At 36.8% G+C, this 57,671-nt stretch carries 45 protein-coding genes (1 of these 45 running past the window's edge); 22 read left to right on the top strand and 23 right to left on the bottom strand.

The window, feature by feature from the left end; genetic code table 11:
• The 4 genes from RM545_RS07905 to RM545_RS07890 form a co-directional block, all read right to left on the bottom strand.
• Positions 1 to 84 carry the beginning of an arabinan endo-1,5-alpha-L-arabinosidase gene (locus RM545_RS07905; RefSeq protein WP_311494778.1) on the bottom strand. The gene continues 1,563 nt to the left of window position 1, outside the view, so the window shows 84 of its 1,647 coding nt (coding positions 1–84); the start codon lies at positions 82 to 84; the stop codon falls past the left edge of the window.
• A gap of 135 nt (positions 85 to 219) precedes the next feature.
• A complete protein-coding gene (locus RM545_RS07900) occupies positions 220 to 1,764 on the bottom strand; it encodes an alpha-N-arabinofuranosidase (RefSeq protein ID WP_311494777.1) in 1,545 nt (514 codons plus the stop codon).
• A gap of 114 nt (positions 1,765 to 1,878) precedes the next feature.
• Positions 1,879 to 3,447 carry a RagB/SusD family nutrient uptake outer membrane protein gene (locus tag RM545_RS07895; RefSeq protein ID WP_311494776.1) on the bottom strand — a complete coding sequence of 523 codons (1,569 nt, stop codon included), beginning with the start codon at positions 3,445 to 3,447 and terminating at the stop codon, positions 1,879 to 1,881.
• A gap of 12 nt (positions 3,448 to 3,459) precedes the next feature.
• The gene (locus tag RM545_RS07890) at positions 3,460 to 6,534 is read right to left on the bottom strand and encodes a SusC/RagA family TonB-linked outer membrane protein (protein ID WP_311494775.1); all 3,075 of its coding nucleotides are present in this window, start codon (positions 6,532 to 6,534) and stop codon (positions 3,460 to 3,462) included.
• Between the two features lie 229 nt (positions 6,535 to 6,763).
• Here RM545_RS07890 and RM545_RS07885 point away from each other — a divergent pair, with 229 nt between their 5' ends.
• Positions 6,764 to 7,453, top strand: a complete 690-nt coding sequence (locus RM545_RS07885; protein ID WP_311494774.1) for an NUDIX hydrolase — start codon at positions 6,764 to 6,766, stop codon at positions 7,451 to 7,453.
• Between the two features lie 67 nt (positions 7,454 to 7,520).
• Here the strand turns inward: RM545_RS07885 and RM545_RS07880 are convergent, their stop codons facing one another.
• Complete coding sequence (locus RM545_RS07880) at positions 7,521 to 8,102, bottom strand: hypothetical protein (protein ID WP_311494773.1); 582 nt, start codon at positions 8,100 to 8,102, stop codon at positions 7,521 to 7,523.
• Between the two features lie 229 nt (positions 8,103 to 8,331).
• Between RM545_RS07880 and RM545_RS07875 the strand changes: the two genes are divergently transcribed.
• The 3 genes from RM545_RS07875 (at position 8,332) to RM545_RS07865 (ending at position 10,589) form a co-directional block, all read left to right on the top strand.
• Positions 8,332 to 9,210, top strand: coding sequence for an AraC family transcriptional regulator (locus RM545_RS07875; protein WP_311494772.1), 879 nt, complete (start codon positions 8,332 to 8,334; stop codon positions 9,208 to 9,210).
• A 178-nt stretch (positions 9,211 to 9,388) separates the two neighbouring features.
• The gene (locus tag RM545_RS07870) at positions 9,389 to 9,748 is read left to right on the top strand and encodes a hypothetical protein (RefSeq protein WP_311494771.1); all 360 of its coding nucleotides are present in this window, start codon (positions 9,389 to 9,391) and stop codon (positions 9,746 to 9,748) included.
• Positions 9,749 to 10,400: 652 nt separating this feature from the next.
• A complete protein-coding gene (locus RM545_RS07865; RefSeq protein WP_311494770.1) occupies positions 10,401 to 10,589 on the top strand; it encodes a hypothetical protein in 189 nt (62 codons plus the stop codon).
• Positions 10,590 to 10,650: 61 nt separating this feature from the next.
• On the opposite strand, the gene RM545_RS07860 is transcribed toward RM545_RS07865, so the two are convergent.
• Both RM545_RS07860 and gyrA read right to left on the bottom strand, forming a co-directional pair.
• Complete coding sequence (locus RM545_RS07860; RefSeq protein WP_311494769.1) at positions 10,651 to 11,904, bottom strand: tetratricopeptide repeat protein; 1,254 nt, start codon at positions 11,902 to 11,904, stop codon at positions 10,651 to 10,653.
• 24 nt (positions 11,905 to 11,928) lie between these two features.
• Complete coding sequence (gene gyrA, locus RM545_RS07855; protein WP_311494768.1) at positions 11,929 to 14,460, bottom strand: DNA gyrase subunit A; 2,532 nt, start codon at positions 14,458 to 14,460, stop codon at positions 11,929 to 11,931.
• Positions 14,461 to 14,707: 247 nt separating this feature from the next.
• On the opposite strand from gyrA, the gene RM545_RS07850 reads away from it, so the two are divergent.
• Positions 14,708 to 17,269, top strand: a complete 2,562-nt coding sequence (locus RM545_RS07850) for an ATP-dependent Clp protease ATP-binding subunit (protein WP_311494767.1) — start codon at positions 14,708 to 14,710, stop codon at positions 17,267 to 17,269.
• Positions 17,270 to 17,349: 80 nt separating this feature from the next.
• Here RM545_RS07850 and RM545_RS07845 read toward each other — a convergent pair whose 3' ends face one another.
• Positions 17,350 to 18,885 (bottom strand): NAD(P)H-hydrate dehydratase, encoded by a 1,536-nt coding sequence (locus tag RM545_RS07845; protein ID WP_311494766.1) that lies wholly within the window; start codon positions 18,883 to 18,885, stop codon positions 17,350 to 17,352.
• 202 nt (positions 18,886 to 19,087) lie between these two features.
• Here RM545_RS07845 and gcvT point away from each other — a divergent pair, with 202 nt between their 5' ends.
• The 4 genes from gcvT to RM545_RS07825 all read left to right on the top strand — a co-directional run bounded on the left by gcvT (position 19,088) and on the right by RM545_RS07825 (position 22,179).
• Positions 19,088 to 20,170: a glycine cleavage system aminomethyltransferase GcvT gene (gene gcvT / locus RM545_RS07840; protein ID WP_311494765.1), complete on the top strand. Its 1,083-nt coding sequence runs from the start codon at positions 19,088 to 19,090 to the stop codon at positions 20,168 to 20,170.
• A 5-nt stretch (positions 20,171 to 20,175) separates the two neighbouring features.
• The gene (locus RM545_RS07835) at positions 20,176 to 20,991 is read left to right on the top strand and encodes a sugar nucleotide-binding protein (protein ID WP_311494764.1); all 816 of its coding nucleotides are present in this window, start codon (positions 20,176 to 20,178) and stop codon (positions 20,989 to 20,991) included.
• An 87-nt stretch (positions 20,992 to 21,078) separates the two neighbouring features.
• On the top strand, positions 21,079 to 21,366 hold the full coding sequence (locus RM545_RS07830; protein ID WP_311494763.1) for a 4a-hydroxytetrahydrobiopterin dehydratase: 288 nt from the start codon (positions 21,079 to 21,081) through the stop codon (positions 21,364 to 21,366).
• Between the two features lie 93 nt (positions 21,367 to 21,459).
• Positions 21,460 to 22,179: a YebC/PmpR family DNA-binding transcriptional regulator gene (locus tag RM545_RS07825; protein WP_311494762.1), complete on the top strand. Its 720-nt coding sequence runs from the start codon at positions 21,460 to 21,462 to the stop codon at positions 22,177 to 22,179.
• Positions 22,180 to 22,339: 160 nt separating this feature from the next.
• Here the strand turns inward: RM545_RS07825 and RM545_RS07820 are convergent, their stop codons facing one another.
• Positions 22,340 to 23,536, bottom strand: a complete 1,197-nt coding sequence (locus RM545_RS07820; RefSeq protein WP_311494761.1) for a proline dehydrogenase family protein — start codon at positions 23,534 to 23,536, stop codon at positions 22,340 to 22,342.
• A gap of 96 nt (positions 23,537 to 23,632) precedes the next feature.
• Between RM545_RS07820 and aroB the strand changes: the two genes are divergently transcribed.
• Positions 23,633 to 24,700 (top strand): 3-dehydroquinate synthase, encoded by a 1,068-nt coding sequence (aroB, locus tag RM545_RS07815; RefSeq protein WP_311494760.1) that lies wholly within the window; start codon positions 23,633 to 23,635, stop codon positions 24,698 to 24,700.
• A gap of 77 nt (positions 24,701 to 24,777) precedes the next feature.
• Positions 24,778 to 25,101 (top strand): hypothetical protein, encoded by a 324-nt coding sequence (locus tag RM545_RS07810; RefSeq protein ID WP_311494759.1) that lies wholly within the window; start codon positions 24,778 to 24,780, stop codon positions 25,099 to 25,101.
• Between the two features lie 79 nt (positions 25,102 to 25,180).
• Here RM545_RS07810 and RM545_RS07805 read toward each other — a convergent pair whose 3' ends face one another.
• The 6 genes from RM545_RS07805 to RM545_RS07780 form a co-directional block, all read right to left on the bottom strand.
• Entirely contained in the window at positions 25,181 to 25,729 is a 549-nt protein-coding gene (locus RM545_RS07805; RefSeq protein ID WP_311494758.1) for a type 1 glutamine amidotransferase domain-containing protein, read from the bottom strand.
• A gap of 99 nt (positions 25,730 to 25,828) precedes the next feature.
• On the bottom strand, positions 25,829 to 26,845 hold the full coding sequence (locus RM545_RS07800) for a YihY/virulence factor BrkB family protein (RefSeq protein ID WP_311494757.1): 1,017 nt from the start codon (positions 26,843 to 26,845) through the stop codon (positions 25,829 to 25,831).
• A complete protein-coding gene (locus tag RM545_RS07795; protein WP_311494756.1) occupies positions 26,846 to 27,364 on the bottom strand; it encodes a DinB family protein in 519 nt (172 codons plus the stop codon).
• Positions 27,364 to 29,946, bottom strand: a complete 2,583-nt coding sequence (locus RM545_RS07790) for a phosphoenolpyruvate carboxylase (protein ID WP_311494755.1) — start codon at positions 29,944 to 29,946, stop codon at positions 27,364 to 27,366. The genes RM545_RS07795 and RM545_RS07790 overlap by 1 nt, the downstream gene beginning before the upstream one ends.
• 85 nt (positions 29,947 to 30,031) lie before the next feature.
• Positions 30,032 to 30,511, bottom strand: a complete 480-nt coding sequence (locus RM545_RS07785; RefSeq protein WP_311494754.1) for an Lrp/AsnC family transcriptional regulator — start codon at positions 30,509 to 30,511, stop codon at positions 30,032 to 30,034.
• A gap of 78 nt (positions 30,512 to 30,589) precedes the next feature.
• The gene (locus RM545_RS07780; RefSeq protein WP_311494753.1) at positions 30,590 to 31,753 is read right to left on the bottom strand and encodes a M14 family zinc carboxypeptidase; all 1,164 of its coding nucleotides are present in this window, start codon (positions 31,751 to 31,753) and stop codon (positions 30,590 to 30,592) included.
• Between the two features lie 280 nt (positions 31,754 to 32,033).
• On the opposite strand from RM545_RS07780, the gene RM545_RS07775 reads away from it, so the two are divergent.
• Both RM545_RS07775 and RM545_RS07770 read left to right on the top strand, forming a co-directional pair.
• Positions 32,034 to 32,450 (top strand): helix-turn-helix transcriptional regulator, encoded by a 417-nt coding sequence (locus tag RM545_RS07775; RefSeq protein ID WP_311494752.1) that lies wholly within the window; start codon positions 32,034 to 32,036, stop codon positions 32,448 to 32,450.
• Positions 32,451 to 32,481: 31 nt separating this feature from the next.
• Entirely contained in the window at positions 32,482 to 32,856 is a 375-nt protein-coding gene (locus RM545_RS07770; protein WP_311494751.1) for a DNA topoisomerase IV, read from the top strand.
• A 7-nt stretch (positions 32,857 to 32,863) separates the two neighbouring features.
• On the opposite strand, the gene mscL is transcribed toward RM545_RS07770, so the two are convergent.
• The 5 genes from mscL to ychF all read right to left on the bottom strand — a co-directional run bounded on the left by mscL (position 32,864) and on the right by ychF (position 39,558).
• Positions 32,864 to 33,313 (bottom strand): large-conductance mechanosensitive channel protein MscL, encoded by a 450-nt coding sequence (mscL, locus tag RM545_RS07765; RefSeq protein ID WP_311494749.1) that lies wholly within the window; start codon positions 33,311 to 33,313, stop codon positions 32,864 to 32,866.
• Positions 33,313 to 35,961: a DNA gyrase/topoisomerase IV subunit A gene (locus tag RM545_RS07760; RefSeq protein WP_311494748.1), complete on the bottom strand. Its 2,649-nt coding sequence runs from the start codon at positions 35,959 to 35,961 to the stop codon at positions 33,313 to 33,315. Before RM545_RS07760 ends, mscL begins: the two co-directional genes overlap by 1 nt.
• Positions 35,961 to 36,449 (bottom strand): hypothetical protein, encoded by a 489-nt coding sequence (locus RM545_RS07755; RefSeq protein ID WP_311494747.1) that lies wholly within the window; start codon positions 36,447 to 36,449, stop codon positions 35,961 to 35,963. Before RM545_RS07755 ends, RM545_RS07760 begins: the two co-directional genes overlap by 1 nt.
• The gene (locus tag RM545_RS07750) at positions 36,446 to 38,308 is read right to left on the bottom strand and encodes a DNA topoisomerase IV subunit B (RefSeq protein WP_311494746.1); all 1,863 of its coding nucleotides are present in this window, start codon (positions 38,306 to 38,308) and stop codon (positions 36,446 to 36,448) included. Before RM545_RS07750 ends, RM545_RS07755 begins: the two co-directional genes overlap by 4 nt.
• Before the next feature lie 155 nt (positions 38,309 to 38,463).
• Positions 38,464 to 39,558, bottom strand: coding sequence for a redox-regulated ATPase YchF (ychF, locus tag RM545_RS07745; protein WP_311494745.1), 1,095 nt, complete (start codon positions 39,556 to 39,558; stop codon positions 38,464 to 38,466).
• Positions 39,559 to 40,247: 689 nt separating this feature from the next.
• On the opposite strand from ychF, the gene pta reads away from it, so the two are divergent.
• Both pta and RM545_RS07735 read left to right on the top strand, forming a co-directional pair.
• A complete protein-coding gene (gene pta, locus RM545_RS07740) occupies positions 40,248 to 42,350 on the top strand; it encodes a phosphate acetyltransferase (protein WP_311494744.1) in 2,103 nt (700 codons plus the stop codon).
• A gap of 308 nt (positions 42,351 to 42,658) precedes the next feature.
• Positions 42,659 to 43,843, top strand: a complete 1,185-nt coding sequence (locus tag RM545_RS07735) for an acetate/propionate family kinase (protein ID WP_311494743.1) — start codon at positions 42,659 to 42,661, stop codon at positions 43,841 to 43,843.
• Positions 43,844 to 44,004: 161 nt separating this feature from the next.
• Here the strand turns inward: RM545_RS07735 and RM545_RS07730 are convergent, their stop codons facing one another.
• Complete coding sequence (locus RM545_RS07730) at positions 44,005 to 45,192, bottom strand: hypothetical protein (RefSeq protein ID WP_311494742.1); 1,188 nt, start codon at positions 45,190 to 45,192, stop codon at positions 44,005 to 44,007.
• A 297-nt stretch (positions 45,193 to 45,489) separates the two neighbouring features.
• Here RM545_RS07730 and RM545_RS07725 point away from each other — a divergent pair, with 297 nt between their 5' ends.
• On the top strand, positions 45,490 to 46,077 hold the full coding sequence (locus RM545_RS07725) for a TlpA disulfide reductase family protein (protein WP_311494741.1): 588 nt from the start codon (positions 45,490 to 45,492) through the stop codon (positions 46,075 to 46,077).
• 2 nt (positions 46,078 to 46,079) lie between these two features.
• A complete protein-coding gene (locus RM545_RS07720) occupies positions 46,080 to 46,763 on the top strand; it encodes a thioredoxin family protein (RefSeq protein ID WP_311494740.1) in 684 nt (227 codons plus the stop codon).
• Between the two features lie 169 nt (positions 46,764 to 46,932).
• On the opposite strand, the gene RM545_RS07715 is transcribed toward RM545_RS07720, so the two are convergent.
• Positions 46,933 to 47,664: a class I SAM-dependent methyltransferase gene (locus RM545_RS07715; protein ID WP_311494739.1), complete on the bottom strand. Its 732-nt coding sequence runs from the start codon at positions 47,662 to 47,664 to the stop codon at positions 46,933 to 46,935.
• Between the two features lie 314 nt (positions 47,665 to 47,978).
• Positions 47,979 to 48,146, bottom strand: coding sequence for a hypothetical protein (locus RM545_RS07710; protein WP_311494738.1), 168 nt, complete (start codon positions 48,144 to 48,146; stop codon positions 47,979 to 47,981).
• Positions 48,147 to 48,729: 583 nt separating this feature from the next.
• Here RM545_RS07710 and RM545_RS07705 point away from each other — a divergent pair.
• The 5 genes from RM545_RS07705 (at position 48,730) to RM545_RS07685 (ending at position 57,315) form a co-directional block, all read left to right on the top strand.
• Entirely contained in the window at positions 48,730 to 50,235 is a 1,506-nt protein-coding gene (locus RM545_RS07705) for a site-specific DNA-methyltransferase (protein WP_311494737.1), read from the top strand.
• Between the two features lie 284 nt (positions 50,236 to 50,519).
• Positions 50,520 to 53,339, top strand: a complete 2,820-nt coding sequence (locus tag RM545_RS07700; RefSeq protein ID WP_311494736.1) for a DEAD/DEAH box helicase — start codon at positions 50,520 to 50,522, stop codon at positions 53,337 to 53,339.
• 437 nt (positions 53,340 to 53,776) lie between these two features.
• Positions 53,777 to 54,655, top strand: a complete 879-nt coding sequence (locus RM545_RS07695; protein ID WP_311494735.1) for a hypothetical protein — start codon at positions 53,777 to 53,779, stop codon at positions 54,653 to 54,655.
• A gap of 223 nt (positions 54,656 to 54,878) precedes the next feature.
• Positions 54,879 to 55,355, top strand: coding sequence for a hypothetical protein (locus tag RM545_RS07690; RefSeq protein WP_311494734.1), 477 nt, complete (start codon positions 54,879 to 54,881; stop codon positions 55,353 to 55,355).
• Positions 55,356 to 55,611: 256 nt separating this feature from the next.
• On the top strand, positions 55,612 to 57,315 hold the full coding sequence (locus tag RM545_RS07685; protein WP_311494733.1) for a hypothetical protein: 1,704 nt from the start codon (positions 55,612 to 55,614) through the stop codon (positions 57,313 to 57,315).
• The last annotated feature ends 356 nt before the right edge of the window (positions 57,316 to 57,671 follow it).

Here is a 57,671-nt window from a genome sequence, read left to right as displayed (position 1 = left end):
CTCTGAGCAACTTATGGAAACTGCTCCCATAGAAAACACCATCAGGAAAATCAGGAATTTCGAAATAAGCTTAGACTTTTTCATACACTTCATTTTAACTGTTTTCTGCACCAGGTACAAAACAAGCGGAACCGGAAACGGCAGATTTCTCTATTGCATCTCCATTTCCGCCTGATTATTACTTAAACCTGAAAAGGTTTATGTTTTATCTGAAAATTTTTATTCGGATTCTAGCACTACTACAGAAAAAGGAGGTAAAGTTACCTGTAGCTCTCCTTTTCTTAATTTGAAATCCTTAAACTGCTCCGGAGAAATTTTTTCTGTATTTTCAAAGGTATTGTGATCCTGTAGTTTCTCTGAAGTTAAAATAGTTGCGGTCATATTCTCCACATCCAGGGCTTCAAGATTAATCTTCACTTTGTTTTCTTTCTTAGCATCGATATTTACAAGGGAAATAGCAACTTTCCCATCTTTTTTTGATGCTGAAACAGAAATTGCCGGCAACGATTCTCCATTATAAGTATAGTCCGGAGATTCAAAATCTACAGGCAACAATTGCGAATCGTGATGTACAGTGTACATTTTCATCACGTGGTAAGTTGGGGTTAAAAGCATATTTTCCCCCTCAGTCAACGCTACCGCCTGAAGTACATTCACAGTCTGGGCCAAATTTGCCATTTTTACCCTCTCACTTTCATTGTTGAAAATATTTAATGTCGCACCTGCAATCATAGCGTCTCTCATAGTATTCTGCTGATAAAGGAAACCTGGGTTTGTACCTTCTTCAACTTCGTACCAACCACCCCATTCATCTACAATAAGATCTATCTCATTTTCAGGATCATATTTATCCATAATATCAGTATGCTTATCAATAAGTTCCTGCATCCACAAAGCAGTTTTCATTGTAGAAAAATATTCTTCTTCATTAAAATCTGTAGCAGATCCTTTCTTATCCCACTCTACAAAAGAGTACGAATGCAATGCAACTCCTTCAATTAAATGTTTAGGAATATCCCTCATCAAGACTTCTGTCCAGTGATAATCATCCTGATTTGCTCCGGAAGCGATCCTGTAGAGATTGTTTTCATTTTCCCAGCTGGTCATAAAAGTAGCATACTGGCGGTAAAGGTTGGCGTAAAATTCCGGAGTCATATTTCCTCCACAACCCCACATTTCGTTTCCAACACCCCAATATTTCACATTCCAGGGTTCTTCTCTTCCATTTTCCTTTCTAAGTTTAGCCATGGGGCTTCCTTCAGAATGGTTAACATATTGAATCCAATCTGTAAACTCTTCTACCGTTCCACTACCCAGGTTTGCTGCTAAGTAAGGTTCCGCTCCAAGTTTCTCACAAAGGTTAAGGAAATCGTGAGTTCCAAAGCTATTATTTTCAGTAACTCCTCCCCACCAGGCATTTACGAGGGTAGGACGATCTTCTTTTGGTCCAATTCCATCTTTCCAGTGGTAGGTGTCTGCAAAACAACCACCCGGCCATCTGAGGTTGGGGATTTGCAGCTCTCTAAGTGCTTTAATGAGGTCGTTTCGTACTCCATCAGTATTCGGAATAGGACTGTCTTCGCCTACATAGAGACCGTCGTAGATAGAGCGTCCCAAATGTTCAGCAAAGTGGCCATAAATATGTTTACTGATTACCGGAGTATCTTCTTTATTTTCTATGCTAACCGTTGTCTGGGCTTGTACAGTACCTGCAAAAAAGATGGCTGCCAGGCCGCCAAATATTCCTTTAAAAGTTTTGTTCATATTAATTTATTTAAAAAAGAAGAGGCTGCCTAAAAACTACAATTATCGACAAGCTGAAATTTCACCGCCTGCTCTATTAAGCACTTCCAGTCAGCCCTTTCTGAAAAATTTCTGTTAGTTAGCCGAATTTGGTTCAGCATTAGGATTTACATCTAACTCAGATTGTGGAATAGGAAGATATTCTTTACCTGGCCTCCAGGTCTCAAATTCACTATCCCGCTCTCTAAGTAATGCCAGCTTCTCATCGTCGTATAACCATCCCCATCTTACAATATCATGGAACCTTATACTTTCCATAGAAAGTTCCAGTGCACGTTCATGGGCTATTTGATCCCTCATTTCTTCCTGAGATAAATTAGGTTTTACTTCTTCCAAATCTGGCAAGTTAGCCCTGTTCCTAACCTGGTTAATATATTGATAAGCTTCCTGAGTTTGCCCCATTTCATTTAAAGCTTCAGCATACATGAGCAAAACATCTGAATATCTCATTAAGCGATAATTAATACCGGAAAGTTCCACACCCCCCTGGCTCTCTGTTTCAAATCCATATCCATCATGAGTATACTTGCGTGGATATATGGCATCTGGTGCATGTGGCCATTCCACACCGCCATACACTGTTGTAGAATTTGCTTCGGGTTCATAAGAAGCAATTGATACCAACAACCTTGGATCAACATTATCACTTCTAGTTTCCTCTTCGTTGTATTCATTGTAGATCCAACGTGTAGGTAAAAAATCTGAATATCCAAAACCATCCTGAGCATATGTATGCCCTACAGAAGAAACCTGCATCCAGGCGTTTTGAGGATCTCCCCCATAATTTTTAACGGTTCCACCAACCTGATCTGGTGTGGCAAATTGAACTTCAAAAAGGGATTCTGCATTGTTTTCGGTAAAGGGGCTAAAATTATCCGCATAATTATCCAATAATGAATAGTTATTAAGCTCCGGACCTTCAATTAATTTCCTAAACTCTGCTGCAGCTGAACTCCATTCTTCCATGTAAAGGTATGTTTTACCCAAAAACCCTGTTGCAGCACCTTTTGTAGCTCTACCAAGCTGTCCCCGATCCGGACCTGATACTGATGCATAATCTACAGGTAGCAACCCCTGAGCACTAGAAAAATCTGATACAATTTGCGACCACAATTCTTCTTCAGAAGCTGTAGGTTGATAGTAATCTTCCGCACCTTGGGCCGGAGTAAGAATTAAAGGAACCCTCTGATAATTAATGGCAAGATGGAAATAAGCCAGTCCCCTTAGAAAGTATGCCTGACCAAGTACACGGTCTTTAACATCTTGATCCATATCGATATCGGGTACATTTGCCAAAACCTGGTTGGTTCTAAAAACTTGTTGATAGTAAGTCTCCCACATCCAGGTAATAGGTCCTGAAGTTGGCAAAATGGTAAAATTAGAGACCTGTCCCAAATCTGGCCAGGGACTATCTGCCTTAAAATCATCAGCCCGACCATCTGTTAAAGCAGGTGTCATCCTCATGTAATAACCATCATTTAACAAGTTAGTATAAGCAGCATTTACACCTGCTATCGCCTGCTCTTCATTCGACCAGTATTCCACAGCTGTCATGCTGTTTGGATTGGTTAAATCCAGCTCGTCCTCACATCCTACAAGTACTAGCATGCCTAACGAAAACATTAAAAATTTTGTAATTTTCATATTATTTATTTTTTAAAATGATAAATCAACGCCTAACATAATTGTTCTGGGCCTGGGATAAGTTCCGTTATCAAACCCAGGTTCCAATACTCCAGAGTTAAAATCAGGGTTAAAACCTTTGTAGTATTGGAAAGTATACAAGTTCTGTACCGTTCCATAAACGCGCAAAGAATTTATAAAGTTACCAACAAGTTCTTCCGGCATGGTATACCCAAGGGAAACAGTATTAATCCTAAGGTAATCTCCTTTTTGTAGCCATCCTGGTCTGTTGGAATCCCTTGCATTGTTGTTAGGATCGTTTGCAATTACACGTGGAATGTTTGTATCGGTATTCTCAGGTGTCCATCTATCCAATATATCTTCATGCGCATTAATAAACCCTGTAGAAAGCATAAGAGAACGATACAATCTACTGTTTATATAGTATCCTGCTGCCCCTGAAGTAAATAAAGTAAAGTCAAAATTCTTATAATTTGCAGAGAAATTTAAACCGTAAGTAACACTTGGAAGGGCACTACCAAGAAATGTACGGTCGTCAGCATTAATTTGGCCGTCATCATTAAGATCCTGAAACCTTACGTCGCCAGGAGCCGTAGCTGCACTTTGAAACGCATGCTCTTCAACTTCTTGCTGGCTTTGAAAAATACCCTCGTAAACAAAGCCGAAATGTTCACCTACTTCTCTTCCCACCTGTGTTCTGGAACCTACTCCAGTGATAGGTTCGTTATTACCTCCAAGGGCCAGCACTTCATTATTAATAGTACTTGCGTTTGCAGATAAATCAAAATTAAAATCCTCATTACCATCATGGTGGTAAGTAACTTCTGCTTCAAAACCAGAATTTCGAATACTTCCGGCATTTACCAGCGGATTCACATTAACAGAACCTGTAGACCAGGGGATTGGCACCCCTACAAGAATGTCAACTGTTTCTCTCTCATAGTAATCAAGAACAAGATCCACTTTACGATTAAACAAGGTAGCATCCAGACCCACATCAAGAGAAGTCGTAGTTTCCCAAACAATATCTTCTGACACCACACTGGTTTGCAGTCCACCTAAAACTCTGTCTCCATTAAAATTGTAAGGAATGTTTCTGTTAATTACAGCCTGATAAAGATAATCGCCTATATTTTGATTTCCCAATTCACCATAACTAGCCCTTAGTTTCAAATTACTTACTAAGTCTTCCGAAACATTGAAGAAGTCTTCATTAATAATCCTCCATCCCAAAGCTAAAGAAGGAAAAGTTCCCCACCTGTTTTCAGATGCGAACCTGGAAGACCCATCCCTTCTTACTGTTGCTGTTAAAAGATACCTGTCGTCAAAGTTATAATTCACCCTTCCGAAATAAGATGCAAGAGAACTTTCAATCTCCTGTCCTCCTACTGTTTGATTAACTCCATTAGAAAGTACAGGATAATAAGGTTTTGGTAAGTCTTCAGAATGTGCAGTCCTTATAATTGTAGTATTCTTCTGAAAAGTTTGTCCAATCACAAAATCAAGGGTGTGCTGATCAAAATTTGTATTATAATTTAATGTATTCTCAACAAGACCTACTGTATAAATCGTTGAATTATCATCTAAAAGCGACCTTCCCGATCCAAAGAAATACCCCATTTCAAATTCCGGTACAAAAGAGAAACTTCTCACATGCGTTTTATCATAACTGGTATTCAATTTATAAGTTAGTTGATGATCCTCTGAATCAAGGATTTTAAACTCCGGGTTCACTATCGCAAAAATTCTGTCCACCTCTACATTATTAGTAAAGAGGTTATTAATACCAGGCACGTTCAAAACAATTTCCTGGTGAATTTCTGAAGAAGTTCCTGCATAACCACCTTCATTAGTGGGATCATAAACACCTAAGGTAGGGATTGCATTTACAAGGTCATTTATCAGTGGAGGACGTCCCCCGGTTAAAACATCTCCTCGAAAAGTTAGAGAATTCTCAAAACTGTGAGTATAATATAAAGAAGGTGAAATTTTAAACCTACCTTTCTCCATTACGGTGTTAATTCTTCCGGAATATCTTTCATAATCAGGACCATTACCCACAAAAACCCCTTCATTACTAAAGTAGTCCATAGTAGCATTGTAAGTGATGTTCTCACCACCCCCGGAGAATCCGAAATTATGGTTTTGTCGGCTTCCACTTTTGAGCCCAACATCTTGCCAGTCCGTATTAATATCACTTATAAATAAATCAGATTCGGGATCATTTCCGGGAATTAAAGGTTGACCCGCATTTATTCTCTTTTCATTTGAGATCATTTGATAGTCCTCTCTGCCTAAAACAGGGATCCTTTGTGCCACCTCGTCAATCCCGTAATATCCACTATACTGGATTTGTAAAGGAGTGTTTTTTGTTCCTTGCTTAGTAGTGATAATTACCACACCATTAGCCGCCCTGGAACCGTAAATAGCACCTGCAGAAGCATCCTTAAGAACCTGAATAGTCTCAATGTCATTAGGGTTAAAATCTCTAATCGAAGTTCCTACCGGCACACCATCAACGATATAAAGTGGCTGGCTATCACCAAAGGTGGACACTCCTCTAATTCGCACATTAGCACCAGCTCCAGGCTGACCATCAGCTGTTACAGTAACCCCTGCAGACCTACCCTGCAAAAGCTGTGAAACATCACTGTTGGATACCTTTTGGACTTCATCAGCATCAATAGCACTTACAGATCCTGTAAGGTCTGATTTACGTTGGGTACCATAGCCTACAACAACGACATCATCCAGAGACTCCAGGTCATCACCCAAAGCTACGTCTAATTGTGTTTGCCCGTCTACAGCAATTTCCCGGGTTTCAAACCCCAGGTAAGAAAAAACCAGCGTTGCCTGGGACGGAACGTCAATAGTGTAGTTTCCGTCCATTCCTGTAACAACACCATTAGAAGTTCCCTTCTCAATCACATTTACCCCAGGCAAGGGAATTCCATCACTCTGGGAAGTGATCGTACCGGTTACAGTTGTATTTTGTGCATATCCCGAAAAACCAAAGAGGATAATAAGCATCAAAACCGTGCGAAAACCTTTTCGCCCTGACCGGTCTTTTGTAAAAATTTGTTGCATTTTAGTCATAGTTTAAAAGTTGAATTAATAAGTGTGGAATTTACATTTCCAAATATAATTAAACTTAATCCAAAAAAACAAATTAAAATTTACATTTTTTTAACTTCTGTAATTCTTCAATTATCACATTCGCAATGAAGATTTAGATTCTTCAATAATTTCTTCCATTATTTTTACATTAAGAATTAAATAGCAATCTTTGTCTTTTTCCAGTAAATAACTCATCAAAATGATCCATAGATACAACTCTGAAGACAAAGCCTTACTCGCAGTAGATTGTATAATATTCGGTTTTGATAAAGAAGAATTAAAAATCCTTCTTATTAAACGGGATTTTGAACCGCAAAAAGGAAGGTGGTCTCTAATGGGCGGTTTCTTAAAAAGAAGTGAAGACCTGGATCAGGCTGCCAATAGAATTTTACATCATTTGACGGGAATTAACAATGTCTATATGGAACAGTTATACAGTTTCAGTAAAGTAGATCGTGATCCTGTAGAAAGAACAGTATCTGTCGCTTATTATGCTTTGATTAATATCGAAGAGCACAATGAAGAATTAACTCAACAATACTCGGCGCAATGGTTCAATATTTCTGAAGCACCAGAACTTATATTTGACCACCGTCGAATGGTTCAAAGGGCAATTAGTAGATTAAGATACCGCACTTCTACAATGCCCATTGGTTTTGAACTTCTTCCGCAAAAATTTACAATGCGCCAGCTTCAAAAAATGTATGAAGCAATTTTAGGCGAAAAACTGGACAAAAGGAATTTTATTAATAAGATTAATGCTCTGGACATTCTTCATAAAACAGATGAGAAGGACATGGAATCTTCTAAAAAAGGATCTTTTTTATATATGTTCGACGAACAAAAATATAAACGAAAGGCCGCTGATGGATTTTCTTTTAAACTTTAATATGTCAAACCTTTAAAAAAAATAACCCGCTTCTCAGCGGGTTACTAAATACAAATTGATAATTGAATTAGCCTAAACTCATTACTTTACTAAAAGTATTAGTTTTTGTTTTGATGGTAATCCTATACTTTCCAGCAGGAACTTTAGAAAAATCAAATGTTTTAGCAATAATAGAATCCTTATAACTCATCGACAACATGGGCTCGCCGGAAGAATCATGTATTATTACTTCTGTAAGATTTTCTTCAGGATTAGGTAAAGAAAACCTTACCATTCTGCTATCTACCTTAAATGCTGGTTTGAAAATAACATCTAAATTCTTTTTTTCAATTGTCAGGCATTCTTTGGATTTGGTGATTTTTTTAGAGAAAATATGAAACTCATCTTCAAAATGAAGGAAGTAAATTCCTTCCGGCACCTCTTCCAGGTTTAAAGCCTTTATATAAGACCTTCCATCCATCAATCCATCCTTAAAAAGAATGACTCCGTCCCTGTCCTGTAGGGTAAGGGTTGCTCCTTTAACTGAATTTCCCACTTCCACAACTATAGATTTCTCATCTACCTTCACAGCTAAGCCTTCAGCTGCGGAAACTTGTAAACTCACACACAATAAAAGAGTTACTACTGATAATCTAATTACATTTTTCATAATTCATAATTTTAAAGGTTAATAATGTTAATTCATTGAAAATAACATATTCAAATGTACTGCGAATTATAGCTCCATAATTGTTGTAGATAGGCCAAAATATGTTCTATTTTATCGTTAATAATTATTTAATATTCATCATATGTTCAAATACCATATTTTATCACTAATTTAGTAGAGAGCATTACATTCAAATTGAATTACATTATATTCATAAAAAATGGCTTTTATGTCAAAATTATTTAAACCGGTGTACGAGAAAATAGAACCTGCCTTTGGTAGTTCCATTTCTTATAGAACCTATAATAAAGACCATCAAAACAAAAACAATAGTTTTTGGCACTATCATCCCGAAATTGAATTGGTCTACGTCAACGGAGGAACGGGAAAAAGGCAAATTGGAAGTCATATTTCTTATTACAGAAATGGAGACCTCCTGCTTATAGGGTCTAATCTTCCACACTGTGGGTTCACCGACAGCCTTACAGCACACGAAGCAGAAACTGTAATCCAGATAAAGCCAGATTTTCTGGGAGAAGTTTTCTTCAATATTCCAGAAATGAAAGGGATTAAAACACTATTGGAACATTCACAAAAGGGTATCATTTTTCACGGTGAAAATAAAAGGGGGATCGGAAAAAAAATTGAATCACTCAAAGATCTAAATGCCTTCGACCGACTTATGGGACTCCTGGAGGTATTCAAATTGTTGGAGGAAGCAAGAAATTATACGATCCTTAATGCTCATGGCTTCATTTTAGAAACAGAACTACAGGATAATAACCGGATAAATATTGTTTTCAATTTTGTGAAGGAAGAATATAAGCGCTCTATAAGTCTTAATGAAATTGCAGAAAAGGTAAGCATGACTGTTCCGGGCTTCTGCAGGTACTTTAAGAAAATTACTGGAAAAACTTTTACTCAGTTTGCAAATGAATACCGCTTGGCACATGCGGCCAAACTTTTACATGAAAAGCAAATAAGTATTACAGATGTATGTTTTGAATGTGGTTTCAACAACTTTAGTCATTTCAATAAACAGTTTAAAAAATTCACTGGTAAATCCCCTTCGGCATATAGAAACGAATTAAAATATACTGTTTCCTAAAAAAGGAAAATATTTAAAAAAAAAACCTGTTTCAGATAAAACAGCTTCTTCTAGAATATCATTATGTCCCGTCCTGAAATAGCGATACACTAAAATCGTAGTGTAATGAAAACTTCAGAAAACAGAAGGTATTCAAAATGTACCCAGAAAGATTATTTACTTTCTTTTAAACTTCAAGTTGTTCAGGAAATTAGATTTGGAGAGCTTGGAAGAACTGAAGCCTGTCATAACTATGATACAGGCTAAATCTACAGTGAGGGAGTGGCTCAGGAAATATGGTAACTTTGATTGGAAAAACCAATCAAAAATTACCGTGACAAGAACACCTGAACAGGAAATTCTTAAACTGGAAGCAAAAGTTAAGCTGCTAGAAAAGCAGAAGGCTAGAGCTGAGCACCTTGCCGAGCGCGCTGAAAAGAAAGTAATCATCTTCGATATGCCTGTGGATATGGCCGAAAAGGAATATGATATCCAAATCAGAAAAAATTACGTACCCGAGTTGTCAAATGTTTCAAAGAAACCTAAAAAGAGACGATAATCTCTTCTTGTGAATTAGTCGGGGTAAATAGACAGGTATATCACAGATCTATAAAATTTAAAAAAGATAGACAGCTAATAGCCAACCAGGTTATCGTTCTAGCGCGCTCTAAAAGGATTCTGATGCCCAGGCCGGGCATGAGAAAACTATACCCTAAGCTCAGGGCTGAACTCAGCAAAATCAATGTGGGAAGAGATAAATTATTTCGAATACTAAAGGCAAACAAGATGCTTATTATTCCTAAAAAGAGGTACCATACAACAACTGACTCACATCATAGATCCAGAAAGCATAAAAACATGGTAAATCAAATTAAATTCGAGCGGCCGGAACAAGTGTGGGTAAGTGATCTAACTTATATAGGCGACAGGAAAAATCCATTCTATCTCGCTGATCACCGATGCCTACTCCAAGAAAATAACAGGGCATGATGTCTCCAGCAATTTAGGAGTAAATGGTTCAGTACGGGCACTCGAAATGGCCTTAAAAAAGAAGCTACAAGGTTCAACCTTTGGTACACCATTCGGACAGAGGCTTACAGTATTATTCAAATGAATATCAGGGAATCTTAAATGATCATGCTATAAGCACAAGTATGACAGAAAAATAAGACCCATATGAAAACGCTATTGCTGAGCGGGTAAACGGGATATTGAAACAAGAATTTCAAATAGCTGCTTATACTACAGAACTGGCAACAAAAAAAGTTGAAGGTCAGAGATGCTATCAATCTGTACAACTCGTTAAGACCTCACCAAATAAAATGCACAAGCAAAGTGAATTGAAAAGAAAACAGTATAAATCGAAAAAGCTGAACAAGGAAACCAATGTTCAGCTTTAATTAATAAATTTAATCCTTTAAAAATCCGTATCGGTTATTCAGGACTAGACAAGGAAATATCTTATTGGCTTAAGTTTTCAAGAAGAGTATCCATTTCTTCAACTTTTTCCTCATTCCCTAATTGAGTATAGATGTTTTTGGCTGTTCTAATAGCTTCAACATTAGAAGCATCCTTCACAATAATAGCTTCAAGATATGGAACGGCCTCTTTATAAACATCGTTACGTTCTTCCTGTAACTCTTCATATCGTTTATTATCGTCCTGGCCCATCCCTAGATTGTTCATTTCTTCAATGATTTCTCTCTCTTTGCTTAATATAAGGGCAACCATATTTAATTTAGCCTCTGTCATATCAGGATCCAATTCGATAGCCTTCTCATAATAGCTCATCGCTTTTTCCTGATTGCCAAGATCAGCACTGTTTACGCCAAGGTTATAATATAAAGAAGCATTATCCGGAGCTAACTCAATAACTTCTTCCATTATTTCGTTATACTTCTCTTTATTACCCATGTTATAATACATGTTAGCCTCTGCCTGCATTAGTTCAATGTCATTAGGATTTTCACGTTTTGCATCTTCCATTGCTGCAATTGCTTCATCGTATTTCTCCTCACTGATATAGATCCTGGCGATAAGGCTGGCAATATCACCTTTTTTAGAAGGAATCTGTCTCTCTGACGGATCTGAATAATTTCCTGTTTTTATCATAAGATCCATCTGTTCCTTACTGGCCATCATTTCTTCTTCACCTGTCTCAGTATTAACAGCAATATATTCTACTCCTGAACCGTCATATCCTTCTTCTTTTAAAATGTTCAGATATTCTAAGCCCATGTCATAATCGCCTGCCTGTACTGCATTATTTGCAGCATAATATAAATGAATAGTATCTCTTTTTCCACTTAATTGGTAACTGGTGTGTAATTTTTCAGCAGCTTTGGTAAATTCCTGAGAGTTCTGATCATTAATAGCTCCCTGAACAAGGCTATTCCTCACAGCAACTAAACCGTCCTGAGCCTCTTCAACTCCCATATCTGCCGCTTTTTGAAAAGCCTGTGCTGCAGTATTTAAATCTTCAAGAGAAACATTTTCTCCGGAACCTAGATAAGCCTGACCTTTATATAGATAAAATCTTTCTGTCCATTTATCGTTAGCCTCAGAAAGCATAGGTTCTGCCTGGCTTATCGCTTGTTGTGCCTGGGAATAATTGCCATCTTCGACAGCATCTCCCGCGTCTCTTATTTCACTTTTTTGTGCGAAGGCTGTCAGAGATAAAATTGACAAACCTAAAGTCAAGATATTAGTCTTCATTGTTTTTGGTTTAATGATTTTTATTTATTCTTCACTATCGTCAGCAATAGTTGTGCCATTGCTTTCTGGATTAGTAGGTTCAGGCGTTTCAGCATCTGCCATCGCATCTAAATCATCCTCATCATGAAGAACTTTAGCTACCGCTGCAATAGAATCTTTACCTTTCAGATTTATAAGCCGGACTCCCTGGGTAGCACGTCCCATAACTCTAAGATCTGCCACACCCAACCTTATTGCAATACCAGATTTGTTAATAATCATTAGATCATCCTCGTCTGATACATTTTTAATAGCAACCAGACCTCCTGTTTTTTCAGTTACAGAAATAGTTTTAACACCTTTTCCTCCCCTGTTCGTGATCCGGTAATCCTCAAGACTGGAGCGTTTTCCATAACCATTTTCTGAAACTACCAGAATATTGGATTCCATATCGTTAACAGAAATCATTCCCACTACTTCATCTTGCTCATCAGCCAATGTAATACCTCTAACTCCGGAAGCATTTCTTCCCATTGGACGAGTTTTTCCTTCTTCAAAACGGATGGCTTTACCACTTCTTACAGCGAGCATTACCTGGCTTTCACCATTAGTTAACCTTGCTTCCAGAAGTTCGTCATCCTCTTTAATAGAAATGGCATTTATACCATTAACACGCGGCCGTGAGTATTGCTCCAGGGAAGTTTTTTTCACCTGCCCTTTCTTGGTAGCCATAATGACGTAATGCTTGTTCACATAATCCTCATCTTTAAGATCCTGTGTACATATAAAGGCTTTTACTTTATCATCTGGTTCAATATTGATAAGATTTTGAATGGCCCTTCCCTTAGAAGCTTTACTTCCTTCAGGAATTTCGTAAACCCTCATCCAGAAGCATTTCCCTTTTTGAGTAAAGAAAAGCATGTATTGATGATTTGTTCCGGAAAAAAGGTACTCCAGAAAATCTTCATTTCGGGTGGTAGAACCTTTTTGCCCTACTCCTCCTCTGTTTTGGGTTTTATACTCTGTAAGGGATGTCCTCTTTATGTATCCTGCATGAGAAATAGTAATCACTACCTGTTCATCAGGTATCATATCCTCAATACTTAGATCACCTCCTGCATATTCTATTGTTGAACGACGCTCATCACCATACTTCTCTTTTACTTCAAGAAGCTCATCTTTGATTACCTGCATTCTTCTTTCCTTTCTTGCAAGAATGTCCTTAAGATCTTCAATCGTCTTTAATATTTCATCATACTCTGCACGAAGCTTATCCTGTTCAAGACCTGTAAGTTGTCTCAAACGCATTTCTACAATAGCACGTGCCTGAATTTCAGTTAATTCAAAACGTGTCATTAATTTCTCCCTTGCTTCTTCAGCATTACCCGAAGATCTTATAAGAGCAATTACTTCATCTATATTGTCTGAAGCAATAATTAAACCTTCGAGTATATGTGCTCTGTCTTCTGCTTTCTTAAGTTCATACTCTGTTCGTCGGACCACAACTACGTGACGGTGTTCCACAAAGTGGTATATAATGTCCTTTAGGTTCAGCATTTCAGGACGTCCATTTACAAGTGCAATATTATTTACACTAAAAGAAGACTGCAGCGCAGTATGCTTAAACAATGTATTAAGGACAATATTTGGAATAGCGTCCCTCTTAAGTTGGTAAACAATACGCATTCCGTTTCTGTCAGATTCATCCCTGATCAGGCTTATACCTTCAATTTTTTTATCGTTAATAAGGTCAGCAGTTTTTTTAATCATATCTGCTTTATTGACCTGGTAAGGAATTTCCGTCACAATAATGCTCTCCCTTCCATTTACCTCTTCCAAAGTAGATTTGGCCCGTACAACTACCCGGCCACGACCTGTCTTAAAAGCTTCTCTTACACCATCATAACCGTAGATTATACCACCGGTAGGAAAATCAGGAGCCTTGATATGCTCAATTAACTCATCTATTTCTATATCGTGATTCTCAATATATGCAATGGTACCATCTATAACCTCTGCAAGGTTATGAGGGGCCATATTAGTAGCCATACCAACAGCAATACCACTGGCCCCATTAACCAGAAGGTTTGGGATTCTTGTAGGTAAAACTACAGGTTCATTAAGAGAATCATCAAAGTTTAGCTGGGTATCAACTGTTTCTTTATCGATATCTGCCAGCATATCCTCACTTATCTTGCGCATCCTGGCTTCGGTATATCTCATTGCTGCAGGACTATCACCATCTACAGACCCAAAGTTACCCTGGCCGTCTACAAGCATATAGCGCATGCTCCATTCCTGGGCCATCCTTACCATAGTATCGTAAACGGAAGAATCACCGTGTGGATGGTATTTACCTAGAACTTCCCCAACTATCCTCGCCGATTTTTTATATGCCCTGTTGGAGAGAACTCCCAGTTCATACATCCCAAACAGAACCCTTCGGTGTACTGGCTTTAAACCATCACGTACATCCGGAAGAGCACGTGACACAATGACCGACATCGAATAATCGATGTATGCCGATTTCATTTCATCTTCAATGTTGATAGGAATTAATTGTTCTCCTTCAGCCATATTAAAAAAGTTTATTTTATTTCAAAATTCTAACAGGGCAATTTACGCATTTTCCTCATGTTTTATGCCGCATTAGCCGCTTGTTTACGTATTTTTTATTAACAAATTTTTAGTGCACTTTCGTTAATAAGTTCATTATTTTGGATTTTGATTAATGGAAGTAATTTCGTCAATTAGCTTACGACTGATCTTAGGTACAGTTTTTGAATTCTAATGATTAGTAATTAATGAGAGAAAGGAAAACAACATGGATGATAATTTTTCACCAAGAGTAAAAGATGTAATTTCTTACAGCAAGGAAGAAGCATTACGACTCGGCCACGATTTTATAGGGACAGAACATCTAATGCTTGGTTTGCTGCGTGACGGTGATGGTAAAGCAATAGATATATTAAATGCACTTGATGTAGATCTTAGTCATTTAAGAAGAAAAGTAGAAATATTAAGTCCTGCCAATCCTGGTTCAGGATCAATTTCTAACGAAAAGAAAAATCTGCACTTAACAAGACAGGCAGAGCGTGCGTTAAAGACTACCTTCTTAGAAGCAAAGCTTTTTCAAAGTACGTCTATAAACACTGCACACCTGTTATTATGTATTTTAAGGAATGAAAATGATCCTACCACGAAGCTTCTAAACAGGCTTAAGATCGATTATGACGGAGTTAAGGATCAGTTTAAATACATGATTGCCAATGATGATGAGGATTTTTCTGATATTCCTTCTGCAGAATCCTTTTCTGATGAAGGTGATACAGACGATGCTACCAAGGACAATCCATTTAGTGGCGGAGGTGGTAGCGGACCTGGCAAAACTTCAAAGAAATCTAAAACCCCGGTACTAGATAACTTTGGCCGTGATTTAACCGCAATGGCTGAGGCTGACAAGCTTGATCCTGTAGTAGGAAGAGAGAAAGAGATTGAACGGGTCTCACAAATTTTAAGCAGACGTAAAAAAAATAATCCGCTTCTTATAGGAGAACCAGGTGTTGGTAAATCTGCCATAGCTGAAGGGTTGGCATTAAGAATTGTAAAAAGAAAAGTATCCCGTATTCTTTTCGATAAACGTGTGGTAACTCTAGATCTTGCAAGTCTTGTTGCGGGTACCAAGTATCGTGGGCAATTTGAGGAGCGAATGAAAGCTGTAATGAATGAGCTGGAAAAGAACGAGGATATTATTCTTTTTATAGACGAGATTCATACAATCGTTGGAGCTGGCGGCGCTACAGGTAGCCTTGATGCGAGTAATATGTTTAAACCGGCTCTTGCAAGAGGGGAAATTCAATGTATTGGAGCTACCACCCTTGATGAGTACAGACAATATATCGAAAAGGATGGAGCCCTCGAGAGAAGATTTCAGAAAGTAATTGTTGAGCCTACTACTGTAGAAGAAACAATAGAAATCCTTAACAATATTAAAAACAAATACGAAGAGCACCATAACGTGGTTTACACAGATGAGGCGATAGAAGCCTGTGTGAAACTTACAAACAGGTACATGACAGATCGTTTCCTTCCTGACAAGGCTATTGATGCTTTAGATGAAGCAGGTTCGAGAGTTCATATTATTAATATAGATGTTCCTAAGCAAATTCTTGATTTAGAACGAAGGCTTGAAGAAGTAAGGGAGAATAAAAATTCTGTCGTTAAAAAACAGAAATATGAGGAGGCTGCCAAACTTCGGGATGACGAGAAAAATCTGGAAAAAGAACTAAGCCTGGCTCAGGAAAAATGGGAAGAAGAGTCGAAGAAGCACAAAGAAACTGTTAGCGAAGATAGTGTTGCTGACGTGGTTTCAATGATGACTGGCGTTCCTGTAAATAGAATTGCGCAGACAGAAAGTAATAAACTTGTTGAACTGCCTAATAAAATTAAAGGCAAGGTTATAGGACAGGATGATGCTGTATCTAAAGTTGTAAAAGCAATTCAAAGAAACAGAGCTGGTCTTAAAGACCCTAATAAACCAATTGGCTCCTTCATTTTTCTTGGCCAGACAGGAGTTGGTAAAACACAATTGGCAAAGGTACTTGCCCGGGAATTGTTTGACAATGAAGACACTCTTATCAGGATTGATATGAGTGAATATATGGAGAAGTTTGCTGTATCAAGATTAATTGGAGCACCTCCCGGATATGTGGGATACGAAGAAGGTGGACAACTTACTGAAAAAGTGAGACGTAAGCCTTATGCGGTAATCCTTCTTGACGAGGTGGAAAAAGCACACCCTGATGTATTTAATATGTTGCTTCAGGTTCTTGATGACGGATACTTAACCGATAGTTTAGGCCGAAAAATTGATTTTAGGAATACTATCATTATAATGACCTCCAATATTGGAGCACGAAAACTGAAGGATTTTGGACAGGGTGTTGGTTTCGGAACTGCCGCAATGAAATCTCAGGTAGATCAGAACACCAGAGGAGTTATTGAAGGTGCGCTGAAAAAAGCTTTTGCTCCGGAATTCCTGAACCGTATTGATGATGTTGTAATTTTCAACTCTTTAGAAAGGGAAGATATTCATAAAATTATTGATATTGAGCTGGCCAAATTGTATGGTCGTATTGGAAGTCTTGGTTATACCTTAAAATTAACAGACAAAGCAAAAGATTTTATTGCTGAAAAAGGATTTGATAAACAATATGGTGCAAGACCTTTAAACAGGGCAATTCAGAAATACATTGAAGATGCTCTTGCTGAAGAAATTATTACGGCTCATGTAAACGAAGGAGATATTATAATGATGGATCTTGATGAAGAGAAAAATGAGCTAACGATAGACGTCGATAACACCGTAAAGGAGACTAAATCCTAATCTTAAACTTAGTTGATATTAAAAAGCCGCTTGTCAAAAAAGACAAGCGGCTTTTCTTATTTGTAGGACCAGGAAATGAGTTAATCAGCACGAGCACCATTTTCTTTTTCAGACAATAGATCAGAAAAAGCGAGCCCCATGTTTTGAGCAATATCACCAGAAATCATTCCTTCATAACCCAATTTCTCTGCGGAAATATCACCCGATTTTCCGTGAAGATAAACACCGAGTACGGCAGCTACAAGAGGTTCATATTTTTGCGAGATAAGACCGGCGATAACACCAGATAATACATCCCCGCTTCCCGCAGTAGCCATCCCTGGATTACCTGTATTATTAATATAAATATTCTCTTGCTCAAATATAAAAGTATGTGCCCCTTTTAAAACTACTATAACTTTGCGCTTTTTAATAAATTCCTGAACCTTTCTGATTTTATCAAAATCATCTGTCCACTCTCCTATTAATCTTTGCAGTTCTTTAGGATGCGGCGTTAAAACCGTATTTTCAGGTAAATGCTGCAGTAACTCATTATATTCAGATAGGATATTTAAGCCGTCGGCATCTATTACCATTGGTTTTTTCGTTTCCTTCAGTAATTCTTTAAACGTCTCTACAGTACTTTTATCACGCCCCACCCCCATTCCAAAGCATATCACATCTGCATCAAGATCTGTTTTTATATCAGTAAGCATTTCATAATTAGCGTCTGTTAATACCATTGCTTCGGGAAGAGCTGTCTGCACGATTTCATATCCGCATTTGGGAATAAAGACGGTAGAAAGACCGGCGCCGGTACGTAAAGAAGCTGTTGTAGCGAGAACAATACTACCGATTTTCCCATAGCTCCCGCCTGCCACCAATACATGGCCATAATTACCTTTATGGGAATTTTTATTCCTGGGATTATAAAGATTTTGCGCTTCCTGGCGGCCGATCAACTGAGCCGAAGGAGTTATTTTTGAAAGGAAGTCTCTGTCAAGTCCTATTTCCAGCACCTGCATATCTCCGACAAATTCCATTGTCTCAGGTAGAAAGAAAACCAGTTTTGGGGTTTGAAACGTAAGGGTAAAATTTGCCATTATTACGGCATCTCCTTCTTCGGGAATTTTATCAGAAAAAAGTCCGGAGGGCATATCAATAGCCAAAATGAAAGCTGAAGAAGCATTAAGAAAATTGACCATTTTCGCGACCCATCCTTCTAATGGCCGGTTAAGCCCAATGCCGAATATGGCATCAATAACAAAGTCTCCCCTGTTAATTTCAGGAAAATCGTCTTCTCCTTTTAAAAGTTCAGGCCAGTTATGCGAGAGATTCTTTATTTTATCATAATTAGAGAGAAAATCCGGAGATCTATTATCAGAATAGTTAACAATAAAGACTTTTACATTATAAGAATGCTCCATGAGCAACCTGGCGATTACAAGACCATCTCCGCCATTGTTACCGATGCCGCAAAAAATCTTAACCGGCAGATCTGCACCCTGAAGCCGTTTGTGGATTTCGTTAAAAACCTGTGTAGCGGCTCTTTCCATAAGATCTTCCGATGAAATATTCTGATTCTTGATGGTGATTTCGTCAGCTTCTTTAATTTGAGAGGCAGTAAGTATTTTCATAAATAGTTCAATTAAGTGGAGGTCGAAATTTGGCAATTATCGCCCTATAGCTAAAAATTAGTCTCTTTTTCAGTTTAAACTGATCTTTTTGGTTGTTATAATATATATAAAGCTAATGTATTTCTTACGCTCTTCATAAAAACACCTAATTAATATTGTATTCAAGGTGAAATCAATAAATTTGCGCAAAATTTCAGAATAAATGAAAGACGTTGCATTAATTGAGAGACATAAATCGCTTGACGCGAAAATTGTTCCTTTTGCCGGCTATAATATGCCTGTTTCCTATGAAGGTGTAAATATTGAACATCAAAATGTAAGGGAAAAACTTGGTGTCTTTGATGTGTCTCATATGGGCGAGTTCCTGATTTCAGGAGAAAATGCGTTGGAGCTTATTCAAAAAGTTACTTCTAACGATGCTTCTAAACTTGTAGATGGAAAAGCGCAATACACTTGTATGCCAAATGAAAATGGCGGTATTGTTGACGATCTTATTATCTACAGAATGAATTCCGAAAAATATTTACTGGTGGTAAATGCTTCTAATATTGAAAAGGATTGGAACTGGATCTCAGAGCACAATACCATGGATGCTACGATGAAAGATATTTCTGATGGTATGTCCCTGCTCGCTATTCAGGGTCCAAAAGCTGCGGAAGCGATGCAACCTTTAACTGAAGTTGATCTTAGCAATATGAAGTTTTACACTTTTCAGCTGGCTGATTTTGCCGGAGTTGAAAAAGTAATAATTTCGGCCACAGGGTATACTGGTAGTGGTGGTTTTGAGATTTACATCAAAAATGAAGATGTAGAGCGTGTCTGGGACCGGATAATGGAAGCCGGAGCAGATTACGGAATAAAGCCAATAGGCCTGGCAGCCCGTGATACTTTAAGACTGGAAATGGGATACTGCCTCTACGGAAATGATATTGACGAGACGACCTCTCCTATTGAAGCAGGACTTGGATGGATAACAAAATTCAGCAAAGATTTTGTCAATTCTGAAGCACTTAAGAACGAAAAAGAAGAAGGGCCAAAGAGAAAACTTATTGCTTTTGAACTGGATGAGCGTGGTATCCCACGGCAGGGATATGATATTGTAGATAATAATGGCACTGTTATTGGCGAAGTCACTTCGGGCACTATGTCACCATCTTTAGAGAAAGGAATTGGTTTAGGATACATACCTGCTGAAGTTGCTGAGATTGGAGCTAAACTCCACATCAGGATTCGCAAAAAAGAAGTTCCTGCCACTCAGGTGAAATTGCCCTTTTATAAAGGATAATTTTTTTGGAAAAAATCTTAATATTAGGAGCTAGTGGTTTTATCGGGAATTCCCTGTATAAGGAGTTACGCTCCTTTTTCGATACTTACGGAACATTTCATTCAGAAAGTAGCACGTTAAGCAAAAACAAGCAGTTTTTTCAGTATGACCTGGAAACAGAAAATGTTTCTATTTTACTGGAGAATCTGCAACCTACAATAATAATTTCGGCGGTTCGTGGAAATTTTGACGCACAGATTGCTGCTCATTTTTACATGATGGAATATGTGATGCGAAGTGATTGCAAACTCATATTTCTTTCTTCAGCAAATGTATTTGATGCATTCACCAATTATCCATCTTACGAATATGATAAAACATTATCGCAGAGCATTTATGGCCGGTTTAAAATAAAAATTGAGAATGCACTACTCCGTTTGCCAAACGAAAAATACAATATCCTGCGATTACCGATGGTTTTTGGATATAATTCCCCCAGAGTTAGAGAAATTAAAACACTTATTGATCTTGGCGAGGCAATAGAAGTCTTTCCAAATGTGGTAGTAAACGTAACCGAAATAAGAAAGGTTACCCAACAAATCCATTACATCATCAATAGAAAAAGGGAAGGCGTTTTTCACTTGGGCACCACAGACCTTGTCCATCAACGCGATTTTATAAAAGATTTATGTGAGTTACTAGGCATGGAAAACCCTCTTTTCAAGAATGTTTACGACTCCAACTTCGACCGTTTTCTTGCCGTGCTTCCCAAGGATAATTTACTGCCGGGAAATCTTCAGATTTCAGTACAGGACGTATTACAGGGCTGTAAAGAACTGTAGCTGAAATTTTTTTCTAAACTGATTTTTATTTCCTTTAATATTTTCAGTTTAGTTCCTTACCTTAAACTTACTCTAAAATAACTAATCATGGAAAAATTAAGTGAAGATCAAATCGATAAAAAACTGGCAAAACTTGATGGCTGGAAGTATTCTAAAAATGCCATTCACACCTCTTTTCAGTTCGAAAATTTTAAAGATGCTTTTACCGTTATGACGCGGATTGCTTTTGAAGCTGAAGCGCAACAGCACCACCCAAATTGGGGAAATGTCTACAATGAACTTGAAATTTCCCTTTCCACACATGATGCTGATGGTGTAACCGAAAAAGATTTTAAACTTGCACAGGCAATTGAAGAAATAATTGAAGCAGGCTAAAACCAAGTAAAATAAAATCGTAAAGGAAGCTTCTGATTTTTAAAACCGATTAGAAGCTTTTTTATATTTTTGCCCGGACTTTATTTTTATACCATGGGAAGAGCATTTGAATTTAGAAAAGCAAGAAAAATGAAACGTTGGTCAGCAATGGCCAAAGCATTTACCCGTATAGGGAAAGATATCGTGATGGCAGTTAAGGAAGGCGGGCCAGATCCCGATACTAACTCCAAACTAAGGGCGGTTATCCAGAACGCTAAAAGTGTAAACATGCCCAAGGACAATATCGAGCGTGCGATAAAACGTGCTTCAGATAAAAGCCAGGGAGATTATAAAATTGTGCTTTTTGAAGGCTATGCACCGCACGGCATTGCAATTCTAGTGGAAACTGCCACAGATAATAACAATAGAACGGTTGCCAATGTGCGATCTCACTTTAACAAATGCGACGGAAATTTAGGAACTTCCGGCTCTGTGGAATTCATGTTTGATCATACCTGTAACTTCAGAATTAACGCTGAAGGTCTTGATGCAGAAGAAATGGAGCTTGAACTAATAGATTTTGGCGCAGAAGAAGTTTTTGAAGACGAGGATGGTATTCATATTTATGCGCCATTTGAATATTTTGGGAGTATCCAGAAGGAACTGGAAAACAGGAATATTGAGATAATTTCTTCAGGATTTGAAAGGATTCCGCAGGTAACGAAAGAATTACCTCCGGAACAGGCCGAAGATGTCGAAAAGTTACTGGAAAGACTTGAGGAAGATGATGATGTGCAAAACGTATATCACACGATGGAAGAATCAGAATCTTAAGAGCCAAATTCATTTATAAAAAATCAGAAAATCAGAATTTTAACCCAGAGCACTGGATTAAAATTCTGATTTTTTTATGCATCTTTTTCAGAAATAGACAAAGGTCGAAAACTGTCAAATTACGAGTACCCCTTGATGGAATGCTTCTTTTAAACTGAAGTTATTCCCGATGTGCTTTATTAGGCTCTCCTTTTCTGCGTTTTCTCTCTTCCATTAGCAACGACAATTCCCTACCGGTTTGTCCTTTTACAGACGTGTTTTCCTGTGCTCTTCTTAGTAAATAAGGCACGACATCCCTTACCGGACCAAAAGGAACCAGCTTAGCAGCATTATAGCCCCTTCTGGAAAGATTGTAACTTATATGGTCACTCATTCCAAAAAGTTGACTAAACCAGATTCTTGGATCATCTATAGCAATATTTTTATCTTCCAGAATTTGTAAAGCGAGATAATTGCTTACTTCATTATGAGTTCCTATAAATAAAGAAATGTCGTCGAGATTGTTGAGGCAATAAGACATTACACTATTAAAATTAACGTCTGTAGCCTCTTTACTCTCACAAATTGGAGTGTGATATCCTAATTTCTTCGCCCGGTTGTTTTCTTTTTCCATGTAGGCACCACGTACAATTTTGGCCCCTATTTTAAATCCGTCCTTTTTAGCTTTTTCATGTAGATCCTTGAGGTAATCCATTCTATCCCAGCGATAACATTGTATTGTATTAAAAATCAGCGCTTTTTCTTTATTATACTTACGCATCATTTCTTCCATAAGGTCATCTGCGGCATCCTGCATCCAGCTTTCCTCACCATCTGCATAAAGTCGCACATTATGATCATGAGCTGTTTTGCAAAGTTTATCCACACGCTCTTTTATCCTCTCCCACTCTTTTTTCTCTTCTTCACTAAGGCTTACCTTTTCGGTCACCTTTTCCCAGATCGCAAAACGCCCTATTCCTGTAGGTTTAAAAACCGAAAAAGGCAATTCTGCCTTTTTGTCTGCAAATTTAATTAGAGAAAGTTTTTTATCCAGGGCCGCATCAAACTGCTCTTCGGTTTCTTTACCTTCAACAGAATAGTCCAGGATACTATGTAATTTCTCCTCATGCATTTCGTTGATTACATCTTTACAGTCTTCCTTTGTAATACCTCCGCAAAATTGTTCGAAAATTGTCTTTTTAATCATTCCTTCCACCGGAAGATGAAGTTTAAGAGAAAATTTAGTGAGAAAAGTACCGGCTTGCACCAGCTTTTGCCTGTTCATCATGCTAAATAAGAATATAGCACGATCTAATTCCATATCAGACTTGAGCTTAAAAGCGGTTGAAGTGTTGTTAAAAATTTTTTTTCTTATCATTAGGTACCTGTTATTGGACAAATATAAATATTGAAGATTGATTTCATTAAATAATAATTCTCCTTATTTTCGAAACCGGTAAAAACAGCATAAACTATGGCGAATCCGGCAAATAAAGGGATTGTTTATTACAGCGCAGAGGCTTACAACCAAATTAATGATTACTTAAATAGCAATAAGCCTTCCAAAGTCTTTATTCTTGTAGATGAAAACACTCATGAGCTTTGTTTATCAAAATTTTTGGCGAAATTAAAAGATGCTTCAGATTTTGAAATAATAGAAATTCCCGCAGGTGAAGAAAATAAAAATCTTGAGACCTGTAGCGGAGTATGGAGCGCCCTTTCAGAATTGGGAGCGGATAGAAAAAGCCTGTTGATTAACGTAGGTGGCGGTGTAGTAACTGATCTTGGTGGATTTGTAGCTTCTACCTTTAAAAGAGGAATTGAATATATAAATGTACCTACCAGTCTTCTCTCTATGGTAGATGCATCGGTTGGAGGAAAAACAGGTGTAGATCTCGGAAATCTTAAAAATCAGATAGGTGTCATTAATTATCCGGAAATGGTAATTATTGACAGTGAGTATCTGAATACCCTGCCAAAAAATGAAATGAGAAGTGGACTGGCAGAAATTTTAAAACATGGGCTTATAAAAAGTGAGGATTATTGGCATAGGGTGTCAAATTTGGCAAATCTCGAACTTCAGGATCTGGATGCGATAATAAAAGAATCTGTAGACATCAAAACTGAAGTTGTCACTAAAGATCCATTTGAAAAAAATATTCGAAAGACTTTAAACTATGGTCATACCCTTGGACACGCTATAGAATCCTACTTTTTAACCCATGAATCCAAAACAACATTACTTCACGGAGAAGCTGTTGCCGCCGGTATGGTACTCGCTACTTTTATTTCTAAAAAATTAAAAAATTTTCCTGAACAAAAATTAGAACAGATATCTTCAAAAATTTTTGATATTTACGGCAGAATTGAAGTGGATCAAAATGATATTGCCAGCATTATTGATTTGATGAAGTTTGATAAAAAGAACGAAAGAGGTAACGTAAATTTTGTTCTCCTGAAAGACATAGGTGAACCGGAAATAGATTGCCTGGTTGCGAATGATATTATATATGAAGCTTTCGATTTTTACCAAGAAGCTTGAATTTTACATATAAAGCATTACATTTAAAATAAAAGACTAACTAATAACTACAAAAAATTGTTTAAACCGTTTTATCTATGAAGAGGATAATTGTAGACTACAAAAAATTAACTCCTGAAATACTTGGCCTTTTAGTGGAAAAATATCCTGATGGTTACGATGATGACCAGGTGATATCTTTTAAAAACGCTAAAAATGAAACTGTAGATGCTGTTGAAGTGAGAACAGAGGATACTATTTACCTGGTAAAAGTAAGTACAAGACTGGAAAACACGATGGCCAGTTTTGATGAAGATGATTATGATGATTCCGATTTCAATGAACCCATTGTCGAGATCCCGGAAAAAGAAGAAGAGGATGCTAATGAAGATGATGAAGATGATGACGACAGAGGTAAATAGCTCATTAGCAGATAGTGAATGATATCAAAAAAGGAACGCAATTGCGCTCCTTTTTTGTCTAAATAATAATATTAGAGATTTAGGCATGCTGCAATTCATGCTTACCTTCTTTGATTTCCTCAATTACCTTTGCATTAAATGCAGGTAAGTCATCAGGATTTCTACTTGTAACCAGAGCTTCGTCCACAACTACTTCTTTATCTACCCAAAGAGCTCCTGCATTCTCCAGATCCTTCTTAATAGAATGGAAAGAAGTCATTGTTCTGCCTTCTACCACTTCTGCACTAATAAGCGTCCATGGCGCATGGCAGATAGCCGCTACCGGCTTGCTCTGCTTAAAGAAATCCCGTACGAAAACAAGAACATCCTCATTTCTTCTTAATTTATCGGGATTAATAACACCTCCCGGAAGTACAAGTGCATGATAATCTTTTGCAGAAACTTCGTCTACCCTATAATTTACTTCAATTTCACCAGACCAATTACCGTCAGCCCAGCCTTTAATTTTTCCTTTTTCAAGGCTTACGATATCAACTTGAAAACCCTCTTTCTTCATTGCTTCCAGTGGAGATTCAAGTTCACTCTTTTCGTATCCGTTTGTTGCTAAAATAGCTATTCTCTTTTTCATAATTCTTCTTCATTTTTAATTCGATACAAAGATAACAAGAGACTACGCAAGTTTATATTAAGGTCTTTATAAAACTATCGCATGAGCGTTAAACCTTTATTAAGTTTTCTTTTTCTTCTTATCGGTCTTTTCTTTCTCTTCTCTTCTATAGTCAAGATTCGACTTTAAAGTATCAACAATGGCTTTCTCTTCTTTAAGCTGAAGACGTTTTGCTTCCAATTTCTCCATTTCCTGATAAATGGCAGGCTCTCCAAACCTATTTGGCTCCACCCTTTCTTTCTTATGAAGAGCATATTGTACCGTGAATTCAACTCCAAAAAATAAGATCAGACAGGTATAGTACACCCATAGAAGAATAAGTACTACAGAAGATGCCCCACCATAAACAGAAGCAGGGTTGCTTTGTCCAAAGTAGAAACCTATTAAAAACTCTCCTATAATAAAAAGAGTTGCAGTTAAAGCTGCACCATATAGGGTGGTTCTCCATTTTATATGTATATCTGGTAAAAGTTTAAAAATAGCCGCAAAAAGAAAAGTTATAAATAAAAACGATATACAAAAATTTGCTGCTCCCACCATAAAGCCGGTAATATTGGGTAGATATAGGTGGATCTGGTCCTTTACAATAGTCAGTAGTGCCGAAATGAGCAGCGATACCAGCATTAAAAGTCCGATGACTAAAATCATCCCCAGGGAAATCGCTCTATCAAGTAATAATTTGACGAAATTTGCCTTTTTAGCTGCAACATTCCAGATGTTGTTCATGGCCATTTTAAGCTGAAAAAACATTCCCGTAGCACCAAAAAGAAGAACTCCAATACCGAAAATAATAGCCAGGGTTGATCCTTCAGTCAAAGCTGCATTAGAAACCATACTCTCTATGGCTTCTGCAGGGTCTTCACCTACAAAAGCAGATATTTCATTTGTAATTTTCCCCTGAACAAATTCTCTTCCAAAAAAATACCCTACTACTGTAACGACAATAATTATCAAAGACGGGAGAGAAAACAAAGCATAGTACGCTATGGTAGCAGCACGCGCATAAGGTTCGTTTCTGTTCCAGCTGGCGAAAGCATCTTTTAGAAGCTTCCAGAATGTCTTTAATAATTTTAGCATTTACAAATATTTTTCCCTCAAAATTTTTATATGGTGCCTGGTATGACCTACAATAATAAAACCTATCGCCCTTACACTTGCCGGGGCATTATTCATATTTCCTTTTCGCATAAGCACAGGTTCAGAAAAGCTGTTATACAAAGCTATGCTCGAGCTTCTGACAATTTTTGCTTCTTCCCGCAAACTATCGGGACTTCGATTACCTGCTTCAGATTTAAAAACATAGTCCTCATGATCAAAACCAGGCAGAGAAGTTTTATCTCCTCTTGCAATACATAACGCCCTATATTGAAAAACCCGCTCTACATCTATTAGATGCTGAAGCACTTCAGCTACACTCCATTTTTCCGGTGCATATCTGTATGAAAATTTATCAGGAGAAATCGTTCTCGTGATATCTTTCAGATTTTCAATATTGCTCTTAAATAGCATCCCCAAAGATGCTTCTCTGGGGATGTTATTTATATAATCCTGATAAAATGCAGGATATTCTTCAGATGATAATCTATCTACTTCCATTAAGCAGAATTCCTGCTTGCATTGATATTTCCATACAAGGAACGGGTAACCATCTTTTCGTAGATCTCAAGCAAGGCAGCTTTATCTTCGCTATCCTGTAACTCCTGCACTTTCCTAAGTGCATGTTGCTGAATAGTTAGCAAGGGCAGAACAATTTTTTCCCTGGCTTCAATAGACGCACGACCTGCTGGTTCATTTTCCATGAGCCTCTCATATCCTGTGACCCTAAGAATCATACTTTTACTGCGTTCAAACTCAGCATGTATAAGCTTCCAGAATTCACCAAATTCTTTGTCATCCTGCATATAAGAAGTTAACTGGAAGAAAGACTTCGTAAGACTCATCATACTGTTTTCCAGAAGCGTCCTGAAAAAGATCGAATTATTATAAAGCTGAATCACCTTATCCAGGTTTCCTTCTTTCTCATAATTTTCTATCGCAGTTCCAACTCCAAAGAAGCCGGGAACATTCTGCTTCAACTGGCTCCAGCTTCCAACAAAAGGAATAGCACGAAGATCCTTTAAATTTAGTTGTGCAGATTTATTTCTTTTTGAAGGACGACTACCAATATTTGTCTTTGCATAATACTTAAGCGTACTCATTTTTTCCAGGTAAGGAATAAATTTTTCGTGCTGCTTAAAATTAGTATAGGTTTTATAACTCATTTCTGCCAGGCTATTCATTGTTTCCCTGTCTTCGTCAGAAAGAGTGTTACTTCCTTTACTAAAAATTTCGTTAGACACACCAGAACTTAATAATTGCTCCAGGTTATATCGGCATGAATCCTTTGTTCCAAAATTAGAACTAATTGTTTGTCCCTGAACGGTTAACTGAATTTCCTCATTTTCAATACCAGATCCTAGTGAAGCATAAAACTGATGTGTTTTTCCTCCCCCTCTGGCAGGTGGTCCACCTCTACCATCAAAGAATATTACTTTAATTCCATATTCCCTGGATACCTCTGTAAGCATTTCTTTTGCTTTATAAATACTCCAGTTCGCCATAAGGTAACCGCCATCTTTTGTTCCATCACTAAAGCCTAACATGATAGTCTGCTTATTGTCCCGCCTCTTCAAATGTTCACTGTAAACGGGATCTTTGTATAAGACTTCCATTGTTTTATGTGCAGATTGAAGGTCTGGAACAGTCTCAAATAAAGGAATAACGTCCACACTCGGCTTTTCCCATCCACAAGCTTTAAGAAAAGCAAAAGGTGTAAGTACTCCTTGAACAGATCCACAGTTACTTATAATGTAGCGGTTAGCTCCATGCTCTCCATTTGTTTTCTGAATCTCCTGCATAGCATAAACCGACGATATTGTTGATTTTGTAATGCCCTCTTCAAAGTCTTCAGGATTCAGCTTCCCATTTGTATTTTTAAGAATATCGATCTGTTCTTCATCTGAAAGTTCACTAAAGTTCTCAGGGAAAAGAGAAGCACCTTTTTCACCGGTAACTTTTATAATTTCATTTAAAACCTCCTCATGTACAGTTGCGTCCTGCCGTATATCCAAAGTCGCAAAATGGTAGCCAAACAGTTTTACTTTGTTTAAAAGATCGTCTACTTCATCAAGAAATAAAGAATTATGCCTTTCAATTATTATATCCTTTATCTTCTGCAACTTAGACTTGAACTCTTCAACAGATAATTTAAGATCGTCCTCTCTTGAAACAGCGCCTTTATAAAGCGCAGATTCTAGATCAGACATTATTTGATCTACTTCTTCAAAAGTAACTCGTCGTTTTAATTTCCTTACATCTCTATAATAATTAAGAAGAATGGTTCTTTTTAAGCGTCTGGCTACTTTTAGCGTGATTTCGGTAGTAACGAAAGGATTTCCGTCACGATCACCTCCCGGCCAGAAGCCAAGATTGATTATCTGATTCCCTACATCTTCACCTTCAAATATGTTCTGCTGGATATAGTTGTATATTTTACTTGTACTTTGGTAGAAGACATTTTCAAAATACCAAATAAGGCTTACAGCCTCATCATAAGGAGTTGGCTTTTCTTTCTTAAAAAATGGGGTTTTCCCAAGTTGAGCAAGTAAATTTTTAATGCCTATTACGTCATTTTGCTGAACAGCTTTATCGAGATCGGTAATAATTCCTAAAACTGCTCCCGGATAAAATTGTGTAGGATGGGCAGTTAAAGTGGGACGGACTTTAAATCTCTTTAGATAGTCCCGAAGCTCCGCAGTTTTATTCTTTGCCTCAGCCTCTTCCTTTACGTTCCTAAGCGTTCCCCGACCGTCCATGTTATTTACGATTGGGAAGGAAGCATCTTCAATAGCATCAAACAATACTACCTGTCTTTCTATAAATTGAATAAAACGGAACAACAGGTTATTCTTTTCTTCTTCAGAAGGATTTTCATGATACTTTTGAAAAAAGCTTTCGACTATTTCTGAAGGATTTTGATTCTTTTTAAAACCTTCTTCACATATATCCTGAAACAAAGGCAGCAAAGCCCCGGTTTTACTAATATCGTTAAAAGGTAAGGTTAGAAAAATACTGTTGTACACCTGATATTTCGCAAGTACACTTTCATTAAATCTTTCTAATTTCGGTTCTCTGTGCATAGTTATTTTTGGTTTGACTTAAAGTTATTAAAAAACCCTTTAAACAAGGTAGCCTAAAGGGTTTTTATAAAAAGTTTAGGATACTTTACATTTCCTGAAAAATGGAATGCATTAAACGCTTTTTATCGTTAATACTTTCCTCTAAAGAAATCATAGTTTCTGTTCTGTATACTCCTTCAATATCATCTAATTGAAAGATAATGTCTTTGGCATGCTGAGTATTCCTTGCTCTTATTTTACAAAATACATTAAATTTACCAGTTGTCACGTGTGCAACGGTAATAAAAGGTATTTCATTTATACGCTCAAGGACAAATTTTGTCTGTGAAGTATTTTTTAGAAATACCCCAACATAAGCGATAAAGGCATATCCTAATTTTTTGTAGTCAAGAGTAAGGGAGGAACCTATAATTATTCCTGCTTCCTCCATTTTCTTTACTCTTACATGAACTGTCCCGGCCGATATTAAGAGCTTCTTTGCAACATCGGTAAAAGGAGTTCTCGTATTCTCAATGAGCATATCGAGAATTTGATGATCTGTTTCGTCTAATTTAAACTTGGCCATTTTTTCTAAACTTCTATTTATATGAAATTCAAAAATAATACAAAATCATTGAATTATTGACAAACATTTGAAGAATTCCTAAGGTTTAAGATTAAATTTCTTTCCATTTAAGAATATCTCTTCAACTAAAACGTTTTCGCTTAGTGGCTTCTCCCCATCTATAGTTAATTCCCCTCCTTTGCAATCCAGTTCTTTAAGTCCGAAATTTTTAATTTCCTGCTTAATACCTTCAATATGAATATCAAATTTGATACTTCCCCCATCCAATTTCTCCTTAAACTGAATAGAAACATCTGTTTTTTTCTTATTAACCCTACAGTTTCTCAGCACAACATCATTAAATAACTTCTGGTTTTCCGGGATTTTTTCATATTTCTCAAAAGAAATAGATTTATATTCCCCGGTTGCTATTGTATGCAAAGTCGAAATTAAAGCTGCAAATACATATTTCCTGGTAACTTCACGATTATAATCATTAGGATAGTGGCCTGCTTCAAATAAAATTGTTGGTACTTCTTTGTTTTGAAAAGTATCTCCTGTACAATTAAGGTTAAAACCGTCATCATAGCGGCCTATCTGCCCCGGCAACATTTTACCGAGATCCTCAGCAATGGCTGAGATCACCCTCATGCTTTCCTTGCGACTTTCGGTTATTTTGCGTTCCTCGTCCATAGAGGGAGCAAGAAAAGAAAGTGTAGCTGACATTGGTAGTGCTCCGGCAGTAAAAATGGTTCTTTGATCATGGAGGTTAAGGCAGAAATGCGGAGAAAATTCATCAAACTGACTTCTTAAAATTCGGCTCTCTACTTCCTGCAGATTCTGTGCGTCTCTGTTTAAATCAACATTATTAGCATTTACACGAGTATAAGCCCGTGCGCCATCAGGATTAAGCATTGGGATAATCCATATTTCACAACTTTCAAGAATATTGTCTACTACCGGAAAATCACTCTGCCGGGAAAAAGCATTTAACAGGTCAAAAATAGCTTTAGTCGTGGTAGATTCATTTCCATGCATCTGGGACCAGGTCAATATTCTCAATTTTCCCTTTCCGATTTTTATTACAGAAATAGATTCGCCTAGAGTAGATTCTCCAATTTCTTTAATCGTGAAAGTTGCAGGTAGCTTCTTCAGCTCCGGAGCAATATGATCCAAAGTGAGATATCTTCCGTGAATATTTTGATTTTTTAAAGCAGTATAATTCTGCATTAACTTTTGTAAACGTTGTGGATAATTCTTCATGTTCACAAAAGTAAATATTCTATAATTTACAATTGTGAACAACAAAAATTTACAATTGTATTTACAATTGTGAACAACTCTTCATCTTCTCATTACACCCTTATTGGAAATAATCCTACAAAGCTTATTTTGTATAATAATGTATTGTATTTTAGATACTTAGTCGATGTTAATTAAAGTATTTGTTATATATTAAGAAAAATATTTACAATTGTAACTTGTACACTATGACCAGAAGTTTTACATTTGTAAATAACTTGCAAAGGCGGAAATTTTCACAATGGTAAACACCGAAAAATTTGTAAACAGACTCAACAGAATTATAAAATTCTACGATCTTTCTGCTGCTTCTTTTGCAGATAAAATAGAGGTTGGCCGCTCTTCTATTTCCCACATTCTGTCCGGTAGAAATAAGCCCAGTCTCGACTTTGTCATGAAGGTTGTAAAGACGTTTCCGGAAGTGGAACTATATTGGTTGCTAAACGGAAAAGGACATTTTCCTAAAGAAGACGCAATTGAAAACCTACCTCCTTCCGGGGAAAAGCAGAAAACAGAGACGGAAAATACCCAAAAGGATCAGCCTTCAAAAATGGCAATTTTCGACCCTGAGCAACAAAGAAAATCCGGCTCATCAAAAGCAATTAAAAAGATTGTCATTTTCTATGAAGACGGGACATTTGACGCCTTTGAAAATTGAATATTCCTGCAAAAAGAAGTTACTTTGCAAAATGCAAAAGATATTCCTGATATTAGGGTTTAGTTTTATAATAACCGGCTGCTTTCAGCCGGAAAGGAATTGTGAGGATTTTAGAACAGGTACCTTTGAATTTGAATCCTATCTCAACGGAGAAATAGTAACTTCCCGTTTCATCAGAAATGATTCCATAGAAATAGATCAATTCCAGGGGAAAGCAGATACTTCGTCTGTGCGATGGTTAAATGATTGCGAATTTATCCTGAAAAATCTAAATCCGGAGAACATGGCTGAAAGGAAACCCATTCACATGAAGATCCTTACCACTAATAAGAATGGGTATACCTTTGAATACGGTGTCGTTGGCGAAACCAGAAGAGAACGGGGATCTGTAAGAAGAGCGGAATAAGTTAGGTTTAATTACCTCTTTCCCTCAGCAGTTTATTCTGCTCCTCCATCAAATCGTTTAAATTCGAAAGTAATTCTATGTCTTTAGGAGTAACAACTGTTTTGTCCTTAGGATCTTCGGCCTTTTTCTTAAAACGATTGAGGAACTTAACTACCACGAATATGGTCAGCCCAATAATAAGGAAATCCACCAGCGATTGAACAAGAATTCCATAGCCAATAGCAACTTCTTCAACGGCTTCACCACCATCTACAGCAGCAATGCCTTCTTTTAGAACAAGTTTTTTGTCTGTATAGTTTATTCCACCTGTAAGGATACTAAGCGGTGGCATAACGATTTGTTTTACCAGGGCATCCACGACCCGGTTGAAGGCGGTACCTATAATAATACCCACCGCCATGTCTACCATGTTGCCTTTTACAGCAAATTCTTTAAATTCCTGTAGTAAACTTGCCATTATTCATCAAATAATTTTGTTTGACTTTCTGAAGATAAAGAATCCTGGTCTTTGTCTTCTGCTTTTTCCGGACCTTTACTGCTGTCCATCACAGTTTCATCATCTATAACATCCATCTTTTCGGGTGAACTCTCCTCTTCCTCTTCATAAGGCAGTGGATCGAGAATGTTTATCTGTTTCACTTTTTCTGTAGTTAACTGATTTCCGAGTGCTTTAATTCCTTTTACCGAAATAAATTCTGCAATATTAAGCTCCTCATTTGGCCGCTGATCTTTTCCTCTCTGTTTACCATATATAATTTCTGCTACAGGAAAATAATCTGTAGAAACTACTTCTAAAAAGGATTTTTCATGCTCACTTATAAACTGTTCTTCTCTCTCGGGATGTTCTATGAGGAAACGCTTTACGTAATACCGCTCTTTCTCGGGCTCCCAATAAATAGCCGAAATTGGCTTTTTTGGAGACCACTTCTCGAGAATCACCATTTCGTCATCAAAACGATTGGTGAGTTCTGGAATTACTGTTTTGGCAATACCGTCCTGGGTGATGATCAAAAGCCGGTCTTCTCCCTTAAACTCTCCAAGCAGTTCTCCCCGCCCATCTACATTTAGCCTGTTTACGGTATCGTCAAACCAGATCCTTCTCGGTTTTAAAGTAGAAACACCTTCTTCCTTTAATTCAATTCTCTTTACAGAATATTTCGTGACGATATTCCCTTTTACATTTCTTCCCTTTATCAAAACATCTGCAAAATCAATATCAAATTTAACTTTGCGAATACTTCCTACCTGTCGCAGGAAAACAGTAATAACCTCTGCCTCTCCATTAGGGTTTGAAGAAAAATACAGGACTTTGGAATCTTTTTTTCCCTGAGAAAGATCGTATTCCCTGTCTCGTGTCACCGAGGTTACAGCGAACCGTTTCACATAAGTACTGCCACCTTTGCCATCACGATAAATCATGTTGTAGATGGTACGCTTATCTTTTTTCTTAAAAATGGCGACATGGATAATATCTTTACCGATAAAAGTTTTACTGTCCACCTTGGTGACCATCATTTTTCCATCGGCCGTGAAACAGATTACATTATCAATATCTGAACATTCCGTCACATACTCATCCTTCTTTAAAGCAGTTCCAATAAAACCTTCTTTCCGGTTTACATATAGTTTGGTGTTTCTTATCACCACTTTTGTAGCTTCAATATCTTCAAATATTCTCAGCTCGGTTTTCCGTTCTTTTCCTCCTCCGTAGTCTTTTTTCAATTTCTGAAAATAAGCCACTGCGTAGTCAACCAGGTTATCCAAATGATGTTTCACATTGGCAATCTGGTCTTCCAGCGAATCGATTTTTTGCTGGGCTTTATCAATATCGAATTTTGAGATTCTCTTGATCCTGATTTCGGTTAACCTTACAATATCTTCTTCGGTCACCGCGCGTTTCAGATGTTGTATATGAGGTTTTAAACCATCATCTATTGCTTTAATAACTCCTTCCCAGGTTTCCTGTTCTTCGATATCCCTATAGATCCTGTTTTCTATAAATATCCTTTCGAGGGAGGCAAAATGCCACTGCTCCTCCAGCTCATCCAGGGTTATTTCCAGTTCCCTTTTGAGTAAATGCAGCGTATGATCTGTAGACTGACGTAAAATTTCAGAAACTCCGAGAAAAATCGGTTTGTTGTCAATAATTACACATCCTAACGGCGAAATCGAATTTTCACACTGTGTAAAGGCAAATAAAGCATCTATGGTTTTATCTGGAGAAATGTTTGGAGGAAGATGGATAAGAATCTCCACTTCTGCAGCGGTATTGTCTTCAATCTTCTTAATTTTTATTTTCCCTTTGTCATTCGCTTTTAAGATTGAATCTATAAGCGTTGTGGTATTGGTACCGTATGGTATTTCGGTAATTGCGAGCGTGTTTTTGTCATACTGCGAGATTTTTGCCCGCACCCGCACTCTTCCGCCACGCAATCCGTCATTATAGTCTGTAATATCTGCTTCGCCTCCGGTTGGGAAATCCGGAAAAAGTTTGAACTTTTTTCCCTGTAAATGCTTAATGGAAGCATCTATAATTTCAATAAAATTATGTGGTAGTACTCTCGTACTTAAACCAACGGCAATTCCTTCTGCGCCCTGTGCCAGCAACATAGGAAATTTTACCGGAAGATTCACCGGTTCTTTCTTACGGCCATCATACGATAATTGCCATTCTGTAAGCTTCGGATTAAAAAGTACTTCCAGCGCAAATTTTGAAAGTCTCGCTTCAATATAACGCGGTGCCGCTGCCCGGTCTCCGGTTAAAATATTTCCCCAGTTTCCCTGGGTATCAATAAGAATATCTTTTTGTCCAATCTGTACCATTGCGTCCCCAATACTGGCATCTCCGTGGGGATGGTACTGCATGGTGTGTCCCACAATATTCGCAACTTTGTTATAGCGGCCATCGTCCAGATCTTTCATTGAGTGCATGATCCTGCGTTGTACCGGCTTAAAGCCATCCTCTATAGCTGGCACAGCCCTTTCTAAGATAACATAGGAAGCATAATCCAGAAACCAGTCTTTGTACATCCCGGTTACCCGAATAAGCTCTTCTTTAGGTTGTTCAAAATGTTCTTCCTGAGCTCCTTCTTCGTGTTCTTCCATTAGGCGGTTGCTTTATTCGCGTTGTATTCTAATACTTTCTGAAGGGATACAATCATACCTTTCTTCTTTTTTCGGGATAAAAACGTAGTATTAAAAGTATATTTTTTAAATCCTGATCTTCTCCTGGATTTTATGAAAATCGTTAATGAGGAATAAACCCCATAATCACTGAAACGAAATTTCCCCAGTTTTCTCTTAGGAAATTCTGCTTTCTTTACACGATATTCCATAAATTTTGAAAAGAAAACTCCGTTATTTTTAAAATTAAGCGTCTCCCCATCACTGTCAAAATCAAAAGTCTGCCCTATTTTATGGACATAAATTCCAATTAAGACGGTAACGATATTTGGCAAATAATGACTAAAGCCAATTGGCTCATCAGTACTCATTAATTCAATATTTACAAAAATATTGGTTACAAACACGGCAACCAGAACTATGTAAATAGAAGGAATTATTTTTATTTCGTTTTTATTGGTGAATCTCATATCCCCAGCTCCTGAATAAGATCAAGTTCAACCTTAAGATTATCGATAATAAATTCCTGCCTGTCTGGTGTATTCTTGCCCATATAGAAACTCAGCATTTCTTCAATAGACTTGTCTTTGTCCAGCATCACCGGGTCCAGACGTATATTATCACCAATAAAATGAACAAATTCATCCGGAGAAATTTCACCCAAACCTTTAAACCTTGTAATTTCAGTTTTTCCGGCAAGCTTTTCAATCGCCTGTCTGCGTTCCATCTCGCTATAGCAATAAATGGTTTCTTTTTTGTTCCGAACCCTGAAAAGCGGAGTTTGCAGAATATATAAATGGTTCTCTTTAATTAATTCAGGAAAGAACTGAAGGAAAAAAGTGATCAGAAGTAAACGGATGTGCATTCCATCAACATCGGCATCTGTTGCGATTACAATATTGTTATATCGCAAATCCTCCATCGATTCCTCAATATTAAGCGCAGCCTGGAGCAGGTTAAATTCCTCGTTTTCATAAACGATCTTTTTACTGAGTCCATAGCTGTTCAACGGTTTTCCTTTTAAACTGAAAACTGCCTGGGTATTTACATCCCTGGACTTTGTTATGGAACCACTTGCCGAATCTCCCTCGGTAATAAACAGTGTGCTTTCCAGGTACCGCTCCTTTTTACTGTCACCCAAATGAATACGGCAATCCCGTAATTTTTTATTATGAAGGCTTGCCTTTTTCGCACGATCTTTAGCAAGTTTTCTTATTCCCGATAAATCTTTTCGCTCCCTTTCTGCCTGCAGAATTTTACGCTGAAGCTGTTCTGCTGTTTCCTGATTTTTATGAAGGTAATTGTCGAGATTTGTTTTTACAAAATCATTGATATACGTTCTTACCGTTGGAAGTTCACCTCCCATATCTGTAGAACCCAGTTTTGTTTTCGTCTGACTCTCAAAAACGGGTTCCATTACCTTTATACTGATTGCCGCAACGACAGATTTTCTGATATCGCTGGCATCATAATTTTTTCCGTAGAATTCCCTAACGGTTTTGACTATTGCTTCCCTGAAGGCAAGAAGATGCGTTCCTCCCTGAGAAGTATTCTGCCCATTTACGAAGGAATGATATTCTTCGCTATATTGTGATTTACTGTGAGTTATGGCAACTTCAATATCGTTCCCCCTTAGATGAACGATAGGATAAAGCTGATCGTCTTCGTTTATACTGTCACCTAAAAGATCTTTTAATCCGTTTTCTGAATAAAATTTTTCTCCATTGTAAACAATCGTTAGCCCCGGATTAAGGTAAACGTAATTTTTGAGCATTTTTTCAATATACTCATTCCGGAATTTGAAGTTTTTAAAGATTACTTCATCCGGCACAAAAGTCACTTTAGTCCCTCTTCTTCGCGAAGTTTCATCAAGAGTTTCTTCGTTTACCAGGTTTCCCTGTTCAAATTCCGCAGAAGCAGATTTGCTATCACGTGTAGATTCGACCCTGAAATAAGAAGAAAGGGCGTTTACAGCTTTGGTACCAACTCCGTTTAGTCCGACAGATTTTTTGAAGGCGCGGGTATCGTATTTTCCCCCAGTGTTCATTTTGGAAACCACGTCCACAACTTTTCCCAACGGAATTCCCCGGCCATAATCCCTTACGATAACGCGCTGGTTTTGTACCGAAATTTCAATAGTTTTTCCCGAGCCCATCACGAACTCATCTATCGAGTTGTCCAGTACTTCCTTAAGCAGAATATAAATTCCGTCATCTGCACTGGATCCATCCCCCAGTTTCCCGATATACATCCCGGGGCGCATTCTAATGTGCTCCTTCCAGTCTAAAGACCGGATATTATCCTCGGTATACTTTGTTTCATCGCTCATAAGTAGTGAATGGAGTTTGCAGCTAATATAAGGTTTACCTTAAAAAGTTGAAATAGTAGCAGCACAAAGTAATTAACAAAGATTTCACAATCCAATCGGGCAATGTGTAGAGACGTTCGATCGAGCGTCTCTACACATTGCCCGATTGGGCGTATCTACACATTAAACCTAAAATGCATCACATCGCCGTCCTTTACAATGTACTCTTTCCCTTCTACCTTCATTTTTCCGGCTTCTTTTACTTTTGCTTCACTTCCGAAGCCCACAAAATCTTCATAAGAAATAACTTCGGCGCGAATAAAACCCTTTTCAAAATCGGTATGGATTACTCCGGCAGCCTGTGGTGCTGTAGAACCTACAGGAATCGTCCATGCGCGGACTTCCTTAACGCCGGCAGTAAAATACGTTTGTAAATTCAGCAGACTGTATGCGCCACGGATAAGTTTTGCAGAACCCGGTTCTTCAAGTCCTATATCCTGAAGAAACATTTGCCGCTCTTCAAAATCATCTAATTCTGTAATATCAGCTTCAGTACCAACAGCGAGTACTAAAACTTCAGCATTTTCGTCTTTTACAGCTTCTCTAACCCTGTCGACATGCTTGTTTCCATCAACTGCAGATCCTTCATCCACATTACAAACATACATCACCGGTTTATCTGTTATAAATTGAAGTGGCTTCACAAATTCTTTATGTTCATCTTCGGAAACTTCAATAGCCCTCACAGATTTTCCTGCTTCCAGCCCTTCTTTCAGTTTTAAAAGTGCAGCCTCCTCTTTCTGAGCTTCTTTATTCCCGGTTTTGGCAGCTCTTTTTACCTTTTCCAACTTTTTATCAACCGTTTCCAGGTCTTTTAGCTGAAGTTCTATATCTATAGTTTCCTTGTCCCTGATGGGGTCTATAGAACCATCTACATGAACAATATTTTCATTTTCAAAACAGCGCAAAACATGAAGGATTGCATCGGTTTCTCTGATGTTTCCAAGAAATTGATTTCCCAAACCTTCTCCTTTACTTGCACCTTTAACGAGGCCTGCAATATCCACAATTTCGACCGTGGCCGGTTGCACACGCTCTGGATTAACTAAGCTTTCCAATTTTTGCAAACGGGAATCCGGAACATTTACGACTCCAATATTTGGTTCTATCGTACAAAACGGAAAGTTGGCACTTTGCGCTTTGGCGTTGGACAAACAGTTAAAAAGTGTTGATTTTCCAACATTAGGTAATCCTACAATTCCGGCTTTCATATACTTAATTTTGTTGCAGTAAATTTTGCGGCTGCAAAGATAGCAATTAGAACCGAGAATTAATATTGGTGCGGAAAGAAGTTAGAAACCAAAATTGCTAAATGTCATTTTTAAACTGAAGGTCGAAAATTGGCAATTTTCGGGTTAGACTTTTTATGCAGTCGATTCTTTGCGTGTCAAACCAGTCAGGTTTTGGAAACCTGACTGGTTTTGCCAAAATAGTTCTAAAAATGTTGCCTTTCAAAAAAAGGAAGCTCACTAATTGCCAATTTTTGGACGAGACTTTTTAGCTTCGAAATAGAAAATATCTTACAGGTTTTAATTTGTGAGGTCTATTGCCAGGATAAATCACAACAATAGCAGCCCTATAATCGCCCTTTTCGAGGCTACACCTCTTTTTAAGTGTTCATCTTTTCTTCAACCGTGTAAGTTTTTAACACTGCCCACGTTTCCGGTTAAGAATGTCCAAAGCTGAGAAAAGCTTTTCGTACTTCTTACCTCGTACTTTCAGCAGGTCGAAAATTGGCAATTTTTAGCCTCCTCTGTTTTTCACCATTTTTTCATGCTGTTCCTTTTTCCGTATATTATAACCAAATGCTGATCTTCATCAGTTTTTGCATGAATTTAACCAAACCAAAGAAGGCTTTCTCGTTATCTGCCTTAATTTTGGCTCCATAATAATATTTGTAATGAATAAAGGAATTTATATTGCCACATTAGAATCTCATAGCGGGAAATCGATGATCTCCCTTGGATTAATGCGTACCCTTTTGGGAAAAACGGTAAAAGTTGGATACTTCAGGCCCATTATTAACGATGTTCCCGAGGGAAAAAGAGATAATCATATAGATACCGTCCTTTCTTACTTCGATCTTCAGCTACCTTATGAGGATACGTATGCTTTTACCAGGAATCAATTGATTCAGAAGAGAAATGAAGGGAAATCGGGGGAAGTAATAGATACAATTATCCGTAAGTACAAAAAACTGGAAGAAGAATATGATTTTGTGCTGGTGGAAGGAAGCGATTTTTCTGGAGAAGGAAGCGTTTTCGAGTTTGATGTGAACGTCGTGACGGCAAGAAACCTTGGTATACCTGTAATTATTATCGCGAGCGGTAAAAATAAAACCTGGGAAGAACACCTGGGAAGCCTTAGGATGGCGTATAATGCTTTTATAGAAAAGGATGTAGATGTAATTGCGATGGTGAGCAATAAGGTTCTGGAAGAAAATCTGGAATCTGCCAAAAAACACATGCGCGAATTCCTTCCTGAAGAAATAGACGTTTTTGCCATTCCGCTCATAGAAACTTTAAACAATCCCACGCTTAAAGAAATCGTGAAAGCCCTTGATGGTAAAATATTATTCGGACATGAATTTCTGAATAACCAAACCGGGAACTTTGGTGTTGGAGCTATGCAGCTTCGAAATTATCTTACCACCCTTAGAAATGAAAGCCTGGTGATAACTCCCGGCGACAGGGCAGATATAATTCTGGGTGCGTTACAGGCCAATATTTCCAGCAACTATCCAAGGATTTCCGGAATTATCCTTACCGGCGGACTTACACCTGAGCCTTCTATTCTTAAATTAATTGAAGGTCTTTCTGAAATTGTCCCAATAATTTCTGTTGAAGATGGAACTTTTAATGTGACAAACCGCGTCGGTGCTATAAAATCTAATATTTATGCGGATAGTATTCAGAAAATTGAAACTACGATAAGCACTTTTGAACGCTATGTTTCTTTTGATCCTTTAGTGGAACGTCTTATCAATTTTGAACCTCACGGGATCACGCCACGCATGTTCCAGTATGGGCTGGTAAAGCGGGCGCAGCAGAGCAAAAAGCATATTGTTTTGCCTGAAGGCACCGATGATCGGATTTTAATTGCCGCCGGAAGACTTCTGGCTATTGATATTGTTGATATTACTCTTCTTGGTGATGTAGAGGTGATCAAACAAAAAATCATGAAACTGGGCCTTAATATTGACCTTGATAAATTCAATATAATAGATCCGGAAAAATCAGAACATTTTCAGGACTATGCTCAAACTTTATACGAAATAAGAAAGCACAAGGGAGTGAATATGGATATGGCCAGGGACTGGATGACCGATGTTTCCTATTACGGAACCATGATGATTTATAAAGGCCATGCCGACGGAATGGTTTCTGGAGCGGCGCATACCACTCAGCACACCATCAGACCTGCACTTCAGTTTATCAAGACAAAACCGGGAGTTTCTGTAGTTTCTTCAGTGTTTTTTATGTGCCTGGAAGACAGGGTTTCGGTTTTTGGAGATTGCGCAATTAATCCGAATCCTACTGCAGAAGAGCTCGCGGAAATCACTATTTCTTCTGCGGAAAGCTGCTTTGCTTTTGGGATAGATCCAAAAATTGCCATGCTCTCCTACTCCTCGGGAACCTCCGGAAAAGGAGCCGATGTAGACCGCGTGCGCCAGGCTACTGAAATTGTAAAAAAGAAACGTCCCGATCTTAAAATTGAAGGACCAATTCAATACGACGCAGCCGTGGATATTTCTGTTGGGAAAAGCAAAATGCCGGATTCTGAAGTAGCAGGACAGGCAAACCTGCTTATTTTCCCCGACCTAAATACAGGAAACAACACTTATAAAGCAGTACAAAGGGAAACCGGAGCTTTGGCAATTGGACCAATGCTACAGGGACTAAATAAACCGGTAAATGACCTTAGCCGTGGCTGTACTGTAGATGATGTTTTTAACACCGTAATTCTAACCGCAATCCAGGCTCAGGGAATGGGTGCTGAGTAGTGAGTAGTGAGTAGTGAGTAGTGAGTAGTGAAATTAAAAAAAAATTACTCGCCAACCTTTTTTGGCCTATCGAATATTTATCGTAAAATTTGAAGTGAATGTACCGTGAAATTTTAGGCTGTTTGAGCTAAACGAATCATTCTATTTAGATAAAAGTTAGTAGCGAGTTCCTAAAATTTAGGTGCAGAACAATAAATTTAGATAAAAATTCGTAAGCCTAGATTTTTTTGGTTCGTTTTTTCATCAATGGAAAAAATGAACAAAAGCATGGATTTAAGACAAATTTGGTTTAAATCAAGTATCAGAATATGAAAAATATATTAGTAATAAACACCGGAAGTTCTTCCTTTAAATTCCAACTCATTCAAATGCCTGCAGAAAAAGTTTTGGCTTCAGGACTTGTAGAGCGCATTGGTCAACAAAATTCAGAAATACATTTTACTTCTGAAGGATATTCCGGAAAACAAGAACAAGACGTTCCCAATCACTCGGTAGCATTAAAAGCAGTTACCAACCTGCTTATGGATCCCGAAAAAGGAGTGATCAAGAACGCCTCAGATATTACAGCTATTGGTCACCGGGTGGTTCACGGCGGAACAACTTTCTCTGAAACCACAGTTATAAACGACGAAGTAAAACAGGAAATTAAGTCATTGTTTTCTCTGGCTCCGCTGCATAATCCGCCCAATCTTACAGGGATAGAAGTAGCAGAAGAAGTTTTTCCAAATGCGAAACAGGTAGCAGTTTTTGATACCGCCTTCCATAGCAGTATTCCGGCGAAAGCCTATAAATATGCAATTCCGAATAAACTAACAGAAGAAAATGATATTCGTCTTTACGGATTTCATGGTACGAGCCACAAATATGTTTCAGAACAGGCGATCGAAAAGCTGGGGAAATCCGATTCTAAAATAATCAGTGTTCATCTTGGGAACGGCTGTAGTATTACGGCAGTAGAAAACGGAAAAAGTGTAGACCATTCCATGGGTTTCACTCCGCTTTCCGGATTAATTATGGGAACCAGAAGCGGCGATATAGATCCTTCCGTTATATTCCATTTGGTAGATAAATTAGGCTATAGTCTGAAAGAAGTAAATGAAATACTTACCAAAAAAAGCGGAATGCTGGGTTTAACCGGTTTTAGCGATTTACGCGATATTGAAACAGAAGCACAAAAAGGAAACCGTGAATGTAAGCTGGCTTTAGAAATGAACGCCTACAGGATCAAAAAGTATATCGGCTCCTATGTAGCCGCAATGAATGGCCTGGACCTCCTCGTTTTTACCGCCGGAATTGGAGAAAACAGCAGCACCATGAGAAATCTTATTTGTGAGAATATGGATTTTCTTGGCATTGAGCTGGATCCTAGTAAGAACGATATTCGTTCTAAAGAGAACAGGATAATCAGCAGCGAATCTTCTAAGGTTAAAGTCATGGTTATTCCTACTAATGAGGAACTGGAAATCGCCAGACAGGTGGATAAACTGGTTTAACAGAATTATACTAAAAAAGAGGTTGTTGTAATTAAATTCAGGAAACCTTTTTTTTAGTAGTTTATTGTTTGTTGTTTGTCGCTGTTAAAAGCAGTTCCGATCTTTCTACTTTCTACTTTCAACTTTTTTACTTTAAAACTTTAAACCTTAAACTTTAAACTTTACTCAACAACATACATCTCGTTGGATGCTTTGATGTATTCCTGCGGATTAAAAGTCGATTCAAAACTGTTTCTCACCAGGTTCAGCTTCAGTTTTAACTGCGCCATTTCATCTTTCAGATATTTATCATTCTGATATTTTTGGATCAGTCCTTCATATTTATTCAGATTTTCAAGAATCCTGAACGTAATTGTTCCGAAGCGGATTTTCAGATTTTGAACCGTCATCATCTGGTCATAATAATCCTGTTTCCAGTTCTCCGGATTTTTAGTCTTCTCTTCAGCGATTTTATTTTCTGCGACTTTAGAAATATCGAGAATGTACTGAGTTCTTTTTTTAGCATCGGTTTCATTGGTGAATTTTTGCTCAAACTCCTTCAGATCGATCCCCAAAATGTTCACAAGATTCTCCTTCATCGCTTTGTTCTGAAGTTCCTTAAGTTCATCCAGGCTTTTATTGATCGCCTCCCATTCCGTTTCAATAAGATCTTTATCGTGCGTAAACTGGGAAACTGTGGTCGTCAGTTTAAGCATTGCAAGACTTTTCTCTTTCATTTCCCGGTCGCGTCGCCCCAGAGAATTTACAAACTGACTGATTCCGTCGAAAAGCGTTCCGGCAAACATTCCTGTAAAAGGCGTTCCCTGGGCAAGATCTCCCGTAACACCAATAATATGGTTTAGCGCTGCTAATTTCGCATCGTCTTCCTGTTCTTCTTCTATATACTTTTTAAAGTTCCCAAACCATTCTTTATATCCTTCATAATTCATTGGGTTGCTAACTTTATCTAATGTCGAATAAAATTCGCGTGAAGAATTAAATAAATTGAGCGGCTTTATTTCGCGCTCCATAGAGGCCAGATTCAGGACAGCTGAACTGTAATTATATTTATAAACACCAACAGTATTTTTATCTATTTCTTCCTGACGCTCTTCCAGGAATTTAACCCGTTCCACGAGCTTTTCCACCTTTTCTGCGGCAGAATTGGTATTCTTAATACTCTCGTCCAGATTATTAATCTTGGAATCTATTTCTTTTATTCTGAAGTCGAGGTTCTGACTCAGCAACGTCCTCTCCCTGTTCAATTCCTGGAGAACTTGTTGAGTAACAGACTGATCTCCTATCTGAGCTGAAAGAAGCGCCGGGTTCACCGTAAAAATCAGTAGAAGAATTACATATGTTTTTTTCATAATCAATAACTTAAAAATTTAAACCGCAACAAAATATAAACTGCGGCTTTTGGAAATTGAGGCTAAAGCATCAAAAATTCCGCCATATTTTCCAGCACTAAATATAGAATTTTTACTTTAATTTTGCTCTTCCCCAATATTTTCTGAAGATCTCCCGTACCACCATCCAATCAGGAATAAACCTACAAGAAACCACTCGTCCTTGTCAGTGCTAACTTTCTGTCCTTCACATACATCATCATCCTTTTCTCTTCACAATTTACTTCCCGACTTCTAACTATTTAACTCTTTTGCTTCATGAATATCAATCTGATTGAATATTTTTACGAGATGAAAAAGCTAATGAGTCTTATAGCAGTTAGTCTTTGTTTTGCCTGCGCAGACGATGCAAAAACAACTGAAAGTATCAATACTTCTGAAGAAACGGTGCAGAAAAATTCTTCAGAAAAAGAAGTTGCATCTTCGGCTGTAGTCAGTACTGTCGATTTTGAAGCTTTTGATTCGAAATATCTTCAGAAAAAAAATGACACTACCTATGTCATTAATTTCTGGGCAACCTGGTGCAAACCCTGTGTGGAAGAATTACCGGCCTTTGAAAAGCTGAATAAACAGCTTGCCAGTAAGAAGGTAAAAGTGGTTTTGGCCAGCCTCGATTTTCCTGATAAGATAGAACAGCAGGTAATTCCTTTTATGAAAGAAAACAATTTAAAAAGTGAAGTGGTACTGCTGGATGATCCTGATGCCAATTCCTGGATACCAAAAGTCTCTGAAGAATGGAGCGGCGCTATTCCCGCTACTATTATTTTAAACCAACAGGAACGGAAATTTTATGAACGTACCTTTACTTACGAAGAATTAAACACTGAACTTCAATCATTTTTATAAATATGAAAACAAAAATGTTTTTACCCGTTCTGGCTCTTATAGCCACACTTTCTTTAGGCAGTTGTAAGGATGCAGCTCAAAGAGACGTGCCTGAAAATTCAGAAAAAAAGGAAATGGCCATTCTTTCTGAAGAAGAAACAACTACGGCTTACGGCTACACGATAGGCGATGAAGCGACCGACTTTAACCTGAAAAATGTAGACGGCTCGATGGTCTCCCTTTCAGATTATCCTGATGCCAAAGGTTATATCGTTATTTTTACCTGTAATACCTGTCCTTTTGCCGTGGCCAGTGAAGATCGAATTGTGGCGCTGGACCAGGAATTTAAGGAAAAAGGCTATCCTGTAATTGCTATTAATCCGAATAATCCTGAGGTGCAACCGGATGACACTTTTGGTAAAATGCAGCAAAAAGCTGATGAAGCAGGATTTACTTTTCCTTACCTGTTTGATGAAAGCCAAACGGTTCATGCCAGTTATGGTGCTACAAAAACCCCTCATGTTTATTTGCTTCAGAAAGAAAACAGAAAAAATATTGTAAAGTATATCGGCGCCATTGATGATAATGTGCGAAATGCTGATGCCGTAAACGAACGTTTTCTGGCCAATGCCGTAAACGAACTTTTAGCGGGAAAAGAAGTGACTACTAAAGAAACAAAAGCGATTGGCTGCAGCGTAAAGCAATAAATTTCTTAGAGCAAAGCGGATTAAAATGCTGTTGTGGCATTCTGAATTCTCTCAAAAATAAAAACAGAAAACCAAAATTCTGATTCCTAAAGTTAAGGAATCAGAATTTTGGTTTTTTTATTTTCAGTTGTAATAAAAAATACTGCTTTTGAGTAAAATGAAAGACTGACTACTGAAATTTCCCCATTCTGAATAAAATAGGATACGTAATTTCCCCATTTTCGCCAAAAGCTTGTTTCAGGTCTTCTGCAATAAGATCTACCGGGTTTCTTCCGTTGGCTTTTTCATAATGCTTTACTGCGGACCAGGTTTTTAGATAGCCAATTAGCTGATCGTAACTCCAGTGAAGCTGAAGGGAGATTTTTGGGGTTTTAATTTCCTTAAAAGGAAAGGGAATCGTTTTATATTCCTCATCCAGGTATCTCCTTTCCGGATCCCAGTACTCCCCTATTATATTTCGGTAAAAATGATCGATGACTTTATTGGTTTCCGGATTACTTTTAAAAAGTCCGTAGCCAAAAATGGCAATTATCGCCCCTGGCTTTAGAACACGCTTTACTTCCTTATAGAATTCATTAAATTTGAACCAATGTATCGCCTGCGCCACAGTTACCAGATCAAAATGATCATCGGGAAAATTTGTAGACTCGGCAGGCTGCCCGGAGTAGTCGATATTTGGCATTTTGGGGGCATGACTTAGTTGTTGCTCGCTGATATCTGTTGCAGACACTTTTTCAAAGAACTTTGCCAGTTCTGCGGCTACCTGTCCATTCCCTGTACCGCAATCCCATGCTTTTTGCTTCTGTGGAAGCTGTTTTTCGATAAAATCGTATACTTCCTGAGGATAAACAGGTCGGAATTTGGCATAATCTGCCGATTTTGTGGAGAAATTGTCTTTCATAGTAAAAGATTAGCTTCAAATATTTCTAATGGAAAGATTTGCTCTTTAAAAGCCCCGGGATTTCAGAGTTTCTACTTAAAAAAGCCAAATATGACCATAAGGAGCTAAACACTGCAAAAGGCTGTCGAAATTCGACAGCCTTTTTTTAACAACCTTCACGTGTTACTCTCGTGCTTTGCCATTTCACCCTTATTAGGATAAGAGACAGCCGGAACGCGATCAAACAATGAAGATTTAATATTGAAAATCTGATAAGGAAATAAAAATTTACCCTATATGAGATTTTATTTTAAATATTTCAGATGCTGAGCGTACTAATATTCATCCTCAACTTCATCTGCTGCTTCCTCGATTTCATCTGCTCTTTCCTCAACGGCTTCTGCCGCTTCTTCAGCTCTCTCCTCTTCAGGAGTATCCCTGCAGGAAACAAACGATGTACTTACTGAAAACAATAATGCAAATAATAAAAATAGTTTCTTCATAATTTTTGGTTTTGTTGATTAGATAAAACAAATTAGAAAAAAAGAACAGGAAAGCCCTATTTTCGGTGTTAAAATAAAGCAAAAGCCCCTGCTGAGGCCATCTCTCGCTTTAGACATTATCTCCTATTTCCTATTTTCATACCTATGTATTTTCTGTTGTCTGACCATTTTATAAAACTCCTGAAGACCGGACGAAAACAAAAACAGGTAAAAAACTGAAGGAATCATCTTTCGTTTTTAAGATTTTATTTAGATTTACTACTATATCACCGGAATCCCTACCCTCTGGTAAATTAATCTAGAATAGCTTGTAAATAAATGTAATGGTACATTTATGAGTATGTTACCCACAAGCTGAAAAATCCGAACTACCAATAAAATCCATCTGAAAAATACCATCGCGCACACAGCACATTTATTTTTTTCCCACGCTAAAAAAGCCAACTCCAAAAAAATAAAAGAGCTGTTTTTTTCATCGCTCAAATCCGAACATACTAACGACATTATTTTGTCCGATTAGAAAATTTGTAAAATATGTTAATTACTTTTATAGCCTTAATAAAAAATAACGGAAAAAAGATAAATGGCCAAGACCAAATACGAAAATTACTCTAAAGAACAACTAATTGCCAAATTAGAAAAACTTGAAAAAAAAGGATATGGCTTGGTTTGGGAGGACAAACCAGAAAAAATTGCAGACCGTTGCGAAAAGGAATTGCCAGTTTTGGTCGAGGACAAAAAAAAAGAAATAAAAAAAGACCCTGAAAAACCAACCCATTTCATCTTCGAAGGCGACAATTACCACACATTATACACACTCAATTTTACTCATAAAAAAGGTATAGATGTCATATATATTGACCCGCCTTATAATACGGGAAAAACTGATAAAGCAGGTAAAACCGATTTTCGTTATAATGACAGATTCATAAAAAAAGAAGATAGATTTCGTCATAGCACTTGGCTTTCTTTTATGAATAAAAGACTGCGTTTAGCTAAAAACCTTTTAAAAGACACAGGCATTATTGCTATATCTATTGACGATAACGAGGTTTTTAATCTTAAACTGCTCTGCGATAAAATATTTGGAGAACTCAATCATATTGGAACTGTGCCAACAATTATGAATTTAAAGGGCAACCAAGACCAATTTGGCTTTGCTGGTACCCACGAATACACATTGTTTTATGCAAAAGTAAAATCTAAAGCAACAATTTTAGAGTTTGATGTTGAGGAAGATTCTGACGATTTGTGGTCAAACGATGAAAAAGGTCCTTACAAAAAAGGAAGAGGAATATTAGCAGACGGAAAGGAAAAATATAGAGAAGACAGGGAACAAATGTATTTTCCATTATTAATTAAAGATGACAAAGTATCTCTAATCCAAGAAGAAGAGCATTCAAAAATATATGATAAGAATACAGATACATTTGATGATGATTTTGTAAAACTTTTAATCGAAAAATATAAGAATAAAGGATTCGAAGTTGTTCTTCCAATTAATTCTAAAAACGAACTGTTGAGATGGACTTGGGGTTACGACCACAAATTTCAAACACACATTAAAGATGTTATTGTTACTCGAACAAAAAATGGCATCACTTTAAACAAAAAACAAAGACCAAAACTTGGCAATTTACCTTCTAAAAAACCAAAATCAGTTCTTTATAGACCAGAATATAGTAGTGGTAACGGAACAAATCAATTAAAGGAAATTTTAGGATATGAGGCTTTTAACAATCCAAAACCTATAGAATTAATTAAAGATATTTTATTTCTTACGGGCAAAAAAGATGCCATTATACTTGATTTTTTTGCAGGTAGCGGAACAACAGGACAGGCAGTAATAGAATTAAATAAAATGGATGAAGGTCAAAGACAGTGTATTCTCTGCACAAACAACGAGAACAATATCTGTGAAGAAGTTACCTATCCAAGATTACAAAGGGTAATAAATGGATACAATGATGTTAGGGGCATTCCTGCTAATTTAAAATACTTCAAAACAGATTATGTACCAATTGTATTAACCGATAATGACAAAAGAAATCTTGTCGCAAAAAGCACCGAACTACTTTGTATTGCATAAAACACCTTTGAAACTGTACATCAAAAATCGAAACAAAAAGAATATGCGATTTTCAGAAACAAGAACAAGCACACAGCAATTATTTATGATGAAGATTACATAGGAAGCTGTTGCGACTTTTTAAACAAACTAAAACACACATCTGAAATAATAATATTTGTGTTCAGCTATGACCACAATTATATGGAGGAAGATTTTGAAACACTAAACAAGCCATTTAAAGTCAAACCTATTCCAGAGGCCATATTAAACGTATATCGGAAAATTGCAAAATTGAAGAATAAATGAAGCATATAGCGTATCAACAGGAATATAAAGATAAAATTTCAGCCACCGCAGTCGAACTTTTAAATGATGAGTACAGAGAACAAGGTGCAATAGTATTCAAAGCCCCAACGGGCTCGGGCAAAACCTATATGATTTCACAAGCATTGACCAAAATTGTAAAGGAACAAGCCACAAAATCATATTCATTTATTTGGCTATCCGTAAATTCACTGCACGAACAAAGTCGGGAAAGTCTCACTCGATATTTAGAGGATGAAAAATTATTGGATTGTATTACAATTGATGATTTACAAAATAATGTGATTGAAGAAAACGAAATTGTATTCATTAATTGGGACAGTTTAATTAAAAAAAACAATTCTTTTCGTTTAGAAAATGAGTTGGACTGGAATCTTCACTCCGTAGTCCAAAACACCAAAGAAGAAGGCAGGGAAATTATACTTATAATTGACGAAAGCCATAGAACGGCAAGTACAGACAAAGCCAAAGAAGTAATTGAAGAAGTAAACCCAACACTTATTGTAGAAATGACGGCTACGCCGTCAAATATTAATGGAACATTAATAGATATTCCATTAGCAAAGGTCATAGCACAAGGTATGATTAAAAGCGAGGTTAGGATAAATCCTAATAGCAAAAGCATTCGCGAGAATAAAGACTTGTTGGAAGTAGCTCTCAAAAAAAGAAAACAACTCAAGCATTTTTATGAAAAGGAAGGTACTGACATAAATCCCTTGCTTTTAATACAAATTCCCAATAAAAAACAAACAGACAGTTCAAATCCAGAAGATTATATTATTGGTTTATTGGCAGACCATAGCATTACCATTGCAAACGGGAACCTTGAAATAAGAATTTCAGGGGTTGATATTAAAGAGCTTGATGAAAAGGTTAAACCAGGTAACAGTCCAATTGATGTGTTAATATTTAAAGAGGCCATTGCACTTGGTTGGGATTGCCCAAGAGCATCATTGATATTTTTGCAACGTGAATGGAAACAGGAGCGTTACAGTTTTAATATTCAAACCTTGGGTCGTATAATGCGTATGCCAGAACAAAAGCATTACATTACACATCCCGAATTAAATTATGGCTACATTTATTCGGCATCAGATAATTTTGAAATTGTTCAGGAACTTGCAAACAATTACGTTAGCGACCTTCCAATGGAAAGGGATGAAAACATCAATACCAAACCTATAAAACTCACGAGCGAATTCATTCGCAGAAAAAGAGAACTTACAAGATTATCAGGTGCCTTTAGAAAATGTTTATTGGACTCAGCAAAAGAACTCGATACCAAATCCGAAATCAATCCAAACATAAAAGAAATTCATAAAAATGTGGGATTGGAAGGCGTAGTTAAAGGTATTGACAAAGATTCCAAACAAGAAGTTGAATTTAGCGACAGTAAAAGCATTAGAAAGGACATCAATGATATTGCTTCAAGTTATACAGATTTTTGCGCAGAAATGGCAAAGCCTTATTCCATCGCTCGTTCTGTCCTCGTAATTAAATCTTCAATACGTACTTGGTTCAAACACGCTTATAATATTGGCGATGAAGATAAAATTGCGCTAATCGTAATGAACCGTAGCAATAATCCGAGAATTAGAAAATTATTGGAGCAAGCTAAAGACCTTTATGCAAACCTTCCCACAAGAGAAGATGAAGTGGTTTCTAATCCAGATTGGGAAATACCGGAAAGCATTAGCATATTTACAGATTATGCCATCGTTGAAAATTCATATAAATCAATAATTAAGAACTACAATGACCAAAAGCTATATGTAAAGAAAAACAAAAACGGCAAAATAAATTTTTCACAGCCCGAAATTGATTTTATTGAAGAAGTTGACAAAACTGATGACGATATACTTTGGTGGTTTAAGAATGGCGAAAGAGAAAGTCGTTATTTCGGTATCGCATACAAGAAAACCAATGGTTTTTATTACGGTTTTTATCCTGACTTTATAATTAAAACCAAAAAAGAAACTATAATAGTTGAGATTAAAGACGATAATGATTTAAAACCCGAAAATGCCCTAAAACTTCAAGCAGGCAAAAACTATATTACAAGAGCGAACAATAAAGAGAAAGTTAGGTTTTATATGCTTTCGCCAATGGATTACGCCACATTTTTTACTGCATTGAAAGACCAAGACATTGAGTCATTTGAATCATCTTTCGAAAAACGTTTAATTAAATACAATCAAAGTCAGAAGAAGTTGATTGAAAGTAAAATTGACCAATCCGAAAAAGAAAAAGAAAACTTGGAATGGTTATCCGACTTTGAAAAAACAATAGACGAGTTAAATGATGAAAAGTTCAAGCGAGAGCTTTTGGAAATGCAATTAAGTGAGGCCCAAGAAAATATTGAAACGTTAGCAAGGTCTTTAAATGAAATCCAACCAACTTATACAGTCAAAAGAACGTTAACTATTGAAAAACCATTTAATATTTGCGTCCTTGGAGAAGTTTCAGACCAAGCATTAATACGCAAACAATTGAATAACTATTTTGAAAAAGTAGGATTATCTGCTACAGATTGGAAAATCGAATTTTTCAATAATACCAAACTTCAAAATACTAATGTTTTACGTTCTTTACAAAAAGGACAAAGCAAATTTTCTTTAATTGTAACAGGGCAAATTTTTCATCATTCAGGCAAAGGCAATGCAAAAGCAAATATTATCTCGGAATTAAAAAATGAAAAATATATCCCGCACTCTATCGGTAGCAATCCTAAAGATTTGTTGACACCAGACAAAATATTAATAACCATTGATAATTATTTAGAACAAAGCCAACGCTAAAAGCCATACACATTTGCAATTCGCTCACAGCCACCACGCCACCCAAAATTGCAAAAGAGTATGCCTTGCCCACCGCACAAATCACAGCAAACGAGAAAGAACACTATTTGAAAAACAGAACGCAAAAAGCCTGTGGGTAACTACGTATATCGCAAATGGCGGGTCTTGTCGAAAAAGTTAAATTTTAACCAAGAAAGAAAATGGTTAAGCCAACAGTCCCGCGTCCCTACTCCCAAAATTCTCCATACCCGTAAACATCATAAACTAGAAACAGAGAGCTTTCGGCATCTAATAGATATAAACATTGAATTCAAATTTCAACATAAAAATTTTTTAGGTATAGCACAGGGTACTTTTCCAAAATTCACTGATTCCATGATTAATGTTTTAACTATATTTAACTAATTATTCCTGTTATTTAATCAATCATCAAGCTAATGTCATATTCTCTAATCAAAAAAATCATAAGTAAGGGTCTGTTATTAATATTTCTAATTTTAATTTCTTCCTGTTCTTCAGACAGTCCGAATGATCCTGAACCGATACCTTCTGAAGGTAATCTCCTGAAATCTGAAAAAGAATATTCTTTTGGAATCCTGGAAAAGGAAACAAACTTTTACTACAATTCGGATGGAAACATTTCAAAAATCGACGTTAATTCTGTCTATGAAGGAATTGGGACTTTTGAATATTTTTATGATGATAATGGAAGAATGGAATCATATACGTTGTCACTATTAAGTCCGTTTGGTGATCAAAGAGAAGAGAATACCATATTAATCTATGAAGGTGATGAGATCGTCCGGAGTTGTACTAATGTATTTGTAACCGGAGAAGATGAAAGTTTTTTTCCAGATCCTACAGTAGACAAAGTTGAATTTGAATATAATTCCTCTGGCCAGGTAACTAAGGTAATTAAATACCAGCATGACTATCAGGAAACGGCATCTTGTGAAAGCCTGGAATATATTGATGGCACTATAACTATGGAATATGATTCTAAAGGAAATTTAACTAGAATGGAGGATACCAGCAATATATTTGGGCCCACTTATCTTACCTATACACATGACAATACATTTCACCCTTATAGAAATCTTAAACCAGTTTATTTCAGAAACATCTATAATTATTCTTCTCAAAATAATGTAACATCAGCAGAAGAGTTTAATAGTGATTCTAATGAAAAAGTGGGATACGTGGAATACAATTATGAATTTAATGAAGAAGATTATCCAGTTAGTTTAAATAGAAAATGGAGTACCGCAGATAATTCTATTTTTCAAAGTTACACATACCAATTTACTTATTACTAAAAACCAGGATGGGTAAGAATCTAAAATTGTACAACATTGACTAAATTCTCAATTGTGTGTTGCTTTTCCGGTTTTTAACATCGATTAATGGCCAATGGCGGATTTTAATTAAAAATTGTACTTCCAGAAACCAAAAAGCAAAAAGTTACGGCTACATATCTGAGCACCTTTTGCGGCACCTTGACAGGAACAAGGCCTTTAGTTGCAATTATCACACAAATCCATGAAAGAAAAAGAAATTAAAATCGAACTTGAAAAAGGAGTTCGAAATGGGGTTTCTAAAACAGATTTATATAACCATTTTAAAGATCAATATGATGATGATTCACTCCGACTTTTATTAGCTTCTAAACCTTCCTTAGCAAATCGTAAAAAGTATAAGATACTCCATTTGATATTATCAGGTATATGGGGAATATTTTTGGCATTTGAACTATTAAGCGTTCTGGAACTTATTGATGAATTTGATATAAGATTGTTTGCTTCTATTATTATAACCTTTTACTTCACCATCAATATTTGGAATTTTGATGGCAAATTTTTTCTACCTGGAATAATTTGGTTTATAATTTCCATTTTTAATTCTTTCAAAGAAATTTCAGTATTACCAGAATATGATCCTGACTTGTACATTTTACAAAATATAACTTTTGGATACTCATTTATGCTTATTATGGATACTCATTTATGCTTATTATAGGAATCATCATTATGTATCATTTAAGAAATAATATCTTTGACTACTATAAATGGTTTACACCTGCAAAAAACTCTGAAAGTAAAAGACTTTTTCAAGAGATAACTGAAGGTAAAAACAACTTATCACTATAACGAGATAAATCGAAAAAGTGTAATTTTAGAAACCAGGAAATAAAGCTGTTAAGAAAGCAAATCCGCGCTCCTATTCTGCCAATTAGCAATAATTAAAAACAATTGGTGCCAAAACCTAATTATCTGTGAAGAACAAGATTTTATTATTCGCACTATTTCTTTCGATTTCAATTTATGGGCAAGAAAGATATGAACCCGAAATTTTAATTCTTGCTCCATTCTCAGTAAAATATGAAAAGGATTTTAAAGAGGAGATTTCAAAAATAAATGAAAAATTAAAAGAATATAATAATTCTCTAGAGAGTACAGAATATCTAAATTCTCCCGAATTTAAAAATCAGCCTGAGAATATTCAAAGAATGGTAGCGGCTGAAATTGAATATTCTAAGAGATCAAATTTTTACAATAATACCAGCCTAATTGCCGAACAATTTTTGGCTTATATATTCTTTGAGAAGTTCCCTAATCTTTTAATAGAACTTAGCAATAAAAAAAGTAATGGAACAAGAGAAGATCTTGAACAATTGGCAAAAAAGAAAAACCTGCAGTATGTATTGAATTTCCCTTCGATTAGATCATTTAAAAAAGAGGGACAAAGCTATACCGAAGTTGAATTTCAGTTATTTGACCACAAGCAAGATTCAATTCTTCTTCAAGAAAAATTTATAGGAAACTCTACTAATCCAGGTTTCGAATTCGCTTGTGAGGATCAATCTGTTAGTTGCACTTTAAACAATGCTCTTTCTCAAGGATTAAATGAAATATTATATATAATCGCATCGAACAGTCCAAGTCTTAAAAGAGAAAAAGAACTGAGCCTTTTGAGGTATAAGGAACTCTTATATAAACATTATCAAATAGGTTCAAAAAATGATTTTACAAAAGAAATAATTACAAATTCAGCTCTTAGAATAGATTCAGACTTATATCAAACTTTGATTAATAGTGACAGCACGAAATTCGTTGCATTTTATATTAAACAAGGCTCGAAACAAAATCTAAAATCTTTAAACGATCATAATGATGACAATAACGTTACCATCTTAACTGATAAATCATTAAGCGACAAGGAAATTTTTGATATTCCCCAAACTTATGCTTTCATTATAAAAGGTGTGAAATTTGAGAATCATTGGTATTTAGATAAATCTAATGCGACTTATTTCGAAGCTACAAATATGGATTCTGCCAAAAAGCAATACTTCAACAACTTACAGAATTGGAATTTCTTTAAGGAGAATTCAACAACTTTTAATAAAGACTTTTGGAATACAAAATTATTTGAAAAAGTACCTGATCTAAAGAAAGATCCTGAATGGGATGAATACGGTGATAATATTTGGAAAACGGAGGAAATAAATAATCGAGATTATATTGGACTATATGAGATTGTTGCCGACAACATGATTGAAGATTTAGAAGCTGAGAATGATTCTTATGAAGAAAGAGCAAAGAAAATATTGCAAACGAAATATGACAGTTTAGAGTCTAGTGATTCTAAGAATTATACAAAAATATCAAAGCACTCCTTGATTTTTCCAAAAGATAAAGAATATAGTTTAAACCCAGTTCTTATTGAAGAGGAGAATGGCAAGAAAACTATCCGTTATTTTCTTTTATTAAATAATTCGAATGCTATTTATGAATGGGTCTATTTTGTACCTAAAGAAGTTGATACTAACTACTATGGGGACAAAGTGGTAGAACAAATCTCAAGTTTAACCGATTGGAACTTTTCTGTTTACAACTTGAATGATGAAAATTTCTGGAAAGAATATGTCTTTAAAAAAGAAAATGAAAAATATATTTACTTAAGAAAAGTAAATTGATTGTCCGGTCGCCAACAATTAATTATGGCAAATACCGGGGTGGCGTATTTTTAATTAGAACGAACTTCAACATTTTATTGACAACAAGTGTTCCGGCACCCTTGCTTTAAAATTGGATGCCGGGACATCTAAAAACGCATTACACTGACAAAATGAATAAAACATATAGCAAATATGCTGCCTATCCTATCTTGGCAAACAATAGACTGATCTAGGACTTATGAGAAAATTGTCCGGAGCGTTGTCAACTAGAAAAACAAAAATGTTCTTTAAAGCAACTCTATTCCTACCCGGCTTCCAATATATCTATAACTTAATTGACAGCATCAACAACTTCTAAAAGCTCAATTTCAAAA

This window comes from Autumnicola lenta, assembly GCF_031846515.1.
Lineage (GTDB): Bacteria > Bacteroidota > Bacteroidia > Flavobacteriales > Flavobacteriaceae > Autumnicola > Autumnicola lenta.
Note: the sequence above shows the minus strand (reverse complement) of the source record. Positions and strands in the feature narration are given on the sequence as shown.

Excerpts from the sequence above, each read along its gene's own strand:
- RM545_RS07900 (WP_311494777.1), bottom strand. The coding sequence starts at position 1,764 with ATGAACAAAACTTTTAAAGGAATATTTGGCGGCCTGGCAGCCATCTTT.
- RM545_RS07895 (WP_311494776.1), bottom strand. The coding sequence starts at position 3,447 with ATGAAAATTACAAAATTTTTAATGTTTTCGTTAGGCATGCTAGTACTT.
- RM545_RS07890 (WP_311494775.1), bottom strand. The coding sequence starts at position 6,534 with ATGCAACAAATTTTTACAAAAGACCGGTCAGGGCGAAAAGGTTTTCGC.
- RM545_RS07885 (WP_311494774.1), top strand. The coding sequence starts at position 6,764 with ATGATCCATAGATACAACTCTGAAGACAAAGCCTTACTCGCAGTAGAT.
- RM545_RS07880 (WP_311494773.1), bottom strand. The coding sequence starts at position 8,102 with ATGAAAAATGTAATTAGATTATCAGTAGTAACTCTTTTATTGTGTGTG.
- RM545_RS07875 (WP_311494772.1), top strand. The coding sequence starts at position 8,332 with ATGTCAAAATTATTTAAACCGGTGTACGAGAAAATAGAACCTGCCTTT.
- RM545_RS07860 (WP_311494769.1), bottom strand. The coding sequence starts at position 11,904 with ATGAAGACTAATATCTTGACTTTAGGTTTGTCAATTTTATCTCTGACA.
- gyrA (WP_311494768.1), bottom strand. The coding sequence starts at position 14,460 with ATGGCTGAAGGAGAACAATTAATTCCTATCAACATTGAAGATGAAATG.
- RM545_RS07850 (WP_311494767.1), top strand. The coding sequence starts at position 14,708 with ATGGATGATAATTTTTCACCAAGAGTAAAAGATGTAATTTCTTACAGC.
- RM545_RS07845 (WP_311494766.1), bottom strand. The coding sequence starts at position 18,885 with ATGAAAATACTTACTGCCTCTCAAATTAAAGAAGCTGACGAAATCACC.
- gcvT (WP_311494765.1), top strand. The coding sequence starts at position 19,088 with ATGAAAGACGTTGCATTAATTGAGAGACATAAATCGCTTGACGCGAAA.
- RM545_RS07830 (WP_311494763.1), top strand. The coding sequence starts at position 21,079 with ATGGAAAAATTAAGTGAAGATCAAATCGATAAAAAACTGGCAAAACTT.
- RM545_RS07825 (WP_311494762.1), top strand. The coding sequence starts at position 21,460 with ATGGGAAGAGCATTTGAATTTAGAAAAGCAAGAAAAATGAAACGTTGG.
- RM545_RS07820 (WP_311494761.1), bottom strand. The coding sequence starts at position 23,536 with ATGATAAGAAAAAAAATTTTTAACAACACTTCAACCGCTTTTAAGCTC.
- aroB (WP_311494760.1), top strand. The coding sequence starts at position 23,633 with ATGGCGAATCCGGCAAATAAAGGGATTGTTTATTACAGCGCAGAGGCT.
- RM545_RS07810 (WP_311494759.1), top strand. The coding sequence starts at position 24,778 with ATGAAGAGGATAATTGTAGACTACAAAAAATTAACTCCTGAAATACTT.
- RM545_RS07805 (WP_311494758.1), bottom strand. The coding sequence starts at position 25,729 with ATGAAAAAGAGAATAGCTATTTTAGCAACAAACGGATACGAAAAGAGT.
- RM545_RS07800 (WP_311494757.1), bottom strand. The coding sequence starts at position 26,845 with ATGCTAAAATTATTAAAGACATTCTGGAAGCTTCTAAAAGATGCTTTC.
- RM545_RS07795 (WP_311494756.1), bottom strand. The coding sequence starts at position 27,364 with ATGGAAGTAGATAGATTATCATCTGAAGAATATCCTGCATTTTATCAG.
- RM545_RS07790 (WP_311494755.1), bottom strand. The coding sequence starts at position 29,946 with ATGCACAGAGAACCGAAATTAGAAAGATTTAATGAAAGTGTACTTGCG.
- RM545_RS07785 (WP_311494754.1), bottom strand. The coding sequence starts at position 30,511 with ATGGCCAAGTTTAAATTAGACGAAACAGATCATCAAATTCTCGATATG.
- RM545_RS07780 (WP_311494753.1), bottom strand. The coding sequence starts at position 31,753 with ATGAAGAATTATCCACAACGTTTACAAAAGTTAATGCAGAATTATACT.
- RM545_RS07775 (WP_311494752.1), top strand. The coding sequence starts at position 32,034 with ATGGTAAACACCGAAAAATTTGTAAACAGACTCAACAGAATTATAAAA.
- RM545_RS07770 (WP_311494751.1), top strand. The coding sequence starts at position 32,482 with ATGCAAAAGATATTCCTGATATTAGGGTTTAGTTTTATAATAACCGGC.
- mscL (WP_311494749.1), bottom strand. The coding sequence starts at position 33,313 with ATGGCAAGTTTACTACAGGAATTTAAAGAATTTGCTGTAAAAGGCAAC.
- RM545_RS07760 (WP_311494748.1), bottom strand. The coding sequence starts at position 35,961 with ATGGAAGAACACGAAGAAGGAGCTCAGGAAGAACATTTTGAACAACCT.
- RM545_RS07755 (WP_311494747.1), bottom strand. The coding sequence starts at position 36,449 with ATGAGATTCACCAATAAAAACGAAATAAAAATAATTCCTTCTATTTAC.
- RM545_RS07750 (WP_311494746.1), bottom strand. The coding sequence starts at position 38,308 with ATGAGCGATGAAACAAAGTATACCGAGGATAATATCCGGTCTTTAGAC.
- ychF (WP_311494745.1), bottom strand. The coding sequence starts at position 39,558 with ATGAAAGCCGGAATTGTAGGATTACCTAATGTTGGAAAATCAACACTT.
- pta (WP_311494744.1), top strand. The coding sequence starts at position 40,248 with ATGAATAAAGGAATTTATATTGCCACATTAGAATCTCATAGCGGGAAA.
- RM545_RS07735 (WP_311494743.1), top strand. The coding sequence starts at position 42,659 with ATGAAAAATATATTAGTAATAAACACCGGAAGTTCTTCCTTTAAATTC.
- RM545_RS07730 (WP_311494742.1), bottom strand. The coding sequence starts at position 45,192 with ATGAAAAAAACATATGTAATTCTTCTACTGATTTTTACGGTGAACCCG.
- RM545_RS07725 (WP_311494741.1), top strand. The coding sequence starts at position 45,490 with ATGAATATCAATCTGATTGAATATTTTTACGAGATGAAAAAGCTAATG.
- RM545_RS07720 (WP_311494740.1), top strand. The coding sequence starts at position 46,080 with ATGAAAACAAAAATGTTTTTACCCGTTCTGGCTCTTATAGCCACACTT.
- RM545_RS07715 (WP_311494739.1), bottom strand. The coding sequence starts at position 47,664 with ATGAAAGACAATTTCTCCACAAAATCGGCAGATTATGCCAAATTCCGA.
- RM545_RS07710 (WP_311494738.1), bottom strand. The coding sequence starts at position 48,146 with ATGAAGAAACTATTTTTATTATTTGCATTATTGTTTTCAGTAAGTACA.
- RM545_RS07705 (WP_311494737.1), top strand. The coding sequence starts at position 48,730 with ATGGCCAAGACCAAATACGAAAATTACTCTAAAGAACAACTAATTGCC.
- RM545_RS07700 (WP_311494736.1), top strand. The coding sequence starts at position 50,520 with ATGAAGCATATAGCGTATCAACAGGAATATAAAGATAAAATTTCAGCC.
- RM545_RS07695 (WP_311494735.1), top strand. The coding sequence starts at position 53,777 with ATGTCATATTCTCTAATCAAAAAAATCATAAGTAAGGGTCTGTTATTA.
- RM545_RS07690 (WP_311494734.1), top strand. The coding sequence starts at position 54,879 with ATGAAAGAAAAAGAAATTAAAATCGAACTTGAAAAAGGAGTTCGAAAT.